The following is a 56,684-nucleotide window of genomic DNA, read 5'->3' as shown; positions in this document are numbered from 1 at the left end:
GAGGCCCTGGCCGGCCGTGCGGTGCTGGCGCTGGACGTGCCTTCCGGGCTGGATGCCGACACGGGTGCGGCGCCGGGGGCGGTCGTCAACGCGGATGTGACGGTCAGCTTCATCCTGCGCAAACGCGGCTTGTACACCGGCGTCGGGCCGGATTGCGCCGGCGAACGTTTGTTCGCAGACCTGGGAGTGCCTGAGTCCGCGCGCACCGAAAGCGAGGCCCGCACGTTTCTGCGTCAGGCGCCGAGGGCGTTGCCTGCGCGGCGTCGGGCGGCGCACAAGGGCGACAACGGCCATGTGCTGATTGTCGGCGGCGCGCCGGGGATGTCCGGTGCCGCACGCCTGGCCGGAGAGGCCGCGCTGCGTTGCGGAGCGGGTTTGGTGACGGTCGCTACGCATTCCCAGCATGCCGGGTGGCTGAACGTGGGGCGCTGGGAGCTGATGGTGCGTGGTGTCGAGAGCGCTGTGGAACTGGGGCGCTTGTTCGAGGTGGCGAATGTGATCGCGGTCGGTCCCGGTTTGGGGCGTGATCCCTGGGGAAGAGGGCTGTGGCAGCGGGTACTCGATGCGCGTTGTCCGCTGGTGGTCGACGCGGATGCCTTGAATCTGCTCGCCGACATGCCCACAAAACGCGGCAACTGGGTGCTGACGCCGCATCCGGGCGAGGCCGGGCGTCTGCTCGGGCGTACCACGGGGCAGGTTCAGGCCGATCGGTTCTCCGCCGTCGAGGAACTCGGTCGGCGTTATGGCGGGACCTGCGTGCTCAAGGGAGCGGGTTCCCTGGTGCATGCGGATGGCGTCACCATGGTTTGCGCTGCCGGCAATCCGGGCATGGCGACGGCCGGTATGGGGGATGCGCTCACGGGCGTCATCGCCGGCCTGATCGCGCAGGGTATGGCGCCTGTCGAGGCCGCGCGCGAGGGCGTGTGTCTGCATGCGGCGGCTGGTGATGCCGCTGCGCATGAAGGCGAGCACGGCTTGTTGGCGGGCGATCTGATCGCGCATCTGCGCGCCTTGTGCAACGACTTCTGAGATGCCGGTATAACTAAGCCCCGAGGAGTTGTACGTGAGTGCTGACAAGGGAGCGGGCGATGCGGCTCGCGAAATCTATCTGGCGGACGAGGTGGCCACCGAGGCTTTGGGCGGTGTGTTGGCCGAAGTGCTTGAGCCGGGCATGCTGGTGTTCCTGCATGGGCAGTTGGGGGCGGGCAAGACCACGCTGGTGCGCGGCCTGCTGAGGGCGCTCGGACATGACGGGCCGGTACGCAGCCCAACCTATGCGTTGGTGGAGTCCTATCGGTTGGTGGCCTGCGAACTCCATCACTTCGATCTGTACCGACTGGCCGATCCGGAGGAGTTGGAATTCATGGGGCTGCGCGATTTCCTGGGCGGCGATGCGATCTGCATGATCGAGTGGCCTGAACGCGGCTCCGGAGTATTGCCCTGCGCCGATCTTGAGGTCGGCTTGTCCGTGTCGAATCCCGGGCGCCGAGCGCGCCTGTGGGCGCAGGGAGGTCGCGGTGAGCAGGCGCTGGCGCGCATGGATGTAAAGTAAATGTGTAGGTATTTCCTCTATCTATATAAAAAATATAGCTTTTGACCTTGCATTCTCGTCTCTGATGGCAAATCATTATGAGGTGCTTTGAGAGGTGGCGAGGCGCGTCGACGCCCGCCGGGGAGAATGTTCATGAGCCAACGAGACCAGAATTTCGAACGACGGCTGTTTCTGCGCCGCCTGCTCGGCGTCTCGGGCGCCGCTGCGGTGACCTTTGTCAGTCCCATGGCCTTCGCCAGTTCCAGGGTGGAGGTGAAGGGCGTGCGCATGTCTCAGGACGGACGTAGCACCCGCGTGGTTTTCGACCTCAGCGGGCCGGTCGAACACAATCTGTTCACCCTTTCCAAGCCCGAGCGCGTGGTCATCGACTTCAGGAACACGAACGCGCCCGACGGCCTGCATGTGAAACCGATCGCGCTTGTCCACGACATCCGCTATGCACGCCGCAATGTGTCGAACCTGCGCGTGGTGCTGGACCTGAAGGAACAGACCAATACGAGTAGCTTTCTGCTCAAGCCCGGCAAGGGTTCCACCCACTATCGCCTGGTCGTCGATCTTGCTGCGGCGACGGCCGATTCGGCTGCGCCCGTCATCACGGCCGCCGCGGCGCAGACCGGGAAGAAGCTGCGCGATGTGGTGGTGGCCATCGATCCCGGGCACGGCGGCGTCGATCCTGGCGCCATCGGCAAACGCGGCACCTACGAGAAGCACGTGGTGCTGCAGATCGCGCGTCGTCTGGAAGCGCTGATCAAGAAGACGCCGGGCATGCGGCCCTACTTGATTCGCAGCAGCGACCACTACGTCAGCCTGCGCGAACGTCTGCGCAAGGCGAGGGCAAAGCAGGCGGACCTGTTCATTTCCATTCACGCCGACGCTTCGCCCTATCGCTATCCCAAGGGCTCGACCGTGTACGTGCTGTCGGAGCATGGCGCCTCCTCCGAGGCGGCGCGCCTGTTGGCGAAGCGCCAGAACGAGGTCGATCGCGTGGCCGGCGTGAACCTGTCCGACAAGGACAACTTGGTGGCCTCGGTGCTGGTCGATCTGGCCCAGACAGCGACCCGCGAATCGAGCTTCAAGCTGGGCGAGCACCTTACCCATAACATCAACAAGGTGATCCGCCTGCACTCGCGCACCGTGGAACGCGCCGCGTTCGTAGTGCTCAAGTCGCCGGATATTCCATCGGCTCTGGTGGAGACCGCCTTCATTTCCAATCCATCGGAAGAGCGCCAGTTGCGCACGCCGGCGTTCCAGCGCCGCATGGCCATTGCGCTGCACGAGGGCGTGCAGGACTATTTCTCCAAGTACGCCCCGCCGGGCACGCTGCTGGCGGCGCACAATCAGGCCAAGGAAGCATTTTCCTGACAGGCCATAGTGCTTGAGCGGACGGGGACGTTATTCCCGTCCGTAGCCTGCCTGCATCGTGGCATAATGGGCCGCAGTTTTCCGCCGCAGCCCATCATGCCGATTCGCCGTCTTCCTCCCCAGCTCGTCAACCAGATCGCCGCCGGCGAGGTCATCGACCGTCCGGCTTCGGTGATCAAGGAACTGCTCGAGAACAGTCTCGATGCCGGCGCCACGCGCATCGACATCGATATCGAGCAGGGCGGCTCGCGGCTGATGCGCGTGCGTGACAATGGCTCGGGCATTCCGCGCGAGGAGTTGGCGCTGGCGCTTTCGCGGCATGCCACCAGCAAGGTGGCCTCGCTCGATGATCTGGAAAGAGTGGCCAGCCTGGGGTTTCGCGGCGAGGCGTTGCCCAGCATAGCCTCGGTGTCGCGTATGACGCTGTCCTCCTGCACGGCCGGGGAGTCGGCCGGGTGGAGGCTGCGCGGCGACGGCCGCGAGGAATTCGGCGAGCCGGAGCCGGCAGCGCATCCGCAGGGCACGACCATCGAGGTCCACGACCTGTTCTTCAACGTCCCGGCGCGCCGCAAGTTCCTGCGCACCGAGCGTACCGAGTACCAGCATATCGACGAGGTGGTCCGGCGCATCGCGCTGAGTCGCTTCGAGCTGAGTCTGACCTTGACTCACAATGGAAAGGTGCAGGCCGACCTACGCGCCGCCGCCGACCTGGCGGCGCGCGAGCGCCGGGTTGCGCAGGTGGTCGGCAGTGCCTTCATGGAGCAGACGGTCTATGTGGAGCACGAGGCCGCCGGACTGCGTTTGCACGGCTGGCTTGGCGCGCCGACCTATTCACGTGCCCAGGCCGATCAGCAGTATTTCTACGTCAATGGCCGCATGGTGCGCGACAAGGTGCTTTCGCATGCCGTCCGGCTGGCTTATCAGGACGTGCTCTACCACGGCCGTCAGCCGGCTTTCGTGCTGTTTCTGGAGATGGATCCGGCGGCGGTGGACGTCAACGCGCATCCGACCAAGGCAGAGGTGCGCCTGCGCGAAAGCCGGCTGGTGCATGATTTTCTGCACCATACGCTCAAGGACGCCCTGGCCAGTATGCGCCCTGGCGGGGCCGGCGCCGCAGCGGAGGCGGCGCCCGCAAGCGGCGAACCGATTCCGGCTCCTGCGGCCGGTCTTGCCGCGCGCAGCGAACCGCGCCCGGGGCCGGGGTTGGCCTTCGATCTGCCGCCTGCGAGCCGGCCGTCCGCGCCCGTTCACTCCACCGGCGGCAATACGGTGCGCGAGCAGTTGGCCGGCTATGCGGCTTTGTACGGAGCCGCGCCGCGCGAGGTCCCGGCCGCCGCTTCAGAAGTGCCGCCGCTCGGTTTTGCCCTGGCCCAGCTCAAGGGCATCTACATTCTGGCGGAGAACGCCGACGGCCTGGTGTTGGTGGATATGCATGCGGCCCATGAGCGCATCACCTACGAACGCCTGAAACAGGCCTGGACAGAGGCGCGGGTGCGTGCCCAGCCCTTGCTGTTGCCGCTCAGCGTGGCGGTGAGCCGACGCGAGGCCGACTGCGCCGAACGCCAGGGTGAATTGCTCATGCGGCTGGGACTGGAGGTCGACCGGCTTGGCCCCGAGAAGCTGCGCGTGCGCAGCCTGCCGGCGATGCTCAACGGTGCGGATGCGGCACAATTGCTGCGTGATGTGCTTGGCGATCTGCTCGAATACGGCAGCAGCGAGCGCATCGAGGAGCAGATGAACGAGCTGCTTTCGACCATGGCCTGCCACGGTTCGGTGCGCGCCAACCGTCGCCTGACCGTGGACGAGATGAACAGTCTGCTGCGCGATATGGAACGCACCGAGCGCAGCGGACAGTGCAACCATGGACGTCCGACCTGGACCCAGCTCGGTCTGGGCGATCTGGATCGTCTGTTCCTGCGCGGTCGGTGAACGGGGCGGCGCGCAACGATCCGCCGGCGATCCTGCTGATGGGGCCGACCGCCAGCGGCAAGACCGATCTGGCGGTGGAACTGGTGCGCCGCTTTTCGCTGGAGATCGTCAGCGTCGACTCGGCGCTGGTCTACCGCGAAATGGATATCGGCACGGCCAAGCCCGGCCCCGAGGTCCTTTCCGAAGCGCCGCACCGGCTGGTCGATATTCTCGATCCGGCGGAAAGCTATTCGGCGGCACAGTTTCGCGAGGACGCGCTGCGTGAGATGGAGCAAATCACTGCGGCGGGGCGGGTGCCGTTGCTGGTCGGCGGCACCATGCTGTATTTCCGCGCGCTCGAGCAGGGCCTGTCCGAGTTGCCGCAGGCCGATGCGAGTTTGCGCGCAGAGATCGAGGCCCAGGCGCTGCAGCGCGGCTGGCAGGGGTTGCACAAGGAGCTGGCGGAGGTGGATCCGGTCGCTGCAGCGCGTATCCATCCCAATGACCCGCAGCGTCTGCAGCGCGCGCTGGAGGTCTACCGGTTGAGCGGGGTGCCGTTGAGCGAACTGCAGCGTCGCCGTAGTGATGACGCGTTCCCGTACCGGACGCTGCGCCTGGCGCTGTTGCCGGTCGATCGCGAGCGCTTGCATCGGCGTATCGAGCATCGATTTGAAAACATGCTCGAGCAGGGGTTGATAAATGAAGTTGCGCACCTATATGAAAGAGGCGATCTTGATCTGTCGTGCCCCTCCATGCGCGCGGTCGGGTATCGGCAGGTATGGCGTCATCTGGAGGGAGAGTATGATCGCAAGGAAATGTCCCGCCAGGTGGTCGTTGCGACCCGTCAGCTGGCCAAGCGGCAGATGACGTGGTTGCGTGCAGACGATGGATTGGAGACGTTGAACGCAGACGCCTTGGAGCTGTCTACGATCTGCAAGCGAGTCGAGAATTACCTCAGGGACGAGACATGATGGTGGGCCGGGGGATTCGGAACGCGTGATACTATAACCAGCCGCAGTGTGCTACCAAAGGATTCAACTGCGGCGCAAACAACAGGAGTTTGTTAATGTCTAAAGGGCATACCCTGCAAGAGCCGTTTCTTAACCTGCTGCGCAAGGAACGCGTGCCGGTCGCCATCTTCCTGGTCAACGGGATCAAGCTGCAAGGGCAGATCGAATCCTTCGACCAGTTCGTGGTGCTGCTGAAGAATAGCGTCAGTCAGATGGTTTACAAACACGCCATTTCCACCATCGTTCCTTCGCGTCCCGTGCGGGTGCCGATGGAAGACGGGGAAGAAGCCGAGTAAGCGGACGCAAGACTTCCATTGTTTGAACGACCTCAAAGCGGCGAGCTGGCCGTGCTCGTACACGTCGATCTCGTCGAAATGGCCGATGAGCATGAACTCGAGGAGTTCTCGGAACTCGCGCGTTCCGCGGGGGCGCAGGTGCAGGAAGTCGTGCGCCTGCGCCGGCGGGCGCCCGATTCGAAGTATTTCGTCGGCACCGGTAAGGCCGAAGAGATCGCGGCGGTGGTTGCCGCTGCCGGCGCTCAGCTGGTCATCTTCAATCACGCCCTGAGTCCCAGCCAGGAACGCAACCTGGAAAGCTTGTTCAAGGCGCGGGTCCTCGACCGCACCGGCCTCATTCTGGATATTTTCGCCCAGCGTGCCCGTTCCCATGAGGGCAAGCTGCAGGTCGAACTTGCCCAGCTCAATCATCTTGCCACACGGCTGGTGCGTGGCTGGACTCACCTCGAGCGCCAAAAGGGCGGCATCGGCCTGCGCGGGCCGGGCGAGACCCAGCTCGAGACCGATCGCCGGTTGCTTGGCGGGCGCATCAAACAGATCAATCGCAAGCTCGACCGTGTGCGTCGCCAGCGCGAGCAGGGCCGTCAGGCCCGGCGTAAGGCGGAGCTGCCCACGGTCGCCCTGGTCGGCTATACCAACGCTGGCAAGTCCACTTTATTCAATCGTCTGTGCGACGCGGGCGTGCATGCGGCGAACCAACTGTTCGCCACCCTGGATCCCACGCTGCGGCGCGTGGAACTCGCGCCGGGTACTACTGCGGTCATGGCGGACACGGTCGGTTTCGTGCGGGATCTGCCGCACGAGCTGGTCGCGGCTTTCCATGCCACGCTGCAGGAAACGCGTGATGCCGACCTGTTGCTGCACGTGGTGGACGCAGCCGACCCCGAGCGCTTGCACACCGCCGAACAGGTGGACAGCGTGCTGCGCGATATCGGCGCAGGAGAGCGGCCGACGATTCAGGTGTACAACAAGATCGACCTGCTCGGGTCGGAACCGCGTGTCGATCGCGGCCATGACGGACGTATCGAACGTGTATGGGTATCGGCGTACGATGGGCGCGGCATCGATCTGCTGCTGGAGGTGCTGGCGCAGCACTTCGTGTCCGACATGGTGCACGGTTGGATGCATCTGGAGCCAGGCGAAGGACGTCTGCGTGCGCAACTGTTCGGTCTCGGTGCGGTGCTCGACGAACGTGTCGACGATCACGGCGCCTGGGAGCTGGAGGTGCGGTTGCCGCAGCGCAAGCTGGACGATGTTCTCGCCGGCGCGCATCGTGACACGGCCGGCCTGCGGTCCCTGTGAGCGCTTGGTGCGTCGGCACTCCGGGGCGGATCGGGACGGGCACTGGCGGTGGGGTCGCCAAGTGTGGGACGGTACACTAGAATGCGGCGTTCGGCCTCTGCTTGGCCCGGGTTCCTGCGTGGGCGTGCGCGTTTGCGATTCCCGCGCGAAGTTCGCGGTGGAGGATTCCGTGGCGCCAAATCGAATTCCCTTTTGGAGTGAGACTCATGCCCTGGAACGAGCCAGGTAACAACAATTCGGGCAACAAGGATCCGTGGGGTGGCGGGCAGAAGGGGGGAGGCAAGAATTCCTTCGACCCTGAACGCTGGCTGCGCCAATGGCTGGAACGTCTCGGTGGCCGTCGTTCGTCCGATGGCAACAAGTCGGGAAGCGGTGGGCTGCCCACGGGCGGCATCGTGCTGGCCGTGATCGTACTCGTGGTTGCCTGGCTGGCTTCCGGGTTCTATATCGTCGGGCCCGGCGAGCGTGGCGTGGTGACGCGTTTCGGCGCCTTCAGCGGCGAAACCATGCCTGGGCCGCACTGGCATCTGCCGTATCCGGCCGAGTCCGTCGACGTGGTCGATATCGACCAGATTCGCAGTACCCAGAGCAAGTCGGTCATGCTGACCAAGGACGAGAACATCGTCGACGTCGACGTGTCAGCGCAGTACCGCGTGAGCAACGCGAAGCGCTATCTGTTCGACGTGCGAAATCCGGATCAGACGCTGCGCGAGGCCATGATCAGCGCCATTCGCGAAGTGGTCGGGCAAAGCAAGATGGACTACGTGGTCGGCCAAGGCCGTGCGGATATCGCCATCCGCACGCAGCAGATCATGCAGGACACCCTGAATACCTACAAGACGGGGCTTCAGGTCATCAAGGTGAACCTGCAGGACGCGCAGCCACCAGAGCAGGTGCAGAGCGCCTTTGCCGACGCCATCAAGGCGCGCGAGGACGAGGTCCGCTATCGCAACGAGGCCGAAGCCTATGCCAATTCGGTGTTGCCGCAGGCACGTGGTCAGGCGGCGCGCATCACGCAGGAGGCACAGGCCTACAAGGGCCAGGTGGTGGCGCGTGCCCAGGGTAATGCGGCGCGCTTCGACGAGTTGCTCAAGGAGTACCTGAAGGCGCCAAAGGTGACCCGCGAACGTCTCTACCTCGATACCATGCAGTCGGTGCTGTCGAACAGTTCCAAGGTACTGCTCAATGCCAGCGGAAAGGGCAGCAACAGTCTGTTTTATCTGCCGCTGGATAAATTGATGCAGGGAGCGGGCGCTCCCTCCTCGTCGTCCTCTTCGGGCGTGTATTCCTCGTCCGGTGGTTCGGTTTCGAGCGGTGGCAACACGGTATCCGGTGATCCGATGCAGGCCGAGCGCCTGCGTCGTGACACGCGCACGCGGGAGGTGCGTTGACATGAAGCTGAAGATCACTGCCGCCATTATCGCTGTCGTCGCGCTGTTGCTGTATCTGTCGACGTATACCGTGCGCCAGGATCAGCGCGCGATTCTGCTCAAGCTCGGTGAAGTCAAGCAGGCCGATATCAAGCCCGGCCTGCACTTCAAGCTGCCGCTGATCGAGAACGTGCGCAAGTTCGATGCACGTGTGCTCACGCTCGACTCGCAACCCGAGCGCTTTCTCACCAGCGAGAAGAAGAACGTCATGGTCGACTTCTTCGTGAAGTGGCGCATTTCCAACCTTGACCAGTACTACCGCTCCACGCGTGGCGACGAGCAGCGCGCGCTGTTGCGCCTGTCTCAGATCATGAAGGACGGATTGCGCAGCGAGTTCGGCAAGCTGACCATCCAGCAGGCGGTGTCGGGCGAGCGCGACAAGATCCTCGGGCCGCTGGAGATCGAGGCCAATAAGGCAGCCAAGGAACTCGGCATCCGCATCGTCGACGTGCGTCTCAAACGCATCGACCTGCCCGCGGAAGTGGCCAGCTCCGTCTACCAGCGCATGGAGGCCGAACGCGCCCGGGTCGCGGCTGATTTCCGAGCGCGAGGCAAGGAGGCGGGCGAACGCATCCGCGCCAATGTCGACCGGGAGCGTACGGTGATTCTCGCCAACGCCTACCGCCAGGCTCAGATCGTGCGAGGGCAGGGTGACGCCAAGGCGGCGGAGATTTATGCCAAGGCTTACAACAAGGATCCGTCCTTCTACGCTTTCTACCGCAGTCTGGAAGCCTACCGGCAGAGCTTCGACGGCAAGAACGACGTGCTGGTGCTCGAGCCGAATTCGCAGTTCTTCCGCTTCTTCAACAACGCTCAGGGTACGGCCCCGGCCAAATAGGGATCCTGGGAAATTTCTGAACGCATTGCCGTGCGCCTGCGGGCGCGCGGCCGAACGAGACGTGTCACATGTGGATCCATCTGCTCACGGCCTTGGGGCTGTTGTTCGTGCTGGAAGGCATTTTGCCGTTTCTGACCCCGCACGTCATGCGCCGGGCGATGCTGCAGACCGCGCAGTTGTCGGACAATGCACTGCGACTAATCGGGATTGTGAGCATGCTGTTGGGTCTGCTGGTGCTCTATCTGCTGCATGGATGACTGAAGAACCCGCGGTGTGCGGGCCATGAGCGGCGAGCGGCTGCTGAACACGACCGTTTCGACTCGCGTTCGTCGTGGCTGTACACTTCTCCCGCTGTCTATCTGTCCATCGTCTAGTGAGACTGTCTGATGAACCCGTATCGCCGATTCCGGAGAGGCGCCGCATGAAGGGGCCCGCACGCTGGCTGTTGCCCGAGGGGATCGAGGAAAGTCTGCCGGTAGAGGCCGCGCGCATCGAACAGTTGCGCCGCGCCTTGCTGGACCTGTATCGCAGCTGGGGCTATGAACTGGTCATGACCCCGCTGATCGAGTACCTCGATTCTCTGCTGACCGGGACCGGCAGCGAACTCGATCTGGAAACCTTCAAGCTCACCGATCAGCTCAATGGGCGGTTGATGGGGGTGCGCGCCGACATCACCCCGCAGGTCGCGCGCATTGACGCTCATCGTCTGCGTCGCGACGTGCCTGTGCGCCTGTGCTATCTGGCGCGCATTCTGCGCACCCGACCGCAGGGCCCGGGAGGCACGCGCAGCCCGTTGCAGGTGGGCGCCGAACTGTACGGCCACAGCGGCGTCGACAGCGATGTCGAGATCATTCGTCTGATGCTGGCGACGCTGGAAATCTGCGGCGTCGAACGGGTGCATGTGGACCTTGGGCACCTGGATATCTTCCGCCAGTTGATCGCCGCCGCCGGCCTGGATGCTGCGGACGAGGCAGAGCTGTTCGACATGCTGCAACGCAAGGCCGTGCCGGAAATTGAGGCGCTGCTGGCGGCGCGTGAATTGCCGCAGGTGCAGCGTGGCTGGTTCCTGGCGCTGCCTGAACTTAACGGTGACGTCGAGGTGCTGGATGCCGCGCGTGCGCGGCTTGCCGGGGCGGGCGAGGCGGTCGCCGCCGCGCTCGACTATCTGGCCCAAACTGCTGCCGCCATCTGCCGTGCGGTGCCCGCGGCCGAGCTGCGTTTCGATTTGGCGGAACTGCGCGGCTACCGCTACCACTCGGGTATCGTCTATGCGGCTTATGTGCCGGGGCGCGGTGCGGAGGTTGCCCGTGGCGGTCGCTATGACGGCATCGGCGCGGTATTCGGGCGAGCGCGGCCGGCGACCGGCTTCAGCGCCGATCTCGAATCGCTCATGCTGGTTGGGCGCGAGTCCGAGGTGGCAGCCGTGCCGGGCGTTTTCGCGCCCGCTGCGGAGGATGCCGCGCTCGATCGACGCGTGGCCGAATTGCGGGCGCAGGGTCGTGTCGTGGTGCGCGGGCTGCGTGGACAGAATGGGAACGCACAGGCGATGGGCTGCGGTGAGCAGCTGGTTCTGCGCGACGGTCAATGGATCATTACGGAAGTCAACTGATGGGCAAGTTCGTTGTCGTTTTGGGTAGCCAATGGGGTGACGAAGGCAAGGGCAAGATTGTCGACCTTCTCACCGAACAGGTCGCTGCGGTGGTGCGTTTTCAGGGCGGGCACAATGCCGGCCATACGCTGGTCATCGACGGCGAGAAGACCGTCCTCCACCTCATCCCTTCCGGCATCCTGCGCGAAGGGGTGGAATGCCTCATCGGCAATGGCGTGGTGCTCTCGCCTGCGGCGCTGCTCGAGGAAATGCACATGCTGGAGGAGCGCGGCGTGCCGGTCACGGAGCGGCTGCGCATCTCCGATGCGACTCAGCTGATCCTGCCGTATCACGTAGCGCTGGATCTGGCCCGCGAGCAGGCTCGCGGCGCTTCGGCCATCGGCACCACCGGGCGCGGCATCGGTCCGGCCTACGAGGACAAGGTCGCGCGCCGCGGTCTGCGCGTGGCCGATCTGTTCCACCGCGAGCGTTTCGCCGCCAAGCTCGGCGAGGTGCTGGACTTCCACAACTTCGTGCTCAAGAACTACTTCCGTGCCGAGCCGCTGGACTTCCAGCGCATTCTCGACGAGTCCATGGCGCATGCCGAAGTCATCGCACCGATGGTCACGGACGTGTCCCGCCGGCTGGCCGAGTTGCGAGCCGAGGGCCGCAACGTGCTGTTCGAGGGGGCCCAGGGTTCGTTGCTCGACATCGATCACGGCACCTATCCTTTCGTGACCTCGTCCAACACCACGGCCGGCGGAGCCTCCACCGGCACCGGCGTCGGGCCGCTCGCGTTGGACTATGTGCTAGGCATCACCAAGGCCTACACCACGCGTGTCGGAGCGGGGCCGTTCCCGACTGAGCTGATCGACGAGATGGGCGAGCATCTCGCCCGCCGTGGTCACGAGTTCGGCGCCACGACGGGTCGCGCCCGCCGCTGCGGGTGGTTCGATGCCGTGGCGCTACGTCGTGCGATTCAGCTCAACAGCATCTCCGGGCTGTGCATGACCAAGCTGGACGTGCTGGACGGACTGGAGACCCTGCGCATCTGCGTCGGCTATCGTGCCGGGGAGCTGGACTACGACCTGTCGCCCGGTGCCGCCGAGGCGCTGGCCATCTGCGAGCCCGTTTACGAGGAAATGCCGGGTTGGCAGAGTTCCACCGTGGGCATCACCGACTACGATGCACTGCCCAAGGAGGCCAAGGACTACCTCGCCCGCATCGAGTCTCTGGTCGAGGCGCCTATCGATATGGTTTCCACCGGTCCGGATCGCAATCAGAACGTCATTCTGCGCCAGCCGCTGGCCGGCTGAAGCCGGAAATACCGCTGTCCCGTATGGCGGACTTCAATGTGGGAAGTCCGCCTTGCTTTCCGTACGCCATGATCTATTATGCGAGTTAATCGATTAACCTTTTAGGCATGTAATGCGCGTCACCTTGAAGGACGTAGCCAGAGTCGCGGGCGTTTCGACGGCAACGGTGTCCCATGTGCTCAACGGGACCAAGACGGTCGCGGAGGGCACGCGGGAGCGGGTCGAAGCCGCTGTCGAAGCCTTGGGTTATCGACTGAGCCAGCCGGCGCGCACCCTGCGCACGGGACGCCATCGTGTGTTGGGTCTGTTGCTGCCCGATTTGACCAATCCCTTTTTCCCCTCGCTGGCGCAGGCGGTGGCGGAGACCGCGCGGCGGCTCGGTTACGGACTGATGCTGAGCGAGTCCGGTGCCGACTACGATAGTGAGTCCCAGGCACTTGCCGCGCTCGAACAGCGTGTCGACGGCGTCGTATGGATTCCCGAGGCACTACATCCCGTATACCGTCCTCACCGCCCCGCCGTGATCATCGACAGGGTTGGCCCGGAGCTTGCCGCCTTTGACAGCGTCAGCTCCGATCATCGCGCTGGCGGGCGTCTGCAGGCGAGGCTGGCGAACGAACTCGGACATCGCTGCATTGGCCTGCTCGCCGGCCCGGCCGACTCGATCAGCGCCTGTTCGCGCCGAGAGGCATTGTGTGAGGCGCTGGGTGAGAAACGCCCCGAGTGGATTCTGGAAGTACCTTTTTCTATGCAATTGCCGCCGGAGGCTGTCGAGCGGTTGGCGGATACGCGCGTGACACTGGTCATCGCCGCCAACGACGCAGTGGCCATTGGGGCATTGAAAGCCTTGAAGGCACACGGGCGACGCGTGCCGCAGGACGTGTCGCTGATCGGATTCGACGATATTCCCTGGGCGGCGATCGTCGAACCCCCGCTGAGTACGGTGCGCCAGCCCGTACGGGCCATCGGCCGCCGCGCAGTCGAACTGCTGCACCGTCGCCTGGCCGGGCAGGGGGGCGAACCGACTCATCTGGTACTGCCGGTCGAATACGTCGAAAGAGGTTCAGTCATCGCTTTGGAACAGGAGGCTGCAGCGATATGAAGGTGGTGGGTAGCATCAACATGGATGTGGTGGTCGAGGTCGAGCGGGCGCCGGAAGCCGGAGAAACCGTGCTCGGTTCCGACTACCGGCTGCATCCGGGCGGCAAGGGCGCGAACCAGGCCGTGGCCGCGGCACGCCTGGGAGCGGCGGTCGAGATGATCGGCTGCCTGGGACGCGATGCCTACGGAGACACGCTGTACGGCACGTTGCGCGGCGAGGGGCTGATCCTCGACAACCTGCAGCGCGTGACGCAGCCGACCGGCGCGGCCTTCATCACGGTGGATCAGGACGGGCAGAACCGTATCGTGGTCTCGCCCGGAGCCAACGCCGTGCTGACGTCGGCGCGACTGCCGTCTGATCTCGAGCGCACCGACTGGTTGCTGATGCAGCTCGAAGTGCCCTTGGACACGGTACGCATGGCCGCCAGCCGGGTGCGCAACGGCGGTGGACGCGTCGTGCTCAACGCGGCGCCGGCGACGGTCCTGCCGGCTGAGCTGCTCGAGGCGCTCGATTATCTGGTGGTGAACGAAACCGAAGCCGGGGAGTTGCTGGGTGGACCGGCGCCGGCCGATTTCGAGCAGGCGCTGCAGGCGGCGGAGCGTTTGCGTGGGGCGGATTCCACCACCATCGTGACGCTTGGCGACAGGGGGGCAGTGTGGGCCGCTCCTGCAGGCAGTGGTCAGGTCGAGGCCTATACCGTTGCGGTGGTGGACACGACGGCCTGCGGCGACTCCTTCGTCGGCACCCTCGTATGGGCGCTGTCCGAGAATGAGCCGTTGGAGCAGGCGATGAAACTGGCCAATGCGGCTGGCGCGCTCACTGCCACGCGCGCGGGTGCACAGCCCTCGCTGCCGGATTTGAACGAGCTGCGGCGTTTCGCTTCGATCTGAGGCGCCGGAGCTGATTGAGGATACGTCGAACTGCGGACAGGAGACGTGAAATACAAGGCATGTGGTGCGTATGGATCATACCCAAGCCCTTGTTCGATGTTGTCCATAACACCGGGGCGATGCCCCGAAATCGGGAGGAGTACCCATGAAAAATCAACAACGCAGATTCATCCGCGGCTTCCTGTTCGCGGCCGCATTCGTTCTCGGCGCGGTCCCGATGGCCGCATCCGCGGCGCAGCAGTACACCTTCGCCCTGCTGCTGTCGACGCTCAACAACCCCTATTTCGTGGCAATGAAGAACAGTGCCCAGGCCGAGGCGGACCGGCTGGGCGTCAAGCTGCTGGTGCTCAATGCGAACAACAACTCGACCACCCAGGCCAATCAGGTGCGTACCGCGATCGCGCGCAAGGTCGACATGCTGCTGATCAATCCCACCAGCGCGACGGCCATGGGGCCGGCGGTGCAGGAGGCCAACCGTGCCGGGGTGCCGGTCATCTTCCTCGACCGGCGCACGAACAAGGGCAAGGCGCTGGATTTCTTTGCCTCGGACAACGTCGAGGCGGGTGCCACGGCCTGTAACTTCATCGCCAAGCACCTGGGCGGCAAGGGGGATATCGCCATTCTGCTCGGCGTCCCCGGCGCGTCGGCAACCAATGAGCGTACCCGAGGTTGCAACGAGGCGCTCAAGGCGCATCCGGGCATCAAGGTGGTGGCCAAGCAGACCGCCAACTTCAATCGCCAGCAGGGCCTGGATGTCATGCGCAACATTCTGATCGCCCATCCGACCGGTCTGAAAGCGGTGTTCGCCGAAAACGACGAAATGGCTCTGGGTGCAATCCGGGCCTTGCATGCGTCCAATCGCGCTGCCGGCGTGGCCGTGGTCAGTATCGACGGTACACCGGATGGCCTCGCCGCGGTCAAGAAGGGCGAGATCACGCTGGACGTGGCGCAGCAGCCCGCGCTGATGAGCAAACTCGGCGTGATGGCCGGCTATCAATATCTGCACAGCGGCGTGCCCTTTGTGGCCGTGCCCCTGCAGATGTATATCTCCGGGAAATAAAGCGGTGCAGACGCGAACTGCATCGGTGCAGCGGGAGGCCCCTTCGGGGGCCCCCGCGCTGCTCAGCCTGCGCGGGATCGGCAAGCGCTTCGGGGCCGTCGAAGCGCTCAAGGGCATCGATCTCGATGTGTATCCCGGCGAGGTCGTGGCGTTGTTGGGAGACAACGGCGCGGGGAAATCGACCTTGATCAAGGTGATCGCCGGAGCGCATCCGCCCAGCGGCGGCAGCATGACCTTCGGCGATCAGCCCGTGTGCCAGTTCGATCCCCGGCATGCCCGCGAACTCGGCATCGAGACCATTTATCAGGATCTCGCCCTGGCCGAGAACCTGGACGTGAGCGCCAATATTTTCCTCGGACGCGAGATGCGCCGCAGTCGTATCGGGCTGCCCGTGCTCGATGATGCGAGGATGCGCCGTGAGGCGGCGCAGGCGCTCGATCGCCTGGGTATACATATTCCCGATCTGGGACAGGCAGTGGGCGAACTCTCCGGCGGTCAGCGCCAGGCCGTGGCCGTGGCCAGAGCCGTGTATTGGAAGGCCAAACTGGTGATCATGGATGAACCTACCGCGGCCGTCGGGGTCGGAGAGCACGAAGCCATCCTCGAACTCATCACCACGCTGGCCGCGAGCGGCGTCGCTGTCATTCTCATCACACACACCATGGCCGACGTCTGGCGCGTGGCCAATCGCATCGTCGTGCTCACCCGCGGTGGCAAGGCGCTGGAAGGCTCGCCGGAGGAACTGGGCGAGGATGCGGTGGTTCGTTCCATGCTGTTCGGGAGGCAGGGCAAATCATGACGCTCGAGACGAATGCAGCGGGCGCCGAGCGCGGCGTCCGGCTGAAGAGCCTGAGTCGGATCGCCATCAACAATGGCGTGCTCATCGGTTTCGCACTGCTGGTGATCGGTCTGGCGCTGGCGACGCCTTACTTTCTGACCTCGGCTAATCTGTTCAGCATCCTGGTGCAGAGTGCGCCGTTCGTGATCATGGCGGTCGGCGAATTGGTCGTCGTGCTGGTCGCGGGCATCGACCTTTCAGTTGGCGCGATGGCGGGCCTGAGCGGAGCGGTCGCTGCTGCGCTGATGAGTGCCATGGGGCTGCCGTGGCCGCTGGCTCTGGCGGTGGCTCTGGCTTCGACTACTGCGGTCGGCGCGTTGCAAGGCGTCGCGGTCAACTATCTGCGGGTCACTGACTTCATTGCCACGCTGGCCGGTCTGTCGATCTTCACCAGTCTGACTCTGATCGTGACCCAGGGCAATCCGATCGGAATCGCCGCGGACGGCTTCAACGCGCTGGGGCAGGCGAGGCTGTTGCAGATTCCGGCGCAGGTCTGGATTGCGGTGGCCATCGTGTTGGGGGCGTGGGGGTGGCTATCCAAGACCGCTTCGGGGCGACATCTGTACGCCGTGGGCGGGAACCGCATCGCCGCCTATCGTTCCGGCATCCGCGTACGTCGCCTGCGCACGCTTGCCTATGCCTTCAGTGGCCTGTGCAGCGGTGTGGCTGGAATCATTTTTGCGGCCCAGCTCAGCAGTGCCGACCCCAACGCCGGCCGCGGCGATGAACTGACCGCGATCGCGGCCGTGGTCATCGGCGGTGTCAGCCTGTTCGGTGGGCGGGGTTCGGTGTGGGGCGCGGTCATGGGAGCGTTGCTGATATCGACGATTCTCGATGGTCTGGTCCTGCTCAACGTGTCGCCGTACTACACCGAATTGGTGCAGGGCTTCGTCATCCTGCTGGCAGTCATGCTCGACTACCTCAAGCGCCGCCACGACAGTGCGGTGTGAGGCTGCCCGGTCGGGTCGGGCAAAGTGAGCGGGCGCTCGGCGGCGGCGGCGACGTATCTGTCGCCGGGCGCAGCGTGCGTCGGCACGCTCTCGCCCGCATCGGTTTTGTTCCCGTATATTGAACGCCGTTCCGGAACGGCGTGCGGACCGGGACGCCGGTCCAACTTTCAGGATGCCGATATCCTTGCCTGACAACTGCGAGCACCGATCCTTCGATTTCCCGTGGTGGGTCTACGTGCTCGAATGCGCCGACGGCACGCTGTACACCGGCATTACCACCGATGTCCGACGCCGGCTTGCGCAGCACAACGGCGAGCTTGCGGGCGGAGCCCGCTGCACGCGGGCGCGGCGGCCGGTGCGGCTGGCCTATGCCGAGCCGCAGGCGGATCGCAGCGCCGCGTCGCGGCGGGAGGTTGAGATCAAGCGGTTAAGGGCCGGGGAGAAGAGGGCGCTGGTTGCCGGTTGGGATGAAAAGGTGTGAGGTGTTTGTGCGGTTGTTTTGTTGAAATTCGCTGGTTGAGTCTCGGGTTTGATCTCGGGAGTAAAGCAACGGCGGGTATTTTTGAGTTTGCGTGGATGGAATCGGCGTACTTGCTGGCTTGGGTGGCCTGTTTCGGGCGCGACTCGACGCATGGGGGTTCGCTCTGAATCGGTGACGCGCCCGAGCATCTTTCTTTGACCGCGCAAAGAAAGATGCAAAAGAAACGCGCCCCGCGGATCGCTTGTCTCTGACGGGCAACCTCGCGAACGCACGCCTGAACGGGGCCCGCAGCTATTGGCCATCCAGGCCAAGAGCTGCTTGGCTGACATCCGTGTCAGCTATCCCCGCCCAGGCGTGCGTTCGCGAGGCAAGCGATCAAGGGGGACCGAACGTCAAAACACGGCTGCCGTAGGTTGGGGTGAGTGCAGCGAACCCCAACATGATCTGCACTGCCCGCGTTGGGGTGCGCTTCGCTTACCCCAACCTACGCTTCGATCGCCGAATGCGTAGCCCAAGCGTTTGGGAGGCGTTCTGTTTTGACGTCCCGATCCCCGTTAGGCATTGCCTCGAGCGTGCGCCCCGGCATGGGGTCGGGCGGCAGGGAGGCCGCCCGAGTAGGCTTTGCCAGGATGGCAAGTGCTTGCGGTGCCCCGTGACGGGGTGTGCGCTCGAGGTCTGCCCGTCAGGGACAAGGCCTTTCGGGCGCCTTTCTTTCGTACCTTTCTTTGGGCGTCCAAAGAAAGGTACTCGGGCGCGTCACCTCAGCAGATAGATGCGCCAGGCATCGAATCGCGCACGAAACAGACCGCGATGGCCAACAGATTCGTGCATTTCACCCACGCAAGATCAAAACCGCCGATTCACAACTTGCCTCCAAGCCCACGAAGAATGGGAAAAGACCTATCGCATCACCAAACGAGACCACACACTTCGAATCGCGCCCGAAACCGGTCACCCAAGCCAGCAGGTACGCCGCCCTCGGCCACGTAAGATCAAAATCGCACACGCCAATTCACTTCCGACCGTTAACCAAGACGCTGCCCAAAGGCACCAAAGGACATCCCTAAGCCCGCAGCGGTTCTTTCCAGCCCCCACTCATGCGACAATGCGCACCTTTTGCACAAGCGGACAACTTCTGTGCCCGGCGACCGCAAGTGTTGCCAAGCCCTGCTCAGAGTGTCCCTACCAAAGCATCCCGGAGCGCGCACGTGATCACCACGGCCAACATTACCATGCAGTTCGGCTCCAAGCCGCTGTTCGAGGACATTTCCGTCAAGTTCGGCGGTGGCAACCGCTACGGCCTGATCGGTGCCAACGGCGCCGGCAAGTCGACCTTCATGAAGATCCTCGGCGGAGATCTGGAACCGACTTCGGGCAACGTCTCGCTGGAAGCCAACCTGCGACTGGGTAAGCTGCGCCAGGATCAGTTCGCCTTCGAGAAGTTCAGCGTGCTCGATACCGTCATCATGGGGCATGCCGAGTTGTGGGCCGCCAAGCAGGAGCGGGACGCGGTGTATGCCAAGCCTGAGATGACCGAGGAGGACGGCTTGCGTGCGGCCGAATTGGAGGTGGCCTTCGCCGAATACGATGGTTACAGCGCCGAAGCGCGCGCCGGCGAGCTGTTGCTCGGGGTGGGTATTCCGCTGGAGCAGCACGAAGGCCCGATGAGCGCGGTCGCGCCGGGTTGGAAGCTGCGCGTGCTGCTGGCGCAGGCGCTGTTCTCCGACCCCGACGTATTGCTGCTCGACGAGCCGACCAACAATCTCGACATCAACACCATCCGCTGGTTGGAAGGCGTGCTCAACGACCGTTCCAGCACCATGATCATCATTTCGCACGATCGCCACTTCCTGAACAGCGTGTGCACGCACATGGCCGACATGGATTACGGCACGCTGAGCGTGTACCCGGGCAACTACGACGAGTACATGACCGCCGCTACCCAGGCGCGCGAGCGCATGATTGCCGACAACGCCAAGAAGAAGGCGCAGATCGCCGAGCTGCAGTCATTCGTCAATCGCTTCTCCGCCAACGCCTCCAAGGCCAAGCAGGCGACCTCGCGCGCGCGCCAGATCGAGAAGATCCAGCTCGATGAGATCAAGCCCTCGAGCCGCATGAGCCCGTACATCCGCTTCGAGCAGGAGAAGAAGCTTTACCGCCGCGCGCTGGAAGTGCGCAAGCTGGTGCAGGGCTACGGCGACGAGCCTTTGTTCAGTAAGCTCAACCTGGCCGTGGATACCGGCGAACGCGTCGCCATCATCGGCCCCAACGGCATCGGCAAGAGCACGCTGCTGCGTACCCTGATGGGTGAGCTCGAACCCCAGGAGGGCACGATCAAATGGGCCGAGAACGCCGCCATCGGCTATTACGCCCAGGACCACGCCGCGGATTTCGAGAGTAAATTGCCGCTGATCGAGTGGTTGGCGCAGTGGCGCCGCCCGGGCGACGACGAGCAGGTGCTGCGCGGCGTACTGGGGCGTCTGCTGTTCTCGCAGGACGAGATCAAGAAACCGGCGAATTGCATCTCCGGTGGCGAGCAGGGACGTATGCTGTTCGGCCGCTTGATGCTGCAGCGCCCGAACATTCTGCTGATGGACGAGCCGACCAACCATCTGGATATGGAATCGATCGAGTCGCTCAACCTGGCGCTGGAACATTATCCGGGTACGCTGATCTTCGTCAGCCACGACCGTGAATTCGTGTCCTCGCTGGCCACACGCATTATCGAGTTGAGTCCCGAAGGCGTGACCGATTTCAGCGGCAGCTACGAGGATTATCTGCGCAGCCTGGAGCCGGAAGTGCCGCCCAAGGTCGCCAAGCGCAAGCGCTGAGGCTATCTATTCGTCAGCGGACGGTTGCAGGCGCTGCACCAGGAAGTAGGTGATACCGACAGCCAGCACGGCGGCGATGACCAGACCGTAGGTCCAGGCCCATTGTTCGAGGTGGCCGCTGCTTTCCACCGGGATGATGATGAGCTGGCGCAGCAGCGTGATGAGCGCCGCCTCGATGAAGACCACCACGGTGAAATGCCCGGTGCGCATGTAACGCACCTCGGCCGAGATCAGTGAAGACAGGACCCAAAGAATAAACAGATTGCCCAATGATCTCAGGAAGCCGTCACCGATGTCGCCGGAGGTGATGGAGGTGAAGACGTCGGAGGTGAATTGCCAGATCAGCAGCAGACTTGCCACCAGCAGGGCGATGGCGATGAAGGCGTGCAGCAGTCGGTTGGCCGCTTCCATGACAGCTTCGAACCAATGTGTATGCATTGAGCCAACTCTCCTGAAGATCTGCCGGAACTTACACTAAGCTTTAGGTTGGCATGACTCCGCAAGTTTGCGATGAATGCCGACATGTTTGGACTACGTTCGGTCATGTGAGGCCGATTCGTCAACATGGATAAGCCGTAGAGCGAATGTACCGCCGGGGCGTTTGGGCCACGCTGCAGAGCAGCCGGATAACCTGCCGATAACCGTTTTTTATAGGAGTTGCCGATGTTACTCGTAAGCTTCACGACCGGTGCCGACAGTCGGATTGGCGTGCTCGATCGCGCGAAGAATGAGATTTTCGATCTGTCGAGTGCCGTACCGGCGTTGCCGCAGGACATGCTCGATTTTATCGCCCTGGGCGAAAAAGGGCTGGAGACAGCACGCGCCGCGCTGAACGCCGACGGTGTCCGGCTGCCGCTGGCGGACGTGCATCTGCTGGCGCCGATTCCACGTCCTTCGCGCAACATCATGTGCATCGGCAAGAATTATCGCGATCATGTCAACGAGGTGAAATCCCTGCCGGCAGGCGGCAGCGACCTGCCCGAGCACCCCATCGTCTTCACCAAGGCGCCGTCGACCGTCATCGGGCCGGGGGAGGCGATTCCATCCCATCTGGATACGAGCGCTACCACCGACTATGAGGGCGAAATCGGCGTGGTTATCGGCCGCGGCGGGCGCGGTATTGCGCGCGATGCCGCGATGGAGCATGTCTATGGCTATACGGTGCTCAACGACGTTACGGCCCGCGGTCTGCAGAAGCGCCATCTGCAATGGTTCATCGGTAAAAGCCTGGACGGTTTCTGTCCCATGGGGCCGGCGTTGTTGACCGCAGAGGAAGTGCCGGACGTACGCGCGCTGCGCGTACAGACCCGGGTCAATGGCGAGCTGCGCCAGGACGGTTGTGTCGAGGAGCTGATTTTCGACATTCCGACTTTGATCGAGACGCTTTCGGCGGGAATAACTCTGGAGCCGGGCGACGTCATTGCCACTGGCACCCCAGCCGGGGTCGGAGCGGGTTTTACGCCGCCGAAGTTCCTGCAGCCGGGTGATCGCGTGGCCATTACCGTCGACGCCATCGGTACACTCGAGAATCCGGTGGAATAATATAGGCGGCAGCGATGCCAGATTTACTCTGGCGGTATAGCGCGGGGGCCGTGTCCGCGCCTCCGCCGGGCTCATGCCGCGAGTGCAGGCGCATCATGCTTGAATATATTGCCAGTTTCATCACCGCCCTCATCGGCCATCTCGGTTATGCCGGCGTGGCCGTGCTCATGGCCATCGAGAGCGCCTGCATTCCGTTGCCCTCGGAAGTCATCATGCCGTTTTCCGGTTATCTTGTGTCCACTGGCACGCTGGTGCTGTGGCTGGTCGCGTTGGCCGGGGCGGCAGGTTCGGTAGTCGGTTCGCTCGTTGCTTATGCCGTCGGCGCCTGGGGTGGGCGTCCGTTTATCGAACGTTACGGCAAATATCTGCTGATTTCGCACCACGACCTCGATTTGGCCGACCGTTGGTTTGCCCGCCATGGAGACATCACCATCCTGATCGGGCGAATGTTGCCGGTCGTACGCACGTTCATTGCCTTTCCCGCGGGCGTGGCGCGAATGTCGTTGTGGCGTTTCAACCTGTATACCTTCGTAGGCTCGTTCATCTGGTGCTGGGCGCTGGCCTGGATCGGCCTGAAGCTGGGAGAACACTGGCACAGCCTCGGCGGTTGGTTTCATCGTTTTGACGAATTCATCGCTGTATTGCTGCTTGCCGGAATCGTCTGGTACGTCCGGCGGCATTTGCGCCTGCTGCGCAGCTGATGTTCGTCTCGTGATTCGATCGGACTGAAGTGGTGCGACAGTGAAGACGATAGATATCTTTACGTTGATGTTTACGGCTGGGGTACAGGCGGTCATGGCCAGCGGCTTCCTGTTTCTGCAGGGCATGAATCTGCCCACCAAGGTCAAAGCGATCCATTCCTGGGCTTATGCCATGCTGCTTGGTTGGGGTTCCATGTCCTTGCGCTGGGGATATGGCGTCATCCCCGATTTCCTTTCCCTCGTCCTCTCCAATGCGCTGGCGACGCTGGCTCTGGGGCTGATATTGCTCGGTCTGAGACGTTTCGACGGTCAGGCGCCGCACATGAGCCTCATTTTGGTTCTAGGAATTCTCGAAGTGCTGTGCGTGAGCTGGTTCACCCTGATGGACGACAATTTCGAGGCGCGCATTCTGGTTTTCAGCGTTTATGCACTAGTCGGTTTATCGCTGTCTGCGAAAGCCGCATTCGTGGGACGTTCGATGTTTCGGAGCCTTGCGCGTCCGTTGATCGGCTGGTTTCTGATCGCGATGTTGGGCGCTGTTCTGCTACAGGCGATCAGTGCGCTGTTCTTCGGCACCAATCTCGAGAGACTCGACATCAGTTCGCTGTTGAATCTGTTGACGCTCGGCATTACCAATATACTGATTCTTGGCTTGTTCTTCGGTTTCGTGATGCTCGCCAACGACTGCGTGCGTGCCGAGTTGACCAGCTTGGCCAATACCGACGCGTTGACGCTGGGGCTCAACCGCCGCGCGTTCATGGAGGAGGCGGCGCGCGCGCTGGCGCGTGAACGCCGACAGGAGAGGCTCTGCGCTTTGCTGATGTTCGATCTCGATCACTTCAAGCAGATCAACGACCGGTTCGGCCACGTTCAGGGGGACGTCGTGCTCAAGGGCTTTGCGGATCGGGTTCGCCAACGCCTGCGTGCCGGCGATGTGTTCGGTCGCTATGGCGGCGAGGAGTTTCTCGTCCTGCTGCCGGGGGCCGATGCCGGCGCCGGCTTCGTACTTGCAGAGCAACTGCGTACTCGTGTCGCCGAGTTTCCGTTCAGCATGGGCGGAGAAAAGACGGCGCTGACAGTCAGCGTGGGTCTAGCGGTCGACAATGGTGAGGGGGGCATACCCGAGCTGATCGAGGCCGCGGACTGGGCGCTTTACCGCGCCAAGCACCGCGGCCGCAATCGCGTCGTCGTGTTCGACGAGCAGGAAGCAGAAGCGGTGGGAATGCCGCTTGCCGACGAGTGACGATCAGGCGCCTCCGTTGCAGCGTTCCCACACCTCGACGGCTGCGGCCAGGTCCTCCAGCGAGGCGCCGACGGACTTGAACACGGTGATGCTGTCTGGGCCGCCGCGTCCAGGGCGTTGCTCGCGGATCAGTTCGGCAAGCTCGGCACGGATGTCCTCGAAGCGGAAGACGCCCTCGGCCTCGGCACAGAGCAGGTCGCCAGCCTCGCCGCGGGCCCCAGCATAGGTGTCGACGAAGACCTCGCCACGAGTCAGGCAGGCGGCATCCGTTTCGCGCATGTCGGGGCGAAAGGCGCCGACCAGATCCAGATGCGCGCCCGGCGAGAGCCAGTCGCCATGGATCATCGGTTCCTGCGACAACGTGGCGCAGCTGACTACCTGCGCTTCCGCCGTTGCCGCCGCCAGATCGTCTGCCACCGCGGCGGACTCGAACGCGGCCAGGCCGCCCGTGTAATCGCGGTAGCGTTCGGCCAGCGCCCCGGCCTTGTCCGGATTGCGTCCCCACACGCGCAGATGGCGGATTGGGCGGACCGCAGCATGCGCTTCTATCAGCATCGGCGCGAGTTTGCCGGTGCCCGCCACCAGCAGCGTCGAGGCATCTTCCACGGCCAGCCGGTCGGCGGCCAGCGCGGAGGCGGCGGCGGTGCGCCGACGGGTCAGTTCGCTGCCGTCGATGCAGGCCAGCGGCTGGCCGTTGGCGCCGTCGCACAGCATGTAGATGCCGGAGATCGCCGGCAGGCCGTGTGCGGCGTTCTGCGGAAACACGTTGACCATCTTCATGCCGATGTAGCCGTCGTTCTGCCAGGCCGGCATCAGCAGCATGGTGGCCTCGCCATCGTGCCGCGGGATGGCGTGATGATGGCGGGGCGGCGATTCCACACCGTCGCGGAAGGCCTGCTCCAGGCGTTGAATCAATGCCTTCCAGGGCAGGGCGGCGGCGACTTCCTCGCCTGAGATGACGCGCATCGTGTTACTCCGGCAGCGCGGCGGTGACCATGATCTCGACCTTCCACTCGGGCTTGGCCAAGCGCGCTTCCACGCAGGCGCGGACCGGCGGCCGGCCTGGCGTTACCCAGGCGTCCCAGGCGCTGTTCATGGCGTCGAAATCGGCCATGTCGGCCACCCAGATGGTCGCCGACAGCAGGTGCTCGCGCGAGGTGCCGGCGCGTTCGAGCAGTGCGTCGATGCTGGCCAGGATCTGGCGGGTCTGTCCGGCGGCGTCGGCGCTGGCGTCGGAGGCGACCTGTCCGGCGGTGTAGACCGTGCCGGCGTGGATGGTGGCTTGGCTCATGCGGGCGCCGACGTCGAGATGCTGAATGCTCATTGTGAAGGTTCTCTTTCGTTGAGGGTGGGGCTGAGGTGGCGCTGCGGGTCAGCCGCGCCGGGTGTCCGTGAACGCCTGCAGGAACGCGAGCAGGTTCTGCCCCAGGGCGGGGGTCGGGTAGCCGCCTTCCTGGACTATGACGCAGGGCTGCGGCAGCCGGGCCAGGCGTTCGCCGATGCGGGCGTAGTCCGCGGTTTCAAGCGTCATGCCTGCCAGCGGGTCGTCCTTGTGCGCGTCGAGTCCCAGCGCGATCACGACTGCCTCGGCATGGTACGCCTGGAACGCTTCCAGCAGATGCTCCAGGCCCTGCATGAAGGCATTGCCGCCGCTGCCGACGGGCAACGGCACGTTGAGGTTGCAGCCTTCGCCGGCGTCCTCGCCGCGTTCGTCGGCGCTACCCCAGAAGAACGGATAGAACTGGTCCGGATCGGCGTGCACCGAACCGGTCCAGACGTCGCCGCGGCGGTAGAAGATGTCCTGGGTGCCGTTGCCGTGATGCAGGTCGACGTCGACGACCGCGACGCGGGCGAAGCGCTCGCGCAGGATGCTGGCGGCCAGCGCGGAATTGTTCACGAAGCAGAATCCGCCGGCGCTTTCCGGCCCGGCGTGATGCCCCGGCGGGCGGCATAGCGCATAGGCTTCACGTGCGCCGTCGAGCACCGCCTCGGCGGCCATTTCGGCGCTGGCCACGCTAGCGAAGATGCCCTCGAAGCTGTGCGGACCGATGGGGCAGGCCATGTCGTGCAGATGCCAGCCGGCCTGGCCGACCGGATGCGCAGGATAGTGGTGCCCGCCACCGGTCTGGTGAACGTTGGGCAGCACGGTGTCGGAGGCGTTGGGCAGAGTCTGCCAGCGCTCGTGGATGGTATGCAGAAATTCCAGATAGCGGGGCCGATGGACGGTCTCGAGGCGTTGGAGTAGTCGCGCCGAGCCGTCTCCCGGATGTTGCGTTACGTCCAGGCCGGCATCCTGCAGGGCAGCGAGCAGGCGTTCGGCGCGTTCGGTGCTTTCCGGCGACGGCACCGGCCGGCCGCGCACCAGAAAGGTGTCCGGAGAATGGTTTGCCTGACGTGGCGAGTAGTAGATATCCATATCCGTTTCGACGTGTATGGGTGTCAGCGTTCCGGTGGCAGCAGCACGCAGTCGTAGGCGCGTACGGCGACTTCGACGCGGCTGCCCTCGGCGAAGGGCTCACGGTCGATCGGATTGATCGCCTGCAGCGACATTTCGCCAGCCTTGAGGAAGTAACGAGCAGACTGGCCCTGATAGTCGACCGCGTCAACCGTGGCGGGGAAGACGGTGAGTTTTTCGGATGGCTCGTGGCGCTCGGCCAACATCAGTTTCTCCGCACGCACCACCACGCGTACCGCGTCGCCTGTGCCCTGGCCGTGTAGTTCGCCGGCACCGGCGGTCAGTTCGAGTTCCGGGTTGACACGCACCCGGGTCAACTCGCCTTCGCCGCCGTCGATGCGGCCGTCGAGCAGGTTGGCGTGGCCGAGGAAACTGGCGACGAAGGACGAAGCGGGTCGGTTGTAGACCTCTTCTGGGGTGCCGATCTGCTCCACGCGGCCGTTGCTCATGACCACGATGCGGTCCGACATGGCCAGCGCCTCGGACTGGTCGTGAGTCACGAACAGAGTGGTGATGCCGAGCTGGTGCTGGATACGCTTGAGTTCGACGCGCATGTCCTCGCGCAGGTTGGCGTCGAGCGCCGACAGCGGTTCGTCCAGCAGCAGTACGTCGGGCTGGATGACGATGGCGCGCGCCAGGGCGATACGCTGTTGCTGGCCGCCGGAGAGCTGTCCCGGGTAGCGATCGGCCATCTGCGGCAACTGCACCAGTTCCAGCGCTTCCTGTACGCGCCGGCGCATCTCGTCGCCGCGTACGCGGCGGTAGCGCAGGCCGAAGGCCACGTTCTGGAATACGGTCTTGTGTGGGAACAGGGCGTAGTTCTGGAACACCAGGCCCAGATTGCGCTTGTGCATCGGCACGTCGTTGATGCGCCGGTCCTTGATGTTGATGTCGCCGGAACTCGGGTGTTCCAGGCCGGCAATCATGCGCAGCGTGGTGGTCTTGCCGCAGCCGGAGGGGCCGAGCAGGGTGACGAAGCTGCCTTCCTCGATATCCAGGGTCATTTGCTCGACCGCGGTGACCGCGCCGAATTGCTTGATGACGTTGTTGAGGGTTACCGCGGAAGTCGTCATAGGGCTGGAACCGTCGTAAGGCATGGGTTGTCGGGTCGTTGGCTTGAGTCAGTCGGGCTCGAAAACCGGCCGGGGCGCGAACCTCGGCCGGAGCTTGGCTGCCGGCTGTGCTTAGAAGCCTTTCTCGATGCGGCTGAATTTGGCGGACCAGTCGCTCTGGTGCCTGTTCCAGTACGTCGGGTCGAAGAAGTTGAGTTTGTCCAGTGTGCCGGTAGGATCGAAGGCGGGCAGGCTTTCGACCTTCTTGCTCAGCTTGACCTTGGTCGGATCGAGCGAGGGCGGGTAGTTCTGGCCCTCGGCGATGGCGATGGCCACCTCCGGACGCAGGGTGTAGTTGAGCAGTTCCTCGCAGGCCTGCATGGGGCTGCCCTTCATGACGAACAGGCACTCCTGCCAGCCCAGGCCGCCCGGCGGATCGTAGTAACCGATGTCCTTGCCCTGCTGCTGCAGCGCGGCGATGCGGCCGGACCACGCCTCGGTGACGTAGATCTCCTCGTTGGCCAGCAGGCTCATCAACTCGGCGCCGGAACTCCAGTACTTGAGCACCAGGTCGCGGTTCTTGCGGATCGCGTCCCAGACGGCGTTCATATCCTTGATATCATTCGGATTCTGGCTGGTCTGCAGCGCGGCGTACCAGATGCGGGTTTTCCACTCGCCCCAGCCGCCGATCTTGCCCTTGTACTTGGGGTCGATCAGGATCTTGGCGCCCTTTTGGCGGATCTCCTCGTCGGAGATGTACTTGCGATTGTAGGCCAGGCCGGTAGTGCCGTAGTCGTAGGGCACCGCTGAGAGTTTGCCCTTGCTAATCTTGCGCAGCGGCGTCTCCAGCGACTTGATGACGTACTGCAGGTTGGGGATGTTGCTCTCGTTGAGCACCGAGCCCAGGCCCAGATCGTAGTAGCGCACGTAGTCGAACACGCCGCTCAGGTGGGCAATGTTGTACTCTCCCGGCTGACTCGCCTTGACCCGTGCCAGGTACTGATCGGCGTTGCCGAAGGTGCCGCTGATGACGGTGATGCCGGTCTTTTTCTCGAAGGGTTTGAAAGCGTATTTTTCGAAGGCTGCCGAAACGATGCCGCCCCAGCCGTCGTAGTGGATTTGTTTCGCTCCGGCGGCAAGTGCGGCACGATTGAACGGCCCTCCGATCAGGCCTACCGAGGCGCCGGCAGCGGCCAGCAGACCGAGGAACGTGCGGCGGCTGATTTTGCCGTCCTGATAGCGTACCAGTAGCCTTTCCAGGCGTTTCTCGTCATCCATCAGATGTCTCCTTGCGTTGCGGGTAGTGTCGTTGCAGCCCTGGATCTGGGGTTCACGATTGCGGCGTTCTGCTCAGGCGTCGGGTCAGAGCGGCGCCGAGCAAAGGCAGCAAGACGGTAATGGCGATCATCACGGTTCCCAGAGCATTGATCTGAGGACTGATCGAGTTGCGAAGCATGGCGAAAATCTGAGTCGGCACGGTCTCGGTGCCTGCCGGTTTCCAGAACAGGGTGCCGGTCACGTCGTCGAACGAGATGGTGAAAGCGAACAGCAGTCCGGCCAGCACCGCCGGCAACATCAGCGGCAGGGTGATCTGGAAGAAGGTTTGCAGCGGATTGGCGCCCAGGCTCATGGACGCCTCTTCGTAATCGCGACGAATGCCGGTAAGCCGCGCCTGCACCACCAACACCACGAAGGGCAGGGTGAAGATCACGTGGCCGAGCAGCAGCATGAAGAAATTCTTCGGGAGTTCGAGCCAGCGCAGGAACAGCAGCAGTGCCACCGCCAACACCACCTCGGGCACCAGAATGGGGGCGATCAGCAGCGTGGCGATGAAATTCTTGCCGGGGAAGTTGTAACGCACCAGTGCCAGGGCGGCCATGATGCCCAGGGTGGTCGACACCAAGGCCGTCATCGAGCCCAGAATCAGCGAGGTCTTGAGTGCACGCACGATCGAGGCGTCGTTCCACAACACGTCGAACCAGTGGAAGGTGAAGCCGGTCAGCGGGAAGCTGCCGAACTGGCTCGAGTTGAACGCCAGCAGTATCACGATCACCACCGGCAGGAACATGAACAGATACACTAGCAGGGTGACGACGCGAATGATGTTCCAGCCCATGGGAGCCTCAGCGGAAGGCTTTGGCCAGCTGGCCAATGCCGATGAAGTAGTTGTAGAGCATGACCACCGCGCCCAGCACGATGAGCAGGACTAGCGACAGCACCGAACCCAGCGGCCAGTTGAGCTGCGTGATGATGGCGTCGAACACTAGGTTGGCGAACATCGCATCGCGCGGTCCGCCCAGAATGAGCGGCGTGATGTAGGTGCCGCCGGCGAGCACGAAACACAGCAGGCTGCCGGCCGCCAGGCCGGGCACGGACAGCGGCAGCGTCACCTCGCGGAATGCCTGCCAGCTCGTGCAGCCTAGGCTGCGCGCGGCGGAGATCAGGTTGGTGTCGATCGCTTCCAGGCTGACGTAGACGTTCAGAATCATGAACGGGAGCAGGTACTGCACCAGGCCTAGGACTACCGATGCCTGGTTGTACAGCATGTCCAGCGGATGCGTGATGATGCCCGTCCACATCAGCAGCGCGTTGAGCGCGCCGGTTGTGCCCAGCACATGGATCCAGGACATCGTGCGGATGATGTAGCTGATCCAGAACGGCAGCATCAGCAACAGCAGCAGCAGCGACTTGTGACGAAATTTGGTGGTGGCGATGAAATAGGCTGGCACGTAGCCGAGCAGGATGCAGCTGAGCGTGGTGATGAACGCAATGCGCAGGGTCTGCAGCAGGAAATGACGATAGAACGGATCGATCAGCACATCATGCCAGTTGACCAGACTGAAGGCGGGATGATCGGCCCCGGTGGCGGTGCGCAGCCAGAAGGAGTACACCACGATGAAGCCGACTGGCACGACCAGCAGCAGGAATATGACGCTTAGCGCAGGTGCCAAAAGGCGCGCTGGGCGCGTGTCGATCGTCATCCATTCCCCCTGAATTTCGGTCTGCTCGTGGTGTCCGTCGGGCTTCGCTTGAAACGTTCCGTCCGACTATTGAGCGGTTGATATAAACAAATTGCATGCCATTCGTCGTCCGGCATTTTGGGGCCGGCTTGAATCAACTTTGATGCCGTAAAACTTCTCGTGAAGCTGGTAAAACCTGTTTCCGTCTAACGTAACTCCATGTAATACAAAACGTATCCGATCTTTAATTCATGGCCAGGCCAATAAGCTTCCATGACGTTTTTCAGCGTTTTTACGTGCGCTGTTCCTGCTTTTTTAACTCCTTGAAAATCGGCTTGTTTAGCGCTGTTTGAAAAAAAGCAGCCTTCCTCCTGTCTGTTCCTGCACGTGCAATGCCGATTTTTGGAAAATGAGGCCAATGCCTGGGCCCGCAAATTCCTTCATTCAAGCATAGGTGAACAACCAGACCGTCACAATTTGACGTCGCGGAACATTTTGTAACTGAGCTTTTGTACACGGAGTACAAAAACGACGTTTCTGACCGTATCGTGGGAATGCGTCGTACCGGACTGGGCGGGGCTTTCTACGCCGGATGGGTGGGGGAGGCAGGGGGATGTCGTTGGCCACGGTTGCCAATGCGGTGCGCACCGTCCAGGTGCGCACGTCGCTTGATGCACCAATGCGGTGCTTCTGGTGGCCTCAGCCGGGGGGATGTCCGGAGTCGTCCAGATCGTAGGCGCGCAGCACGGCAGGGGCGTGTTCCCTGATCAGTTCCAGTGCGCGCGAATGTTTCCAGTCGTTCCGGTAGACCAGTCCGAAGGCGAATTCGATGGCCGGCTCGAATGACCGTATCTTCACGTTATCTCTTTGTGCCAGTTGGTCCTGTGCTGTGATCGGGTTCATCACGCTGAGTCCGACATCGTTGCCGACCAGGGCGGGAATGGCACCTATATTCGCTTCCGTCTTGCCGGCGATGCGCACGCCGTGCGATGCGATGAGGTTGAGCAACGGATCGGCGCCGATGTTCGGCTGGTTGCTGATGACCAGGTGTTGCCGGTTGAGGTCCTGCACTTCGATTTTCGCGCGGTCGGCCAGGCTGTGGCCCGCCGGTACCAGGCATACCGCGCGGGTTCTTATCCAGGGTTCGATGCGTAGCATGCGCGTGCTGACCGGCAGGGTAACGAAGCCCAGATCGGCCTGCCCGGACTCCACGCTGCGCAGCACTTCGTGACTGGCCATCATGTCGAAACTGATGCTGTAGCCCCTGTTGTTCTTCAGCAACTTCCCGATCAGCCGCGGCACCAGTCCGAAGGACAGGCCTGGGATCGCCGCGATGCGCAGGCGCGAGGTGCCGAATTCCTTCAGCGCGAGCACGCTGTGGCGCAGTTCCTCGAGGTTGCCCATCAGATTCAGGATCTCGTCGTAGAGTTCCCGCGCTTCCGGCGTCGCAATCAGCCGGTTCTTTTCGCGCAGGAACAACTGTATGCCCAGATTGCGCTCGAGCTGAGCCAGCGAGCGGCTGACGCCGGACTGCGTGATCTCCAGCGTGCGCCCCGCCTGCGATGCCGTGCCGGTTTCGAACAGCGTCTTGAAGACAAGCAGTGCCTTCAAGGAATGAATGTCGACGTCAGGCATGATTAAAACTCATAGAAATCAGTAAAAACATCATATATTGAAATGGCTTGCGATTGCTTCCTAGACTCCGGCAAGCATCTTTCCGCGGCCGAACGCCGCCCATTCCCGCCCTATCACCGGAGTCGACCCCCAATGACCGGCCTTGCGGATAAATACACCTCTATAGAGGAAGCCATCGCGCGCATCCCCGATGGCGCCACTATCATGGTCGGCGGCTTCGGCTCGCCGGGTACGCCGTTCGCCCTGCTCGAGGAACTGCTGGCGCAGGGTCAGAAGGATCTCACCCTGATCAAGAACGACGCCAACGAGGCCGGCATCGGCATCGGGCGGCTGATCGAGGCGGGGCGGGTATCGCGTCTGATCGCCTCCCACATCGGCCTTAACCGCATCGCCATCGAGCAGATGAACACCGGCCGCATGGAAGTGGATATCCATCCGCAGGGATTGCTGGCGGAGAAGATCCGCTGCGCCAGCGCCGGGCATTACGGCTTTCTCACCGACATCGGCCTGGAGACCGAGATCGCCTCGCAGCGTCAGGAGGTCGAGTGCGACGGCCGCACCTGGGCCATCGAGCCGGCCCTGTACGCGGATTTCGCGCTGGTGCACGCCGAGCATGCCGACCGCTACGGCAACCTCGTCTACCGCGCCGCCGCAATCAACTTCAATCCGCTGGTGGCCATGGCCGCGAAGCACACCATCGCGCAGAGCTACCGGGTGGACGAACCGGGCAGTCTGGAACCGGAAGCGGTCCACACGCCATGCGCCTTCATCAGCGCGCTCGTACAGGTGCCGGTCGAATCCAGCGAACAGGGGTGGAAAAAACATGTCGCCTGAACAGCAGCGCATTCTGGCGCGCGCCGCGCGCGAAGTCCTGCCGGGACATATCGTCAATCTCGGCATCGGCCTGCCGACTGGGCTGTTTCCCTATCTCGGCAGCGACGTGCTGGTGCACTCCGAGAACGGCGTTCTCGGCTGCAGTCCGCGCGGTGACGGCGAGCCCCCGGACTACGATCTGATCGATTCGGGCGGCGCCTACATCGGCACCGTGCCGGGTGCGAGTTTCTTCGACAGCAGCGTGTCCTTTGCCATGATCCGGCGCAGCCGGGTGGACATCACCTTCATGGGGGCCTTCGAGGTCGACGAGGAGGGCAACCTGGCCAACTGGAAGATCCCCGGCAAGTTCTCGCCCGGCATCGGCGGAGCCATGGAGCTGGCGCAGAAGGTGCCGCGACTGGTCATACTCTGTTCGCACAACGACAAGCACGGCAATCCCAAGATCCTGCAGCGCTGCCGCCTGCCGCTCACCGCGCCGCGCTGCGTGTCGCGCATCATTACCGACAAGGCGGTCATGGACGTAACCGCCGACGGTCTGGCGCTGGTGGACATCGCCGAGGGCTTGTCCGTGGACGAACTGCGCGAGGCCACGGAAGCGACGCTGATCATCGACGAAACACGGCTGGGGAGGTTCTGATGCTGACCGACACGGAAAAACGGATCGAAAAGCGCTGCGACGAGCTGCTCGGCAGCGCGGTCGAACTGACCCGGGATCTGGTGCAGGGTTATAGCGTGCTGGGCAACGAGCAGGGCACGCTGGACACCATGGAGCGCTGGCTGGGCGAGCTGGATCTGCCGGTGGAGCGGGTGCCGCTGGACGCTCCGGGCCTGGACGAGAATCCGCGCCACGCTCCCGTCGCCTGGCCGGCCAAGGGACGCTACAACGTCATGTCGCGCCTGAATCCCGGTGCGAACGGCCCTCATCTGGTGCTCAACGGGCATCTGGACGTGGTGCCGGCCGAACCCGTGGAGATGTGGACGCGCGCGCCCTGGGAACCCTGGGAGCAGGACGGCTGGCTGTACGGCCGCGGCGTCGGCGACATGAAGGCCGGCATCGCCGCCATGGTGATGGCGGTGCGCGCGGTGCGAGAGGCGGGCGTCGCGATCGACTTCCCGCTGAGCATCCAGACCGTCATCGAGGAAGAGTGCAGCGGCAACGGCGCGCTGGCCTGCGTGCATCAGGGCCACGGCGGCGACTTCGTGCTCGTTCCCGAACCCTTCGGCGCGCAGATCTACACCGGCCAGATCGGCGTGCTGTGGTTCAAGCTCAGCGTGCAGGGCGTGCCGGCGCACGTGCTCGACACCACGGCCGGCAGCAACGCCATCGAATACCTGCAGCAGTACATCCCGGGGCTCAAGCATCTGGAGGACGAGCTTAACGCCGTCCGCCGCCCGGCGCCCTACGATGCGGTGGGACATCCGTTCAACCTCAACATCGGACGCATACAGGGCGGCAACTGGGCCTCCAGCGTGCCGGCCTACGCCGAGCTCGAGGGGCGTATCGGCTTCCCGGTGGGCATGTCGCCGGAGGAGATCATGCAGCGCGTACGCCAGGCCGTGACCGAGCGCCATGTCGAGCTGTCGGGTGGCGGTGCGCAGCCGCCCATGGTCGAGTTCCACGGCTTCCGTTCGGAAGGTCATCTGGTCGACCTGGAGTCGCCCGGCGTGCGCCTGCTGGAGCGTTGCCACGAGGACCTGACCGGCACGTCGGCGCCGCATTACCTGTCGACCTGTACCACCGATCTGCGCGCGTTCCAGATCGCCGGCGGCGTGCCCGGTACCTGTTACGGTCCGGTGGCGCAGCGCATCCACGGCGTCGACGAATGCGTGGAGATCGCCTCCATCCGTCAGGTCATGGCGACCTACGCCTTGTTCATCAGCCGTTGGGCGGAGGCCGTCTGAACATGCAGCAAGCTTATATCGTCGACTATGCGCGCAGCGCCTTCAGCCGCGCCCATCCCTACAAGCCGCAGGTGGATGTCTGGGCCGGCACGCGCGGCGACGTGCTGCTGGCCGGGCTGATCGATCACCTGCTGGCTCGCGGTGAGCTGCCCGTCGACGCGGTCGAGGATCTGTCGGTCGGCTGCGCGCTGCCGGTAAGAGATCAGTGGAATTTCGGCGGACGCTATCCGCAGTGGCTGTCGAGCCTGGGGCACGGCTGCGCCACACGCAGCATCGATCAGCAGTGCGGTTCCGGCTTGGCGGCGCTGCGCAGCTGCGCGCGCGAAATCCAGGCCGGGGCCATCGAGCTCGGCCTTGCCGGCGGCTACGAGAACATGACGCGCGTGCCGATGGGGCCGACGCTGTTCGACGAAGGCGTACTCACCGTGCCGCCTGAGATCGGCGGCGTCGAGCGCGTAGCGCTCGAAGTTGCGCTGAACATGGGACTGACCGCCGAGAACCTGGCCGCCGAGGCCGGCATCACGCGCGAGGACATGGACGCCTTCGCGCTGGCTTCGCATCAGCGTGCGGCTGCGGCGGAGTCCGACGGCTTCCTCGCCGGCGAACGCATTGCGCTGCCCGACGCCGAGGGCAATGCGGTCGATCTCGACGCCAACATCCGTGCGGACACCAGCCTGGACAAGCTCGCCGGACTCAAGCCCGCCTTTCGCGAAGACGGCGTCGTCACCGCCGGCAACAGCTCGCCGCTGACCTCCGGCGCCGCCGTAGCGGTGCTGATGTCCGAGCAGGCCGTCGAGCGCTACGGCGCGCAGCCGCTGGCGCGCATCGTCGGCTTCGCCGACTGCGGGGTGCCGCCCGAGCTGATGGGCGCGGGCGCGACGGCGGCGATCCGGCGCGTGCTGGCGCAGACCGGTTTGGATGCCGCGCAGATCGACGCCTGGGAGATCAACGAGGCGTTCAGTGTGGTGCCGCTCTACGCCATGCGTCAGCTCGGACTGGACGAGGAGCGCGTGAACGTGCGGGGCGGGGCGCTGGCGCTGGGCCATCCGCTGGGTGCGACCGGGGTGCGTCTGGCCGGGACGTTGGCGCGGATTCTGGGCGAGCGTCAGGGGCGTTACGGGTGTGCAGCGGCGTGTATTGGGGGTGGGCAGGGGATTGCCATGGTGATTGAGCGCTGTTAATGGCCGCGTTTGTGAAGTCGGCGTACTTGCTGGTTTTTGGGGATTGTGTCGGGTGCATCACTGAGTCAGATCAAAATTACCCGCCGCTTATTCGCGGCCGAAACCAGCCTCAACGCTAGAGGATGGAGTAATTAAGTATGCTGGATAGTCCCCAATGGACCTTATTCCAAAAGAGTCGGCTGTAAGCTATGAAAGAACATCTGGACTCGACCCGCTATGATTGTACGGATCACCACTTATCCCCAGGTTCCTTAGGCGCGATCGCCTTCGCCCCATCAGATATCGAGAGAAAATCATGCTGTTTTCAAGTGTATCCGCCACGCTTCCGACTCCCGATCATGCTCTGCCGGGACGGGCCGAAGCGATGCCGGTCCCGCCCGCGCATGCGGTCAACGGCCGGTCATTGACGCCGCCCTGGCCCGAGGGATTGGCCGAAGCGGTGTTTGGCCTGGGTTGTTTCTGGGGCGCCGAGCGTCGCTTTTGGAAGGAGCCGGGCGTGTATGTCACTGCGGTCGGTTACGCCGGGGGCGCGACGCCGAATCCGACCTACGAGGAAGTTTGCTCCGGCCTGACCGGTCACGCCGAGGTCGTGCGCGTGGTGTTCGATCCGCAGGTGCTGAGCTACGCGGACCTGCTAAAGGTGTTCTGGGAGGCGCACGATCCGACCCAGGGCATGCGCCAGGGCAACGACCGCGGCACGCAGTACCGCTCCGCCATCCATACGCTGGACGCTACGCAACAGGAGACCGCCGAGGCTTCACGCCGGACCTATCAGACCGCTCTGGCGGCTGCCGAACGTGGCGCGATCACCACGGAGATAGCGCCGGCGGGCGAGTTCTACTATGCCGAGGACTACCACCAGCAGTATCTGGCCAAGAATCCGGACGGTTACTGTGGTCTGGGTGGCACCGGCGTGGCCTGCCCGGGGTGATGGCGATGAAGTGGAGGACTCTTGTCAGCCCGGCCGAACTGGCGGCCCGTATCGATGAGCCTGAAATCCTGGTCGTCGATTGCCGTTTCGATCTGGCGCATCCGCGGATCGGTCTCCAGGCTTATGCCGAAGGCCATTTGCCCAGAGCGGTGTATGCCGACCTGGAGGCCGATCTTTCAGCGGAGCCTGGACCGTTGGATGGGCGTCATCCGTTGCCCGACCCGGATGAACTTGCGCGAAAGCTCGGCGGCTGGGGGATCGGCGACGGCACGCAGGTGGTGGCATATGACGATGCGGGCGGTGCGTGGGCGGGCCGGCTATGGTGGCTGTTGCGCTGGTTGGGGCACGAACGGGTGGCGGTGCTCGACGGCGGTGTGCCGGCCTGGATTGCCGAGGGATATGCCTTGAGCAGGGAGGAGGCCGCCCGGTCGCCGCGTTCCTTCACGCCGAGTCCCGACTCGGCCATGATGATTGACGTGGCGACACTGGCGCAGGAGCTGGAGCGCGGAGCGTGTCGGCTGGTCGACGTACGCGCGGCGGCTCGTTTTCGCGGTGAACAGGAACCGATCGATCCGGTGGCGGGTCATGTTCCCGGAGCGGTCAATCGTCCGTTCGCGGAGAACCTCGACCCCAGCGGGCGTTTCCTGCCTGCGGTGCAATTGGCTGGAGCGTTGCAGGAGTTGTGCGCCGGGTTGGCACCGGAGCGGGTCGTGGCGATGTGCGGTTCGGGGGTGACGGCTTGCCACCTGTTGCTGGCCATGGCCCATGCCGGCTTGCCCGTTGGTCGGCTCTATCCGGGATCCTGGAGCGAGTGGATTCGTGATCCGCGGCGGTCGGTGGCGGTGGGGGAGTGAGTTGAGGTGTGTGGTTTCTGTTGGCGGTGTGGTGGGAGTTTTTCCTGTTTTTGGCGCTGAGGCTCGTTTCGGACGCGGATCAGCGTTTCCAGTATTGATCCTACTTGGGTGACGCGCCCGAGCCTCTTTCTTTGCACGCCCAAAGAAAGAGGCGAAAGAAAGGCGCCCGAAGGCCTTGTCCCTGACGGGCAAACCTCAAGCGCACACCCCGCGCCGGGGCGCACGCTCGACGCAAGGCCACACGGGAACCGGGAGTCAAAACAGAACGCACCCCAAACGTCTGGGCTACGAATCGGAAACGTAGGTTGGGGTAAGCGAAGCGCACCCCAACGTGGGCGGTGCAGGTCATGTTGGGGGTCGTTGCACTCACCCCAACCTACGGAAGCCCTGTTTTGACGTTCGGTCCCCCCCTGATCGCTTGCCTCGCGGGCGTGCGCCTGGGCTCGGATGGCTGACAGGGATGTCAGCCAAGCAGCTCTTGGCCCGGACGGCCAATAGCTGCGAGCCCCGTTCAGGGGTACGTTCGCGAGGTTGTCCGTCAGGGACAAGCGATCCGTGGGGTGCGTTTCTTTCGCCGGTTTCTTTGCGCATTTCAAAGAAAAAATCGCCGGGAGCGATTTTTCGCCCCAGCCCCGAAGGAGTAAGGCGCAGGGATGCGCCGAACAAATCGACTCGGGCGCGTCACCTCGACCAAGAGAATCCCCATGCATCGAATCGCGCCCGAAACCCGCCACAAAAGCCAGCAAATACGCCGCCTTCAGCCACGCAAGATCAAAACCACAGCCGCTGATACGTGCCTGAAGCCATCCGTTTAATTACCCCAGCACATCACATCAGGGCTTGATGAACAACTTGCGCGGGAACGGTGCAAGCAGTTCGTAGCCGTCGTCGGTGACGACGAAGCTTTCGGAAATTTCCACGCCCCAATCGTCCATCCAGATGCCGGGGATGAGGTGGAAGGTCATGCCCGGCTCGAGCACGGAGCGGTCCCCAGGGCGCAGGCTCATGGTGTGCTCGCCCCAGTCGGGCGGGTAGTTCAACCCCATGGAGTAGCCGATGCGCGATTCCTTGACAATGCCGCGGGGTACGGTGACCGAGCGCCAGGCGGCCTCGATCGACTCGCAGGTGGCGCCGGGGCGCACCGCCTCGAGGCCGGCCTGCACGCCCTCGGCGACGATTTCTGCGGCTTCCACCAGGCGTTCTGGCGGTGTGCCCATGAATGCGGTGCGAGCCATCGGGCAGTGGTAGTGATAGCGCGCGGCGGCCAGCTCGAGGATGCTGGCCTCGCCTTGCACGAAGGGCTTGTCGTTCCAGGTGAGGTGCGGAGTCGAAGTGCCGCGGCCGGTGGGCAGCATGGGCGCGATGGCCGGATAGTCGCCGCCGAACTCCTTGGTGCCGCGCATCTGCGCGCGGTAGATCTCGCCGACCGCGTCGCACTGGCGGATGCCGGGCTCGATGTGTCCGAGGGCGACCTCCATCACGCGTTGCATGATTTTGCCGGCCTGGCGCATGTATTCCAGCTCTTGCGGCGATTTGATCGAGCGCAGGCTCGACACTAGCCGGGTGACGTCGGTGAAGCTGGCGTGCGCCAATTGCCGGCGCAGTACTTCATAGCCGCGGGCGGAGAAGTAGTAGCTGTCCATGTCCAGGCCGATGCGGGCGTGGTCGAGTTCGCGCTCGCGCAGGATGTGCGCCACGAAGTCCATGGGATGGCGGTGGTCGTGGTGTACGTAGCGGTCGGAGTAGGAGTAGAGGTTGCTTTCGTCTACGTAGGTCGTTTCGCGTGCGCCGTTCAGGTCGATGCCGCGGCCGATCCAGATCGGCTCCGGCTCGGCCAGGGCGACGACGACCAGTTGCGGTACGTAGAAGGACCAGCCGTCGTAGCCGGTCAGGTAGTTCATGTTGGCCGGATCGAAGACCAGCAGCACTTCCATGCCCTGAGCCTTCATCAGCGCCTTGGTGCGGCTGATGCGGCCGGCATATTCCTGCGGGCTGAAGGGGAGTGGCCAGGCTTCCGCATGACGTGGCGGAGTGTTGACTGGCGCCACGGGGTTTTCATGCTGGTACAGGGGTTCGCTCGTCATGCTTGTCGTCTCGTTGAGTAAGGGCGTTGCTTACGCATTGATTATGTGACCTAGATTAGCCTTTTGTGCCAGGGCCAGCGCATGCGCTGCAATGGCGGTGTCCTGGGCGCCGGTGCCGGTGAGGTCGCAGAGCGTGATGTCGTCGTCACCGGTACGTCCCGCCGCGCGTCCGCAGACGACCGTGCCGAGTTCGGTGTGCTGAGCCGTTTCGGTCATCACGCCGGCAGCCACGGCAGGCCCCAGTTCGCCCAGCGCTAGGCTCTGGCTGGCCACGTCGCAGACGAAACGCGTGGCGTACGCCAGCGCGGCAGGGGCGATTTCGTTCTTGTAGGGTGCGTCCGAGCCCATTGCGGTGAGGTGCTGTCCCGCGTGCAGCCACTCGCGCTGCACGATGGGTTCGCGCGACGGCGTGGTCGTGATGACAATCTCGGCTTCGCGTACCACGGCCTCGGCGGTATCGCGAATCTCGACCGGGATGCCCAGTCGCTGCGTCATCTCGTCGGCGTATCCCTGTGCGGTCTCTGCGCGCCGGCCCCATACCAATACCTGTTCCAGCGGGCGCACCAGTTTCAGCGCTTCGATTTGCATGCGCGCCTGCAGCCCGGTGCCGAGCACGCCGGCGATGCGGGCATCGGGGCGTGCCAGCTCGCGCGCGGCCAGTGCGCCGGTGCGCAGGTCGGTGAGGTAGCCGTTGTCCAGCAGCACGGCCTCCATGCGCCCGGTTTCGGCAGAGAGCGCGGCCATGAAGCCGGACAGGCTGGGCAGCCCGTGTGCCGGGTTGTCGAAGAAGCCGGACGAGGTCTTGATGGCGAGTTGCGGGAGGCCTTCGATATAGGCGGTCTTGATATCCACCTCGGCGTTGCGCGGCGGGATTTCCAGCGCCAGTACCGGCGGTTGGATGGCACGCCCCTCGCCGAGTGCGCGGAAGGCTTGCTCGGCGGCGCCGATGGCCGCGAGATCCATCGGCACCAGTTGCCGCAGTTCGGCTTCGGTCAGTATGAGTACGCTCATGTCACGATACGGGTGAATTGGTCCATGTCGACGTTGTTGCCGGTGACCACGGTGGCCACGCGGCGACCGCTGCCGGGCACGCTGCCGCGCGCCAGCAAGGCGGCGCCTACCGCGGCGGCGCCTTCGGTGATCAGGCGTTCGTGGTGGTACAGGCCGCGCATGGCTGCGGCGATTTCCTCTTCGGAAATCTGCACGACGTCGTCGACCAGGCGTTGCGTAATGGCGAAGGTATAACGATTGTCCGGGCCGATGCCGCCGCCCAGACTGTCTGCCAGGGTCGGTTCCTCGGGTATTTCGACCGGTTGGCCGGCACGTAGGCTGGCTATCATCGCCGCACCGCGTTCGGGGCTGATGCCGATGATGCGCATGGCCGGATTGACGGCCTTGGCGGCCAGTGCCACGCCGGCGAGCAGGCCGCCGCCGGACAGCGGGATCAGCAGGGTATCCAACTCCGGCGCGTCCTCCAGCAGTTCCAGGCCCAAGGTGCCTTGCCCGGCGATGACCTCGGGATGGTCGAAGGGAGGGATGTAGCCCAGCCCGTCCTCCGCGGCCAGACGCAGTGCCTCGGCTACGGCGGCGTCCTGGTCGTCGCCGACGCGCACGACCTCGGCGCCGAGTTCACGTACGGCTTCGGCCTTGTTCTCGGGGACGAGGTTCGACAGGCAGACGGTGCAGGCCACGCCTTCGGCGCGTGCTGCCCAGGCCACGGCGCGGCCGTGGTTGCCGGTCGAGGCGGTGACTACGCCGCGCGCGCGAACCGCGGCATCCAGCGTGAGCAGCGCGTTGGTGGCCCCGCGCAGCTTGAACGCGCCGCTGGGCTGGGCGGTTTCGAGCTTGAGCAGAACCTGCTCGGCGCCGCATAGCCGCGCCAGACGCGCGGACGGCAGCAGCGGTGTTCGGGCCACGCGCCCGCCGAGGCGGGCGCGTGCACGGTAGACGTCGACCGCCGAAGGCGGCTCGGACGTCTCAGGCGCCACCCAGCGCGCCCTGCGAGGCGAGTTCGTCGGTGACCGACGCGACGGCCTTGCGCGTGGTGTCGACGACGCGGTCGGCTTCGCCGCGGCTGAGCACCAGCGGCGGCGCGAAGCCCAGGATGTCGCCGTGCGGCATGGCGCGGGCGAGCACGCCCTGGGCGCGGCAGGCTTCGTAGACGTGTACGCCGACCTTGTGTTTGGGCGCGAAGGGCAGGCGCTCGGCCGGATCGCGTGCGAACTCGACGGCGGCGAGCATGCCCGCGCCGCGTACCTCGCCGACGATGGGCGAGTCCTCGAGTGCTTCGCGCAGGCCGTTGAGCAGATAGGCGCCGGTGTCGCGGGCCTTTTCGACCAGGTTTTCGCGTTCGATGATGTCGAGGTTGGCCAGGGCGGCGGCGGTGCCCAGCGGGTGGCCGGAGTAGGTCCAGCCGTGGCCGAGCGGGCCGAGGCGGTCGGCGCCTTCTTCCAGCACGCGCCACACGCGTTCGCCGACCATGACCGCAGACAGCGGCGCATAGGCGCTGGTCAGGCCCTTGGCCAGGGTCATCAGGTCGGGTTCGATGCCGTACTGTTCGCAGCCGAATGTGGTGCCCAGACGGCCGAAGCCGGTGATGACTTCGTCGGCGATGAGCAGCACGTCGTAGCGGTGGAGCACAGCCTGGATCTCTTCCCAATAGCCCTCAGGCGGAGGCACGATGCCGCCGGTGCCCAGCACCGGCTCGCCGATGAAGGCGGCGACGGTGTCGGGACCTTCCTCGAGGATCATGCGTTCGAGTTCGGCGGCGCAGTGCTTGGAGAACTCACGCTCGCTCATGTCGCTGTCGTCGCGGCGGTAGTAATGCGGCGTTAGCGTGTGCTTGATCTGCGGCATCGGCAGGTCGAAGGCCTGGTGGAAGACCGGGAGGCCGGTGAGGCTGCCGGTCATGATGCCGGAGCCGTGGTAGGCGCGATGGCGCGAGATGATCTTCTTTTTCGAGGTGCGGCCGAGGATGTTGTTGTAGTACCAGACCAGCTTGATCTGCGTTTCGTTGGCGTCGGAACCGGACAGGCCGTAGTAGACGCGGCTCATGCCAGGAGGGGCCATGCGGATGAGGCGTTCCGATAGTTCGATCAGCGGCTCGTTGGAGTGGCCGGCGTAACTGTGGTAGTAGGCCAGTTCGTGCGCCTGACGGGCAATGGCGTCGGCGACTTCGGTGCGGCCGTAGCCGATGTTGACGCAGTAGAGGCCGGCGAAGGCGTCGAGGAACTCGTTGCCGTGCGCGTCGCGCAGGGTCGAACCTTCTCCTCCGGAGATGATTTGCGGACCGCCGGACAGACCCTGGGCGTGCGCCTTGAGCTGGGTCGAGGGGTGCAGCACGTAGGCGCGGTCGGCGGCTTCGAGTTCGGCGAGTTCGTTGGGCGGGGTGGGAACGGCTTTGAGTGTCATGATGTCCTCCTGACGGTACGGCCTCGGCGGGTTTTGGGCCGCGGTGACGGGACTCCGGACGGCTGTCCGGCGCTTTCGCGGTCTCGATCACCCATTAATCGGGCAGTCCCAGGCAGATGTATTTCAGTTCGCTGTATTCGTCCAGGCCGTGCCGCGAACCTTCGCGACCCTGTCCGGACTGTTTGACGCCGCCGAACGGGATCGGCGGACCGGTGAGCTTGGCGCAGTTGATCGCCACCATGCCGTAGTCGAGCGCCTCGCCCAGACGGGTGGCACGGCCGAGGTTCTCGGTGTAGCAATAGGCAACCAGGCCGTATTCGGTGTCGTTGGCCAATCGAATCGCCTCGGCTTCGTCGTCGAACGGCAGCACCGCGGCGACCGGGGAGAACGTCTCCTCGCGGAACAGCGCCATCTCCGGGGTGACGTCAGCGACCACGGTCGGAGAATAAAAGTTGCCGCCGAGTTTCTTGCCGCCGGTGAGTACGCGCGCGCCGTGACGCTGTGCGTCCTCGACGTGCTGCGCGGCCTTGTCTACGGCGCGGCTGTCGATCAGCGGACCGATCTCGGTGCCCGTTTCCAGGCCGTGGCCGACGCGCAGCTGCGCGGTACGCGCCGCGAAGCGTTCGAGGAAGGCCTCGTAGAGCGGGCGTTGCACCAGGATGCGGTTGGCGGCCAGGCAGTCTTCGCCCGAGGTCTGGAACTTGGCGGCCAGCGCGCCTTCGACGGCGAAGTCGAGATCGGCGTCGTCGAACACGATGAAGGGCGCGTTGCCGCCCAATTCCAGCGTCAGTCGCTTGACCGTGTCGGCGGACTGGCGGATCAGCGCCTTGCCGACTTCGGTCGAGCCGGTGAAGCTCAGCGCCCGTATGCGGACGTCGTCCATCAGTGCGCCGCCGACGGTGCGCCCGTCGCCGGTGATCACCTGGAATATGCTGCCGGGGATGCCGGCCTGTTCGGCCAGCCAGGCCAGCGCCAGCGCGGAGAACGGCGTCTCGCTTGCCGGCCGCACGATCATCGGGCAGCCGGCGGCCAGTGCCGCGGCGGCCTTGCGCGTGACCATCGCCGAGGGGAAGTTCCAGGGCGTGATCGCGGCGGTGACGCCGATGGGGCGGCGCACCGTGCTCAGGTGACGGCCGGGCAGATGGCTGGGGATGGTCTCGCCGTAGGCGCGGCGGCCTTCCTCCGCGAACCAGCGCACGAAGCTGGCGGCATAGTCGATCTCGCCACGAGCCTCGTGCAGAGGCTTGCCTTCCTCCAGCGTCATGATCAGCGCCAGGTCCTCGCGGTGGCGCAGCATCCCCTCGTACCAGGCCAGCAGGTGCTCCGCACGCAGATCCGGCGTCAACGCCGCCCAGGCCGGCAGTGCCACGGAGGCGGCATCGATGGCGCTATCGATGGCTTTGGCGCCGAGTGCCGGGACGTGGCCGATGGTTACCCCGGTGGCTGGGTCGTCGACGGCGATGGCGTCGCGCGAATCGATCCACTTTCCGGCCACCCAGGCCTGTTCGCGCCACAGGCGTGGCTCGCTCAGGCGGATGTGGTGCGCAGGAGTGTGTGCTGCGGTTCGTGTGGCCATTGTCGTGCCTCTTGCCGGTTTGCCCCGTCGCGAGCTCGTGGTGAGTTTGCGACGATCGATCAACGTGCTTCAGTATGCTTCAGGCCATACACCCGTTTTGGTCTTTGATGCGCAGTCACCGCAGGCCTGTTGGTCTTTATCTTCGCTGCCAGTAAGACCGCGCCTCTATTATTTTGGGTGTTTTGTTCGTTTTATCAGTGTGTTGGGTCTTCTCACGTGGGTTTATGACGAACTTGTCGCGGGGCGGCGTATTTGAGAAGAAGTGGACATGCGCGCCTTGGCGCGGGTTTGTTTCGGGAGAACAGCATGAGTTCGGCATCCAGCGCTCGGCCGCAGAGCACGTTCACGATGACGCATTGGGGGATATACGAGATTCAGGCCTCCGGCGGCCGCATCGTTGACGTGAAACCCTGGAAAAACGATCCCGAGCCGTCTCGCATCGGTCGCTCGCTGCTGTCGGTCGATCATCCGTCGCGGGTGCGGGCGCCGATGGTGAGCAAGGGCTGGCTCGAGGGCCGAGGCGGTGGCAGGCGAACTCGCAGGGGCGGCGGAGAATTCGTCGAACTGCCGTGGGACGAAGCCCTGGATCTGGTGGCGGAGGAGCTTGAGCGGGTCAAGCGGACATATGGCAATGCGGCCATTTACGCAGGCTCGTACGGCTGGGCCAGCGCGGGGCGCTTCCATCACGCGCAGAGCCAGATGCACCGCTTCATGAACGTTGTCGGCGGCTATACCCGCTCGGTCAACAATTATTCGTTCGCGGCTGCCGACATCATCGTGCCCTACGTCGTAGGTTGCTCCTACCGGGAGCTGCAGGGTGCGATGACCGACTTGTCCGATGTGGCTGCCAACACCAACCTGTTGCTGTCGTTCGGTGGCATTCCCCTGAAGAATGCGCAGATCGAACCGGGCGGTCAGGGGCGGCATGTGGTAGGTGGGCTGTTGCGCAAGGCGCGGCGCAATGGTTGCCGGTTCGTGAACGTCTCGCCACTGCGCGAGGATGTGGCGCCCGAACTCGAAGCCGAATGGCTGCCGCTGCGTCCGAACAGCGATACCGCGCTGATGTTGGGACTGGCGCACACCCTGTATGCGGAAAGACTTTACGATCGCGCGTTCGTGGAACGTTACACGGTCGGCTTCGATACCTTCTCTCGCTACCTGCTCGGTGTTGCCGACGGTCAGGCCAGAGATGCCGACTGGGCGGCCGCAGTGACCGGCGTGCCGGCGGCGCGGATTCGCGAGCTGGCGCGGGAGATGGCGTCCACGCGCACCATGATCAACGTGAGCTGGTCGATACAGCGTGCCGATCATGGCGAGCAGCCGTATTGGATGGCGGTGACCCTGGCGGCGATGCTCGGACAGATCGGTCTGCCCGGCGGTGGCTTCGCGTTCGGTTACGGCGCGGTGGCCTCGATCGGCAGCGGCATGCCGCGCATCAGGATGCCGTCGCTGCCGTCGCTGCACAACCCGGTCGACAGCTACATCCCTGTGGCGCGCATCAGCGACATGCTGCTCGATCCCGGCGGCGCGTTCGATTTCAACGGGCAGCGGCTGACCTATCCGGACGTTCGCCTGATCTACTGGGCCGGGGGCAACCCCTTTCATCACCATCAGGACATCAACCGTCTGCTGGAAGCCTGGCAACGTCCCGAAACCGTCATCGTGCACGAGCCGTTCTGGACGGCGACCGCGCGGCATGCCGACATCGTCCTGCCGGCGACCACGGTGCTCGAACGCAACGATCTCGGCGGTTCTTCGCAGGACAACGTGCTGGTCGCCATGCGTCAGGCGATTCCGCCGGTGGGCGGCGCGCGCAACGATTACGACATTTTCGCGGATCTGGCTCGACGCCTGGGCGTGGCGGAGACGTTTACTGATGGCCGCTCGGAGATGGGCTGGTTGCGCCACCTTTACGCACAACTGTCCGAACGGCATACCGAGTTGCCCGCTTTCGACGATTTCTGGGCGCAGGGCGTATACGAATTCGGAGCGCAGGATTCAGACGATGCGCCGCGCCGTATGCTGAGCGAGTTCCGCGAAAATCCCGAAGCACATCCATTGTCTACGCCGTCAGGACGCATCGAAATCCGGTCAGAAACCATCGGGGACTACGGCTACTCGGACTGCCCGGAGCATCCGATCTGGCTCGAGCCTTCCGAGTGGCTGGGCGGCGCGACAGCCGTCCGGTATCCCCTGCATCTCATTTCGAATCAGCCTGCCACGCGGCTGCACAGCCAGTGGGATCACGGAGCGACGAGTCAGGATGCGAAGATCAGGGGGCTGGAGGCGATTCGCATTCATCCGCACGATGCGGCCGCGCGTAACATTGCCGACGGCGGCGTGGTTGTGGTCTGCAACGATCGCGGTCGCTGTCTCGCCGGCGCGCGAGTGACCGACGCGGTGATGCCGGGCGTCGTCGTGCTGCCGACCGGTGCGCCGTTCGAACCGGAGCATCCCGGCGTTGTGGGGAGTCTCGACACGCGAGGTAACCCCAATGTCCTCACCCGCGACCACGGTACCTCGCGTCTCGCGCAGGGGGCGAGCGCGCAAACCTGCTTGGTGGATATCGTCCGGTATGTGTCGGGCGAAAGCTATGACCCGTTGACGAACTCTGGCGCCGCCACGGACGCTGCTTCGGGTACGTAGTTGGCAGGTACGGCGAGCGAGCGCAGCGGCTTGCCCATGACGACGGCGGTGCGAAAACGGCGGATGTTCGCGTCGTCGTAGAACAGTCGGCGCGTCATGGCTTCGAAGTCGTCCATGTTCTGGGCTAGCACGATGAGCACGAAATCGCTGTCGCCGGTGACGTAATAGCATTGCTGTACCAGCGGTTCGTTGGCGACCTTGCGGCGGAAGTTGTCAACCTGGTCGGCGCGCTCATGTTCCAGTTCCACAGTGATCACGAAGGTCATCGGCAGACCGACGGCACCAGGATGCACTTCCACTACGTCCCTGAGGATTATGCCGCTTTCGCGCATGCGCTTGATGCGTCGCTGGACGGCGGTGGCGGAGAGGGAAACCTCCGCGGCTAGCCGTTCCAGCGATTGCCTGGCGTCTTCCTGAAGCAGGTCGAGCAGTTGCCTGTCGATTTGGTCGAGTTCGGATGGTTTCATCATTTTTCTCGTTTTGACGCATTTTTACGCAACAAATTTAATCAATGACGTTGAAATACGCAAAATCAATGCGCCGTATGCCGTCAGTATAAATGTCGTGTCGATAAATGGACCTCGACCGGGGTGCTCGTGCTCGGTAATCCATTGAGGTTCCAAGGACGTACTCACTGTCTGTCGATGGCTGCTAGCGCTCGACTGTTCGGCGTCGGAGCCGTCGTCTGCCAGAGCCATGCGGTGTCGGGAAGTGTTCGCCGGCCGAATTGCCAGTAGTGGCATGAAGGTGCAGTCGGGTGAGGAATGGAAACGACCTAGAGGTGTGAGTTGAACGAAGTTGTGCGCATCAGTTGCGATATCGATCTAGACGTTCCAGGCATTCGGCAGGGTGCCCTGCAGTTTCCGCTATCGACGGATGCCTCGGCATGGGGGCGCTTGCTGACGCCGATCGTGGTCGCCGTCGGCGAGGAATCCGGCCCCACGGTGCTGGTGACCGGCGCGAGTCACGGCGATGAATACGAAGGTCCGCTCGGCATCATGCGTTTGTTGCAGGACATGCCGGGCACCGCATTCCGCGGTCGGCTGATTGCTTTGCCGGCACTCAATTACCCCGCTCTGATGGCCGGCCGCCGGCTGTCGCCGCTGGATGGCGGCAATATGAACCGCAGTTTCCCCGGCCGGGCCGACGGCGGACCGACGCTAGCTCTCGCGCACTGGGTCTACACTCGATTGCTGCCTTTGGCGGACGCGGTCATCGATATCCATTCTGGGGGTTCCAGCCTGCGTTTCGCGCCCAGCGCGGTGATCCACGAACTACCCGACCCCGCACAGATGGCTGCCACCAGAGCGCTAGCCGAAGCCTTCGCCGCGCCGTTCACGCAAGTGCTGACCGAGTTGGACAGCGTGGGCGAACTGGACGGCGCAGTCGAGGCGCTCGGGCTTCCCTTTCTGTCTACCGAGTTGGGCGGCGGCGGCGGTGTCACACCGCAGACGGTCGCCATGGCACACGAGGGTCTGCAGCGCTGCCTGCGGCATCTGGGTCTAGTCGATACGGCTCCGCCGCCCACGCTGCGCAGCCGGTTCCTGTATGTGCCGGAAACAGGCTACGTCATGCCGTCACGTTCCGGTTTGCTCGATCCCATCGTTGAGGTGGGCGAAGCGGTGCAGGCCGGTCAGGTGCTCGCGAAACTCTACGACATTGATGAACCGTTGCGGGAACCTGTGCAGTTGCTGGCTCCGCAGCAGGGCGTGCTGGTTTGTCGCGCGGCGCGTGGAGGCGTGGCGCGGGGCGATACGGTGGCAGTCGTCGGTGCGGACGTGTGAGTACGGAACGGTGAGACGTATGCAGCGACAGTCTATGCGAACACCGGTTCCGCCGCAGCCGTGCGCGGTGCGCAAGCGGAGTGCTTGAGATGCGCCGCGCCCGTCTAGATCGATACGATCTGGCGATTCTGGCCGCGTTACAGCGCGACGGACGGATGTCCAAATTGCGGCTGTCTGAGGCGATACATTTGTCGCCGACGCCGTGTTGGGAACGCTTGAGGAAACTCGAGCGCGATGGATTTATTCGTGGTTATCACGCGGATGTCGCCGTCGAGGAATTGTTCGACGTATCTCATTTCTTGGTCGAGGTCACTTTGAGTCGTCATCGCGCAGAAGATTTTGCGCGTTTCGAAGCGGCAGTCAATGCGCACCCTGAAGTTCTGACAAGCTACGCTGTTGCAGGCGGTTTCGATTACTTTCTGTCAGTTGTGGCGGAAAGCATTGCCGCATATCAGGAAATGATTGAGTCATGGCTAAACGAGGACATGGGTGTTGAACGTTATTTCACCTACGTCGTAACGCGAACCGTGAAGGACTCACGGCACTTTCCAGTAGAGCATTTCTGGTCTATGCGGCGAAGAGATGAGTGAATAAGCGGGTCTTTCAGGAGGCGTATTAAGTGTTTACGGTGTAAATGAGTCTTCGTAAGAAAGACGCCGGTTGGGGGTGGGCATATGCGTATGGCCGCCCGATTTTAGACTGTACAACCTACGCGATTTGCAGTTCTCTAGGAGGCGAAAATGTATCGTAATACTTTGTTAAAAAGGGTTTTTGGTGTGGCGGCTAGTGCGATGTTGGCTTTTGCATCAACATCGGTCTTTGCTGAGGGTCTTTTGGAAAAAGCACGTAGTCAAGGCATCACTATAGGTGTTGGGAATGATATTCCTTATGGCTATATAACGCCTGATGGTGGGGCTGCTGGTATATCTCCGGATGTGGCCAAAAAGGTCCTGAATGGAATGGGCATCACTAAGATCAGGTGGAAGGGGATGCCATTCGGCCAACTGATTCCGGCGGTTAAGTCAGGGCGCATTGATTTGGCGGCTACGAGTCAGAATGTGCTGCCAGAGCGCTGCAAGCAGGTGGCTTTTTCTCGAGTCAATTCAAGCTACGGCGAAGGATTGTTGGTTCTCAAAGGCAATCCGTACAAAATCCATAGCTATACAGACATCAAGAATAATCCCCAAGTGAAATTGGGTATCATGACCGGTGCGGATGAGCTGAATTTTGCGCAGGCGACGGGAATTCCACAGAGCCAGATTGTGCTGGTTCATTCCAACGCGGATTCCATTCCGGCACTCTTGTCGCACCGGATAGACGCTCTTGCCGCAACGGGCTTGAGCGTGTACGAAATAGCTAAGAAAGCGCCCTCAAAAGTCGAGCGGGCAGAGCCTTTTACTCAGCCCATGTTTCATGGAAAACCGACGCGTTCTTATGGTGCATTTTCCATGCGTAAGTCGGATGTGGCGTTTTTGAAGGCATTCAATGCGGAACTGGACAAAGTCCAGAAGACGCCATTCTGGGCGAACACGTTGGAACACTATGGCCTGAGCAAGGAAGATGTCCAAGCGGCCCGTGCCGTAAGGACGGCAGACCTTTGTCGTGGAGAGTAGTGCGGTCGACTAGATAATTCACAAGCCTGTCGAGCCGAGCCTCCGGAGCGAATAATTTCGTCCGGAGGCTCTAAAAGGAGGGGCATCTATTGAGTGTGTACGATATTTTTCGCACGCTTCTTAATGGGTTGCAGATAACCATTGAGTTGACGGTGCTCTCTACGATATTGGGGGCGTTGTTTTCCTTCGTTTTTGGTGTTGGGAAAATTTCTCGCATCAGAATTTTTCGCTTTTTTTCCACTGCTTATGTTGAAATTTTCCGTGGTACCTCATTGATTGTTCAGTTGTTTTGGTTGTACTACGCATTGCCTTTGTTGGGAGTCTCTTTTAATTCATTTGTGATTGGTACGTTTGCCCTGGCGCTGAATATCGGTGCCTACGGTGCAGAAGTGGTGCGTGGTGCCTTGCAAACCGTGCCAAAAGGGCAAGGCGAAGCATCATTGGCATTGGGTTTCAGTCCCTGGCAGCGCTTAGTTCGTGTGCTATTGCCCCAAGCCGTGCCGGAGATGATGCCGACGTTTATCAATCTCGCGATTCAGAACCTCAAGGATTCTGCGATCGTATCCCTAATCAGCCTTACCGATCTGACCTACTATGCGAATAATCTTCAAAATCTGACTTACGATACGCTGCGTATCTATACCGTAACTTTGTTCATGTATTTCTTCCTGGCGTTGCTGATGTCTTGGGGGCTGGGGATGCTTGAACGCTATCTGCGGCGATGGAAGCTGCAGGCTAGGTAGGAGACGCGATCATGCTTTTCGGGATTCATTGGGATACGAGCGGTACGACGCTGGATTTTGCTCTGTCCATCTTGCCAATACTGTTGATCGGTTTGAAGGTGACGATAGAAGCCACTATTTTCGGATTCGTATTGGCACTGGTATTGGGTTTGGTGCTGGCGATCCTACGTTCGTCGCGTTTTCGGATTGTGTCATGGATGGCATGGTTCGTGATCGAATTCCTTCGGGACACTCCGCTGCTGGTGCAGCTATTTTTCCTGTTCTACGTTTTGCCGCTTTACGGCGTTTCATTGCCTGCCTTGGTGATTGGGATCATTGGACTTGGCGCGCAGTACAGCGCCTATTGCGCAGAGGTGTATCGCGGCGGAATAGAGGCGATCGATCGAGGCCAATGGGAAGCAGCGCATGCTCTCGATTTAAGCCGAATCATGACCTACAAGGATATTATTTTGCCGCAGGCAATCCCTAGAGTCATACCGGCGCTTGGCACATACCTTGTAGCGATGATCAAGGATGCGCCGCTGCTTTCGGCAATTACGGTATTGGACATGATGGCCGCCTCCACCATTATCGGCGACCAGACATACAACTATCTTGTACCCTTGAGCATCGTGGGGGCACTGTTTTTCATCAGCACTTTAGTGGCATCGTTTTTGGTACACAAACTAGATCGGGCGCTACCTAAAACCGGGATACCGATGAAATGAGTGCACATGTCGTTTTCGATCAGGTTGTCAAACGTTATGACGACACGGATATTCTGCGTGATTTCTCCTTTGCCGCTGAAAAAGGGGAAAAGGTGGTGCTGATCGGTGCCTCGGGTTCTGGCAAGTCCACCGTATTGCGCATTCTGATGACGCTGGAACAAATCCAGGACGGAGAGGTTTATATAGACGGCGAGCCGCTTTGGCACGAGTCAGGCAAGCCGGGAAAGCTTGCCAGCGAGGCCTATTTGCGGCACATGCGGACCAAGGTCGGCATGGTTTTCCAGCAGTTCAATCTGTTTCCACATATGACGGCCTTGCGCAACGTCATCGAAGCGCCTATCCGGGTGCTCAAAACTCCGCGTAAGGAGGCTGAGGAACGGGGGCAGGAGCTTCTCGAGCGTGTTGGCCTCAGCGCGCGCTGCGACGCTTTCCCTGCCCAACTTTCCGGTGGCCAGCAGCAGCGCGTGGCGATCGCGCGCGCGCTGGCGATGCGCCCCGAAATCATGTTGTTCGATGAGCCGACCTCGGCGCTCGATCCCGAGATGGTCGGTGAGGTGCAGGCCGTTATCCGCGAGCTGGCCGAGGAGAGCGACCTGACCATGCTGATCGCCACGCACGAAATGCGTTTCGCACGCGATGTGGCCGACCGCATCTGTTTCCTGAACAAGGGGCAGATTCTGGAGGAGGGCCCGCCTGAGGAAGTGCTGGTCAATCCGCAAGAGGAGCGTACGCAGTTGTTCCTGCGTTCCTTGCTGGAGGATTCCGTCTCGAACTGAACCGGCGACAGTGGTCGGGTATATGATGGTTACTCCATTTACGGCCTGAGCACGCATGTCCGAGTCCACGCGATTGCCGCGCAGCGGCGGCACCTACGTGCTGCTGTGCGAGGCTGTCGGGCAGGCACGTATCCAGATTGGCAGGCTCGGGACGTTGACGCTTTGCCCGGGCTGGTACGCTTATGTCGGCAGCGCTTTCGGGCCGGGCGGTTTGAACGCCCGGGTCGGCCGGCATCTGCGCCGCGACAAGCCGTTGCGCTGGCATTTCGATTATCTGCGCCCCTACGTCGCGCTGCGCGCGGCTTGGTATATGGCAGGGCAGGCGCGTTGTGAGTCGCACTGGGCGACGAAGCTCGCCCGGCTGCCAGGCGCAGCGGCGCCTCTGAGCGGTTTCGGCGCGTCGGACCATCCGGGCGCGAGCCATCTTTTCGCCTTTGCACACAGGCCGACGTTGCTAGACTTCAGTGCCGGACTCGCTGCAGGGAATGAGCCTTGCGGCGAGGTGCGGGAACTGTTGCTTCAGGACTCCGGGAGATAAACATGCGTGCGATTCAGATGACGGCTGTCGGTGGCCCGGATGTTCTGCAGATGGCAGAGGTGCCGGAACCGCGGATCGAAGCGTCGACGCAGGTAAAAATCCGCCTGCGCGCGGCTGGCGTCAATCCCATCGATACGAAGGTGCGCGGCGCGGGGATCTATGTCGGTGATCGCTTGCCCGCCATATTGGGGTTGGACGGCGCGGGCGAGGTGACGGAGGTCGGCGAGGGCGTGACTCGGCTCAAGCCGGGTGATGCGGTCTGGCTCTGCAATGGCGGGCTCGGCGCCGAGCCCGGCACCTATGCCGAATTCGTGGTGGTCGACGAGGCCGTGGCCAGGCTCATGCCGAGCAACGCGAGCTTCGCCGAGGCGGCCGCAGCCCCGCTGGTGTTGATCACCGCCTGGGAGTCGCTGTTCGACCGTGCCCACCTGCATGAGGGACATACCTTGCTGGTGCATGCGGGGGCCGGCGGCGTCGGCCATGTCGCAATACAGCTTGCCCACCATGCCGGCGCCCGCATTGCCGCAACGGCTTCGGCCGAGAATGCCGGATTTCTGCGCGAACTGGGGGTGGAGCGGGTGATCGATTACCACGCCGAGGATTTCGTCGCGGCGGCGCTGGAGTGGACCGACGGGCAAGGAGTCAACGTTTGCTTCGACGCGGTCGGCGGTGAAACCTTCGCGCGCAGCGTGCAGACGGTTGCCCACTACGGCGATCTGGTTACCTCGCTCGAGCCGCCGGAGAACATGAGCTGGCGCGAGGCGCGGCTGCGGAATCTGCGCGTCGGTTTCGATCTGATGCTGACGCCTCTGCTGGGCGGCCTGCCGGTGGCGCGTACGCACCAGGGCGAGATACTCGATAATTGTGCGGCTTTGTTCGAGGCCGGCAAGCTTGTTGTGCATGTCGGTGCGCGCTACCTGCTGGACGATGCGGCGCTGGCGCATGCAGAGCTGCAGGTCGGCCATACGCGCGGCAAACGCGTGCTGTTGATGTGAGCGTGCGATCGATCGGACAGCTGTTGACCGTCTTCGGCTAAGAGCTGAGTTCTCAGCCGCCCGGTTTGCCCCCGGGCGGAGTGGGCAATGGCAGGGTGGCGATCTTGCCGTCGCCGCCGGGCAGGATCTTGTTGGGCCCGACCTTCTCCACTTCGTCGATACGTATCACCGATTGCAGGGGGACGTAGGTCCGTTTGACGCTGCTGAATTCCGCCTTGAGACGTTCCTCGGCCGGATCGACGAGTACGGCCGAGCGTTCCCCGAAGAGAATGCCCTCTACTTCCACGAAGGCGTACATCGAGCTCTGCGCCACGCTGCGGGCGTACAGCTCATAGATGCTGCCCTGGTTGTGGAAAAGGATGCGGTAGACGCGTTTGTTGTCCATACAGAAGGTCGATGCCAAGTCCAAACGCGCAAGTATAGCCGGCCGTGATGCGGCGGCTCCATTCATTCGTCCGTGCCGCGGATTTCAGCCGATGATGCCTTCCAGCCAGTCGTGGCTGCGCAGCCGTTCGGTGAACCAGGCCAGAGCGCGGCCACCGTCGTTTTCGTGCCAGGCGAGCGATATGAGCGGAGCCGGCAGGTCGTTGCTGAGCCGCTTGCTGATCAGGCGGCCGTTTTTGAGGTCGGCCTCGACGTAGTGTCGCGGAACGGAGCCCACCCCCAGACCGCGGCGGTGTGCTTCGCACTTGGTCTGCATGTCCGGCACGCTGAGAACGTCCTGGGTGCCTGCAATGCCGACGGTGCGCGTCGGAAGGTCGCGCGAGGTGTCGGCCGCGGCAATGGCGCGGTGGCTGGTGATCTGGGTTTCGGACAGCGGCTCGGCGGCCTTGGCCAGCGGATGATGCGGGGCGACGACGAACACGAACGGTATCTTGCCGAGCGCGTGAGTGGCGTAGCTGCCGTAGGGTGCGAGTTCGCCGGATGCGCCGACGGCGAGATCGGCACGGCCGCTGACCAGTGCGTCCCATACGCCGGTGAGCACTTCCAGGCTGAGTCGGACACGGGTGGCGTGGCCGGCCGCGTAGAATTCTTCCAGGATGGGGTATAGCCGCGAGATGGGTACGAGATCGCCAACGGCAATGTGCAGCTCCGTTTCCCAGCCGTGAGCCACCCGCTTGACCATGGCTTCCAGGTCTTCCGCGCCGCGCAGCAGGTGGCGCCCCTCTTTGAGCAGTTTCGTGCCGGCCGGGGTGAGCAGTGCCCGGTGCCCACTGCGATCGAACAGCTTGACGTCGAGATCCTGCTCCAGCTTTTGCACCGTGTAGGTGATGGATGATGGAACCCTGTGCAGGCTTTGCGCCGCCGCGGCGAAACTGCCGTGGCGGTCGATGGCGTCTATGACGGCGATGGCATCGAGGGTGAGGCGCATGGGGATCTTCCGGGTGGGAACGGCGGCGGTTTCGAAACGCATTGTATCGCGTGCCGCCACACCGGCATATTCATTCCAGAAAGCGCCGTACCGCCCACCAGCCTGCGACGACGCCGGCGACAGAGCCCACGGAACTGAGCAGGAATGCCGTGCCCATGCCCACCGGTTGGCCCAGATCCCAACCGATCCAGCCGCCCAGCGTGGCGCCGCCCAGAGTGAACAATTGCATCATCGTCGATTACCTCATCGTCGTCGCCAGGCGACGTTGGACGGAAGCCGATGCGAAGGTGCTAGACTTCCGCACGTCACCCCGGACCCGGTCCGGGAGGTTTCCCCCGCAACGAGGAAAGGAGTGCTGAATATGCGCTTAAGCATGCTAGCAGGGACCGTTCTGC

The 56,684-nt window shown here is 63.3% G+C and carries 56 protein-coding genes (2 of these 56 only partly in view); 38 read left to right on the top strand and 18 right to left on the bottom strand.

Annotated elements, in window-relative coordinates; genetic code table 11:
• The 19 genes from P8014_RS02715 to P8014_RS02625 form a co-directional block, all read left to right on the top strand.
• Positions 1 to 1,029: the 3' portion of an NAD(P)H-hydrate dehydratase gene (locus tag P8014_RS02715; protein ID WP_337815763.1), read on the top strand. 432 nt of this gene lie to the left of the window's left edge; 1,029 of the gene's 1,461 nt are visible here — the last part of the coding sequence; the start codon falls outside the window, past its left edge; its stop codon occupies positions 1,027 to 1,029.
• A gap of 34 nt (positions 1,030 to 1,063) precedes the next feature.
• Positions 1,064 to 1,552: a tRNA (adenosine(37)-N6)-threonylcarbamoyltransferase complex ATPase subunit type 1 TsaE gene (tsaE, locus tag P8014_RS02710; RefSeq protein ID WP_337815762.1), complete on the top strand. Its 489-nt coding sequence runs from the start codon at positions 1,064 to 1,066 to the stop codon at positions 1,550 to 1,552.
• Positions 1,553 to 1,684: 132 nt separating this feature from the next.
• A complete protein-coding gene (locus P8014_RS02705; RefSeq protein WP_337815761.1) occupies positions 1,685 to 2,914 on the top strand; it encodes an N-acetylmuramoyl-L-alanine amidase in 1,230 nt (409 codons plus the stop codon).
• Positions 2,915 to 3,010: 96 nt separating this feature from the next.
• Entirely contained in the window at positions 3,011 to 4,843 is a 1,833-nt protein-coding gene (gene mutL, locus P8014_RS02700; RefSeq protein WP_337815760.1) for a DNA mismatch repair endonuclease MutL, read from the top strand.
• 38 nt (positions 4,844 to 4,881) lie between these two features.
• Complete coding sequence (gene miaA / locus P8014_RS02695) at positions 4,882 to 5,793, top strand: tRNA (adenosine(37)-N6)-dimethylallyltransferase MiaA (protein WP_337815769.1); 912 nt, start codon at positions 4,882 to 4,884, stop codon at positions 5,791 to 5,793.
• Between the two features lie 95 nt (positions 5,794 to 5,888).
• A complete protein-coding gene (gene hfq, locus P8014_RS02690; RefSeq protein WP_337815759.1) occupies positions 5,889 to 6,128 on the top strand; it encodes an RNA chaperone Hfq in 240 nt (79 codons plus the stop codon).
• Positions 6,129 to 6,146: 18 nt separating this feature from the next.
• Positions 6,147 to 7,430: a ribosome rescue GTPase HflX gene (hflX, locus tag P8014_RS02685; protein ID WP_337815758.1), complete on the top strand. Its 1,284-nt coding sequence runs from the start codon at positions 6,147 to 6,149 to the stop codon at positions 7,428 to 7,430.
• 206 nt (positions 7,431 to 7,636) lie between these two features.
• The gene (hflK, locus tag P8014_RS02680; protein WP_337815757.1) at positions 7,637 to 8,821 is read left to right on the top strand and encodes an FtsH protease activity modulator HflK; all 1,185 of its coding nucleotides are present in this window, start codon (positions 7,637 to 7,639) and stop codon (positions 8,819 to 8,821) included.
• Between the two features lies 1 nt (position 8,822).
• A complete protein-coding gene (hflC, locus tag P8014_RS02675; protein WP_337815756.1) occupies positions 8,823 to 9,698 on the top strand; it encodes a protease modulator HflC in 876 nt (291 codons plus the stop codon).
• A gap of 68 nt (positions 9,699 to 9,766) precedes the next feature.
• Entirely contained in the window at positions 9,767 to 9,955 is a 189-nt protein-coding gene (locus tag P8014_RS02670) for a DUF2065 domain-containing protein (protein WP_337815755.1), read from the top strand.
• Between the two features lie 164 nt (positions 9,956 to 10,119).
• Positions 10,120 to 11,307, top strand: a complete 1,188-nt coding sequence (locus P8014_RS02665) for an ATP phosphoribosyltransferase regulatory subunit (protein ID WP_337815754.1) — start codon at positions 10,120 to 10,122, stop codon at positions 11,305 to 11,307.
• Positions 11,307 to 12,602, top strand: coding sequence for an adenylosuccinate synthase (locus tag P8014_RS02660; RefSeq protein WP_337815753.1), 1,296 nt, complete (start codon positions 11,307 to 11,309; stop codon positions 12,600 to 12,602). The genes P8014_RS02665 and P8014_RS02660 overlap by 1 nt, the downstream gene beginning before the upstream one ends.
• Positions 12,603 to 12,714: 112 nt before the next feature.
• Positions 12,715 to 13,704, top strand: a complete 990-nt coding sequence (locus P8014_RS02655) for a LacI family DNA-binding transcriptional regulator (RefSeq protein ID WP_337815752.1) — start codon at positions 12,715 to 12,717, stop codon at positions 13,702 to 13,704.
• A complete protein-coding gene (locus tag P8014_RS02650; RefSeq protein WP_337815751.1) occupies positions 13,701 to 14,594 on the top strand; it encodes a ribokinase in 894 nt (297 codons plus the stop codon). The genes P8014_RS02655 and P8014_RS02650 overlap by 4 nt, the downstream gene beginning before the upstream one ends.
• 145 nt (positions 14,595 to 14,739) lie before the next feature.
• Positions 14,740 to 15,654 (top strand): D-ribose ABC transporter substrate-binding protein, encoded by a 915-nt coding sequence (locus P8014_RS02645; protein ID WP_337815750.1) that lies wholly within the window; start codon positions 14,740 to 14,742, stop codon positions 15,652 to 15,654.
• A 4-nt stretch (positions 15,655 to 15,658) separates the two neighbouring features.
• Complete coding sequence (locus P8014_RS02640; protein ID WP_337815749.1) at positions 15,659 to 16,453, top strand: ATP-binding cassette domain-containing protein; 795 nt, start codon at positions 15,659 to 15,661, stop codon at positions 16,451 to 16,453.
• A complete protein-coding gene (locus P8014_RS02635) occupies positions 16,450 to 17,442 on the top strand; it encodes an ABC transporter permease (RefSeq protein ID WP_337815748.1) in 993 nt (330 codons plus the stop codon). Before P8014_RS02640 ends, P8014_RS02635 begins: the two co-directional genes overlap by 4 nt.
• 184 nt (positions 17,443 to 17,626) lie before the next feature.
• Complete coding sequence (locus P8014_RS02630) at positions 17,627 to 17,923, top strand: GIY-YIG nuclease family protein (protein ID WP_337815747.1); 297 nt, start codon at positions 17,627 to 17,629, stop codon at positions 17,921 to 17,923.
• A 1,208-nt stretch (positions 17,924 to 19,131) separates the two neighbouring features.
• Positions 19,132 to 20,754 (top strand): ABC-F family ATPase, encoded by a 1,623-nt coding sequence (locus tag P8014_RS02625; RefSeq protein WP_337815746.1) that lies wholly within the window; start codon positions 19,132 to 19,134, stop codon positions 20,752 to 20,754.
• A 6-nt stretch (positions 20,755 to 20,760) separates the two neighbouring features.
• Here the strand turns inward: P8014_RS02625 and P8014_RS02620 are convergent, their stop codons facing one another.
• Complete coding sequence (locus P8014_RS02620; protein WP_337815745.1) at positions 20,761 to 21,192, bottom strand: phosphate-starvation-inducible PsiE family protein; 432 nt, start codon at positions 21,190 to 21,192, stop codon at positions 20,761 to 20,763.
• Positions 21,193 to 21,417: 225 nt separating this feature from the next.
• Between P8014_RS02620 and P8014_RS02615 the strand changes: the two genes are divergently transcribed.
• The 3 genes from P8014_RS02615 to P8014_RS02605 all read left to right on the top strand — a co-directional run bounded on the left by P8014_RS02615 (position 21,418) and on the right by P8014_RS02605 (position 24,240).
• Positions 21,418 to 22,296, top strand: coding sequence for a fumarylacetoacetate hydrolase family protein (locus P8014_RS02615; RefSeq protein WP_337815744.1), 879 nt, complete (start codon positions 21,418 to 21,420; stop codon positions 22,294 to 22,296).
• 95 nt (positions 22,297 to 22,391) lie between these two features.
• On the top strand, positions 22,392 to 22,997 hold the full coding sequence (locus P8014_RS02610) for a DedA family protein (protein WP_337815743.1): 606 nt from the start codon (positions 22,392 to 22,394) through the stop codon (positions 22,995 to 22,997).
• A gap of 40 nt (positions 22,998 to 23,037) precedes the next feature.
• On the top strand, positions 23,038 to 24,240 hold the full coding sequence (locus P8014_RS02605) for a GGDEF domain-containing protein (protein WP_337815742.1): 1,203 nt from the start codon (positions 23,038 to 23,040) through the stop codon (positions 24,238 to 24,240).
• Between the two features lie 3 nt (positions 24,241 to 24,243).
• On the opposite strand, the gene P8014_RS02600 is transcribed toward P8014_RS02605, so the two are convergent.
• From P8014_RS02600 to P8014_RS02565, 8 genes are all read right to left on the bottom strand, one after another.
• On the bottom strand, positions 24,244 to 25,206 hold the full coding sequence (locus P8014_RS02600; RefSeq protein WP_337815741.1) for an ornithine cyclodeaminase family protein: 963 nt from the start codon (positions 25,204 to 25,206) through the stop codon (positions 24,244 to 24,246).
• 4 nt (positions 25,207 to 25,210) lie between these two features.
• Positions 25,211 to 25,564: a RidA family protein gene (locus P8014_RS02595; RefSeq protein ID WP_337815740.1), complete on the bottom strand. Its 354-nt coding sequence runs from the start codon at positions 25,562 to 25,564 to the stop codon at positions 25,211 to 25,213.
• A gap of 48 nt (positions 25,565 to 25,612) precedes the next feature.
• Positions 25,613 to 26,656, bottom strand: a complete 1,044-nt coding sequence (locus P8014_RS02590; RefSeq protein ID WP_337815739.1) for a histone deacetylase family protein — start codon at positions 26,654 to 26,656, stop codon at positions 25,613 to 25,615.
• 23 nt (positions 26,657 to 26,679) lie between these two features.
• Positions 26,680 to 27,768 carry an ABC transporter ATP-binding protein gene (locus P8014_RS02585; protein WP_337815738.1) on the bottom strand — a complete coding sequence of 363 codons (1,089 nt, stop codon included), beginning with the start codon at positions 27,766 to 27,768 and terminating at the stop codon, positions 26,680 to 26,682.
• Positions 27,769 to 27,879: 111 nt separating this feature from the next.
• On the bottom strand, positions 27,880 to 29,025 hold the full coding sequence (locus P8014_RS02580) for an extracellular solute-binding protein (protein ID WP_337815737.1): 1,146 nt from the start codon (positions 29,023 to 29,025) through the stop codon (positions 27,880 to 27,882).
• Between the two features lie 52 nt (positions 29,026 to 29,077).
• A complete protein-coding gene (locus P8014_RS02575) occupies positions 29,078 to 29,863 on the bottom strand; it encodes an ABC transporter permease (protein ID WP_337815736.1) in 786 nt (261 codons plus the stop codon).
• Positions 29,864 to 29,870: 7 nt separating this feature from the next.
• Entirely contained in the window at positions 29,871 to 30,728 is an 858-nt protein-coding gene (locus P8014_RS02570) for an ABC transporter permease (RefSeq protein ID WP_337815735.1), read from the bottom strand.
• Positions 30,729 to 31,406: 678 nt separating this feature from the next.
• Entirely contained in the window at positions 31,407 to 32,342 is a 936-nt protein-coding gene (locus P8014_RS02565) for a LysR family transcriptional regulator (RefSeq protein WP_337815734.1), read from the bottom strand.
• Between the two features lie 132 nt (positions 32,343 to 32,474).
• Between P8014_RS02565 and P8014_RS02560 the strand changes: the two genes are divergently transcribed.
• From P8014_RS02560 to P8014_RS02535, 6 genes are all read left to right on the top strand, one after another.
• Positions 32,475 to 33,176 (top strand): CoA transferase subunit A, encoded by a 702-nt coding sequence (locus P8014_RS02560; RefSeq protein WP_337815733.1) that lies wholly within the window; start codon positions 32,475 to 32,477, stop codon positions 33,174 to 33,176.
• On the top strand, positions 33,166 to 33,813 hold the full coding sequence (locus P8014_RS02555) for a 3-oxoacid CoA-transferase subunit B (RefSeq protein ID WP_337815732.1): 648 nt from the start codon (positions 33,166 to 33,168) through the stop codon (positions 33,811 to 33,813). Before P8014_RS02560 ends, P8014_RS02555 begins: the two co-directional genes overlap by 11 nt.
• A complete protein-coding gene (locus P8014_RS02550) occupies positions 33,813 to 35,078 on the top strand; it encodes an ArgE/DapE family deacylase (protein ID WP_337815731.1) in 1,266 nt (421 codons plus the stop codon). The genes P8014_RS02555 and P8014_RS02550 overlap by 1 nt, the downstream gene beginning before the upstream one ends.
• A 2-nt stretch (positions 35,079 to 35,080) precedes the next feature.
• Positions 35,081 to 36,259: an acetyl-CoA C-acyltransferase gene (locus P8014_RS02545; protein WP_337815730.1), complete on the top strand. Its 1,179-nt coding sequence runs from the start codon at positions 35,081 to 35,083 to the stop codon at positions 36,257 to 36,259.
• A 295-nt stretch (positions 36,260 to 36,554) separates the two neighbouring features.
• Entirely contained in the window at positions 36,555 to 37,190 is a 636-nt protein-coding gene (gene msrA / locus P8014_RS02540) for a peptide-methionine (S)-S-oxide reductase MsrA (protein ID WP_337815729.1), read from the top strand.
• 5 nt (positions 37,191 to 37,195) lie between these two features.
• Positions 37,196 to 38,044: a sulfurtransferase gene (locus tag P8014_RS02535; protein ID WP_337815728.1), complete on the top strand. Its 849-nt coding sequence runs from the start codon at positions 37,196 to 37,198 to the stop codon at positions 38,042 to 38,044.
• Positions 38,045 to 38,877: 833 nt separating this feature from the next.
• Here the strand turns inward: P8014_RS02535 and P8014_RS02530 are convergent.
• The 5 genes from P8014_RS02530 to P8014_RS02510 all read right to left on the bottom strand — a co-directional run bounded on the left by P8014_RS02530 (position 38,878) and on the right by P8014_RS02510 (position 45,115).
• Complete coding sequence (locus P8014_RS02530) at positions 38,878 to 40,128, bottom strand: M24 family metallopeptidase (RefSeq protein ID WP_337815727.1); 1,251 nt, start codon at positions 40,126 to 40,128, stop codon at positions 38,878 to 38,880.
• A 30-nt stretch (positions 40,129 to 40,158) separates the two neighbouring features.
• Positions 40,159 to 41,139, bottom strand: coding sequence for a cyclodeaminase (locus tag P8014_RS02525; protein ID WP_337815726.1), 981 nt, complete (start codon positions 41,137 to 41,139; stop codon positions 40,159 to 40,161).
• Positions 41,136 to 42,116 carry a hydroxyectoine utilization dehydratase EutB gene (eutB, locus tag P8014_RS02520; protein ID WP_337815725.1) on the bottom strand — a complete coding sequence of 327 codons (981 nt, stop codon included), beginning with the start codon at positions 42,114 to 42,116 and terminating at the stop codon, positions 41,136 to 41,138. The genes P8014_RS02525 and eutB overlap by 4 nt, the downstream gene beginning before the upstream one ends.
• The gene (locus P8014_RS02515; protein ID WP_337815724.1) at positions 42,106 to 43,539 is read right to left on the bottom strand and encodes an aminotransferase; all 1,434 of its coding nucleotides are present in this window, start codon (positions 43,537 to 43,539) and stop codon (positions 42,106 to 42,108) included. Before P8014_RS02515 ends, eutB begins: the two co-directional genes overlap by 11 nt.
• 94 nt (positions 43,540 to 43,633) lie before the next feature.
• Entirely contained in the window at positions 43,634 to 45,115 is a 1,482-nt protein-coding gene (locus P8014_RS02510) for an NAD-dependent succinate-semialdehyde dehydrogenase (RefSeq protein ID WP_337815723.1), read from the bottom strand.
• Positions 45,116 to 45,421: 306 nt separating this feature from the next.
• Between P8014_RS02510 and P8014_RS02505 the strand changes: the two genes are divergently transcribed.
• Positions 45,422 to 47,761, top strand: coding sequence for a molybdopterin guanine dinucleotide-containing S/N-oxide reductase (locus tag P8014_RS02505; RefSeq protein WP_337815722.1), 2,340 nt, complete (start codon positions 45,422 to 45,424; stop codon positions 47,759 to 47,761).
• Here P8014_RS02505 and P8014_RS02500 read toward each other — a convergent pair.
• Positions 47,707 to 48,231, bottom strand: coding sequence for an Lrp/AsnC family transcriptional regulator (locus P8014_RS02500; protein ID WP_337815721.1), 525 nt, complete (start codon positions 48,229 to 48,231; stop codon positions 47,707 to 47,709). The genes P8014_RS02505 and P8014_RS02500 overlap by 55 nt on opposite strands.
• Positions 48,232 to 48,549: 318 nt before the next feature.
• Here P8014_RS02500 and P8014_RS02495 point away from each other — a divergent pair, with 318 nt between their 5' ends.
• From P8014_RS02495 to P8014_RS02460, 8 genes are all read left to right on the top strand, one after another.
• Positions 48,550 to 49,545: a succinylglutamate desuccinylase/aspartoacylase family protein gene (locus P8014_RS02495; protein WP_337815720.1), complete on the top strand. Its 996-nt coding sequence runs from the start codon at positions 48,550 to 48,552 to the stop codon at positions 49,543 to 49,545.
• 89 nt (positions 49,546 to 49,634) lie between these two features.
• Positions 49,635 to 50,135, top strand: a complete 501-nt coding sequence (locus tag P8014_RS02490; protein ID WP_337815719.1) for an Lrp/AsnC family transcriptional regulator — start codon at positions 49,635 to 49,637, stop codon at positions 50,133 to 50,135.
• Positions 50,136 to 50,285: 150 nt separating this feature from the next.
• Complete coding sequence (ehuB, locus tag P8014_RS02485) at positions 50,286 to 51,158, top strand: ectoine/hydroxyectoine ABC transporter substrate-binding protein EhuB (RefSeq protein ID WP_337815718.1); 873 nt, start codon at positions 50,286 to 50,288, stop codon at positions 51,156 to 51,158.
• A 95-nt stretch (positions 51,159 to 51,253) separates the two neighbouring features.
• Complete coding sequence (ehuC, locus tag P8014_RS02480) at positions 51,254 to 51,901, top strand: ectoine/hydroxyectoine ABC transporter permease subunit EhuC (RefSeq protein ID WP_337815768.1); 648 nt, start codon at positions 51,254 to 51,256, stop codon at positions 51,899 to 51,901.
• 11 nt (positions 51,902 to 51,912) lie between these two features.
• Entirely contained in the window at positions 51,913 to 52,608 is a 696-nt protein-coding gene (gene ehuD / locus P8014_RS02475; RefSeq protein WP_337815717.1) for an ectoine/hydroxyectoine ABC transporter permease subunit EhuD, read from the top strand.
• Positions 52,605 to 53,384 (top strand): ectoine/hydroxyectoine ABC transporter ATP-binding protein EhuA, encoded by a 780-nt coding sequence (ehuA, locus tag P8014_RS02470; protein ID WP_337815716.1) that lies wholly within the window; start codon positions 52,605 to 52,607, stop codon positions 53,382 to 53,384. The genes ehuD and ehuA overlap by 4 nt, the downstream gene beginning before the upstream one ends.
• A 55-nt stretch (positions 53,385 to 53,439) precedes the next feature.
• The gene (locus P8014_RS02465) at positions 53,440 to 53,922 is read left to right on the top strand and encodes a GIY-YIG nuclease family protein (RefSeq protein ID WP_337815715.1); all 483 of its coding nucleotides are present in this window, start codon (positions 53,440 to 53,442) and stop codon (positions 53,920 to 53,922) included.
• Positions 53,923 to 53,924: 2 nt separating this feature from the next.
• A complete protein-coding gene (locus P8014_RS02460; protein WP_337815714.1) occupies positions 53,925 to 54,917 on the top strand; it encodes a zinc-binding dehydrogenase in 993 nt (330 codons plus the stop codon).
• A 52-nt stretch (positions 54,918 to 54,969) separates the two neighbouring features.
• On the opposite strand, the gene P8014_RS02455 is transcribed toward P8014_RS02460, so the two are convergent.
• The 3 genes from P8014_RS02455 to P8014_RS02445 form a co-directional block, all read right to left on the bottom strand.
• Positions 54,970 to 55,302 carry a DUF1820 family protein gene (locus P8014_RS02455; RefSeq protein WP_337815713.1) on the bottom strand — a complete coding sequence of 111 codons (333 nt, stop codon included), beginning with the start codon at positions 55,300 to 55,302 and terminating at the stop codon, positions 54,970 to 54,972.
• Between the two features lie 84 nt (positions 55,303 to 55,386).
• Positions 55,387 to 56,331: a LysR substrate-binding domain-containing protein gene (locus tag P8014_RS02450; protein ID WP_337815712.1), complete on the bottom strand. Its 945-nt coding sequence runs from the start codon at positions 56,329 to 56,331 to the stop codon at positions 55,387 to 55,389.
• Between the two features lie 28 nt (positions 56,332 to 56,359).
• Positions 56,360 to 56,521, bottom strand: coding sequence for a hypothetical protein (locus P8014_RS02445; protein WP_337815711.1), 162 nt, complete (start codon positions 56,519 to 56,521; stop codon positions 56,360 to 56,362).
• Between the two features lie 129 nt (positions 56,522 to 56,650).
• On the opposite strand from P8014_RS02445, the gene P8014_RS02440 reads away from it, so the two are divergent.
• A protein-coding gene (locus P8014_RS02440; RefSeq protein ID WP_337815710.1) for a YfaZ family outer membrane protein crosses the window boundary here: on the top strand, positions 56,651 to 56,684 show its 5' portion. Its footprint extends 533 nt past the window's final position; the window shows 34 of its 567 coding nt (coding positions 1-34); it begins with the start codon at positions 56,651 to 56,653; its stop codon lies beyond the right edge, outside the window.

The organism is Acidihalobacter sp. (assembly GCF_037381185.1).
Lineage (GTDB): Bacteria > Pseudomonadota > Gammaproteobacteria > DSM-5130 > Acidihalobacteraceae > Acidihalobacter_A.
Note: the sequence above shows the minus strand (reverse complement) of the source record. Positions and strands in the feature narration are given on the sequence as shown.

Coding starts and splice junctions, on each gene's coding strand:
- P8014_RS02545 (WP_337815730.1), top strand. CDS start 35,081: ATGCAGCAAGCTTATATCGTCGACTATGCGCGCAGCGCCTTCAGCCGC.
- P8014_RS02615 (WP_337815744.1), top strand. CDS start 21,418: ATGTTACTCGTAAGCTTCACGACCGGTGCCGACAGTCGGATTGGCGTG.
- P8014_RS02670 (WP_337815755.1), top strand. CDS start 9,767: ATGTGGATCCATCTGCTCACGGCCTTGGGGCTGTTGTTCGTGCTGGAA.
- P8014_RS02590 (WP_337815739.1), bottom strand. CDS start 26,656: ATGGATATCTACTACTCGCCACGTCAGGCAAACCATTCTCCGGACACC.
- P8014_RS02705 (WP_337815761.1), top strand. CDS start 1,685: ATGAGCCAACGAGACCAGAATTTCGAACGACGGCTGTTTCTGCGCCGC.
- P8014_RS02660 (WP_337815753.1), top strand. CDS start 11,307: ATGGGCAAGTTCGTTGTCGTTTTGGGTAGCCAATGGGGTGACGAAGGC.
- P8014_RS02635 (WP_337815748.1), top strand. CDS start 16,450: ATGACGCTCGAGACGAATGCAGCGGGCGCCGAGCGCGGCGTCCGGCTG.
- P8014_RS02515 (WP_337815724.1), bottom strand. CDS start 43,539: ATGACACTCAAAGCCGTTCCCACCCCGCCCAACGAACTCGCCGAACTC.
- P8014_RS02510 (WP_337815723.1), bottom strand. CDS start 45,115: ATGGCCACACGAACCGCAGCACACACTCCTGCGCACCACATCCGCCTG.
- P8014_RS02530 (WP_337815727.1), bottom strand. CDS start 40,128: ATGACGAGCGAACCCCTGTACCAGCATGAAAACCCCGTGGCGCCAGTC.
- ehuA (WP_337815716.1), top strand. CDS start 52,605: ATGAGTGCACATGTCGTTTTCGATCAGGTTGTCAAACGTTATGACGAC.
- P8014_RS02665 (WP_337815754.1), top strand. CDS start 10,120: ATGAAGGGGCCCGCACGCTGGCTGTTGCCCGAGGGGATCGAGGAAAGT.
- P8014_RS02465 (WP_337815715.1), top strand. CDS start 53,440: ATGTCCGAGTCCACGCGATTGCCGCGCAGCGGCGGCACCTACGTGCTG.
- ehuD (WP_337815717.1), top strand. CDS start 51,913: ATGCTTTTCGGGATTCATTGGGATACGAGCGGTACGACGCTGGATTTT.
- P8014_RS02490 (WP_337815719.1), top strand. CDS start 49,635: ATGCGCCGCGCCCGTCTAGATCGATACGATCTGGCGATTCTGGCCGCG.
- P8014_RS02500 (WP_337815721.1), bottom strand. CDS start 48,231: ATGATGAAACCATCCGAACTCGACCAAATCGACAGGCAACTGCTCGAC.
- P8014_RS02535 (WP_337815728.1), top strand. CDS start 37,196: ATGAAGTGGAGGACTCTTGTCAGCCCGGCCGAACTGGCGGCCCGTATC.
- P8014_RS02505 (WP_337815722.1), top strand. CDS start 45,422: ATGAGTTCGGCATCCAGCGCTCGGCCGCAGAGCACGTTCACGATGACG.
- P8014_RS02610 (WP_337815743.1), top strand. CDS start 22,392: ATGCTTGAATATATTGCCAGTTTCATCACCGCCCTCATCGGCCATCTC.
- P8014_RS02455 (WP_337815713.1), bottom strand. CDS start 55,302: ATGGACAACAAACGCGTCTACCGCATCCTTTTCCACAACCAGGGCAGC.
- P8014_RS02595 (WP_337815740.1), bottom strand. CDS start 25,564: ATGAGCATTCAGCATCTCGACGTCGGCGCCCGCATGAGCCAAGCCACC.
- ehuB (WP_337815718.1), top strand. CDS start 50,286: ATGTATCGTAATACTTTGTTAAAAAGGGTTTTTGGTGTGGCGGCTAGT.
- P8014_RS02525 (WP_337815726.1), bottom strand. CDS start 41,139: ATGAGCGTACTCATACTGACCGAAGCCGAACTGCGGCAACTGGTGCCG.
- P8014_RS02650 (WP_337815751.1), top strand. CDS start 13,701: ATGAAGGTGGTGGGTAGCATCAACATGGATGTGGTGGTCGAGGTCGAG.
- P8014_RS02580 (WP_337815737.1), bottom strand. CDS start 29,025: ATGGATGACGAGAAACGCCTGGAAAGGCTACTGGTACGCTATCAGGAC.
- P8014_RS02585 (WP_337815738.1), bottom strand. CDS start 27,768: ATGACGACTTCCGCGGTAACCCTCAACAACGTCATCAAGCAATTCGGC.
- P8014_RS02600 (WP_337815741.1), bottom strand. CDS start 25,206: ATGCGCGTCATCTCAGGCGAGGAAGTCGCCGCCGCCCTGCCCTGGAAG.
- P8014_RS02655 (WP_337815752.1), top strand. CDS start 12,715: ATGCGCGTCACCTTGAAGGACGTAGCCAGAGTCGCGGGCGTTTCGACG.
- hflC (WP_337815756.1), top strand. CDS start 8,823: ATGAAGCTGAAGATCACTGCCGCCATTATCGCTGTCGTCGCGCTGTTG.
- P8014_RS02560 (WP_337815733.1), top strand. CDS start 32,475: ATGACCGGCCTTGCGGATAAATACACCTCTATAGAGGAAGCCATCGCG.
- P8014_RS02620 (WP_337815745.1), bottom strand. CDS start 21,192: ATGCATACACATTGGTTCGAAGCTGTCATGGAAGCGGCCAACCGACTG.
- miaA (WP_337815769.1), top strand. CDS start 4,882: ATGGGGCCGACCGCCAGCGGCAAGACCGATCTGGCGGTGGAACTGGTG.
- P8014_RS02575 (WP_337815736.1), bottom strand. CDS start 29,863: ATGGGCTGGAACATCATTCGCGTCGTCACCCTGCTAGTGTATCTGTTC.
- P8014_RS02460 (WP_337815714.1), top strand. CDS start 53,925: ATGCGTGCGATTCAGATGACGGCTGTCGGTGGCCCGGATGTTCTGCAG.
- msrA (WP_337815729.1), top strand. CDS start 36,555: ATGCTGTTTTCAAGTGTATCCGCCACGCTTCCGACTCCCGATCATGCT.
- P8014_RS02445 (WP_337815711.1), bottom strand. CDS start 56,521: ATGATGCAATTGTTCACTCTGGGCGGCGCCACGCTGGGCGGCTGGATC.
- P8014_RS02565 (WP_337815734.1), bottom strand. CDS start 32,342: ATGCCTGACGTCGACATTCATTCCTTGAAGGCACTGCTTGTCTTCAAG.
- hflK (WP_337815757.1), top strand. CDS start 7,637: ATGCCCTGGAACGAGCCAGGTAACAACAATTCGGGCAACAAGGATCCG.
- P8014_RS02645 (WP_337815750.1), top strand. CDS start 14,740: ATGAAAAATCAACAACGCAGATTCATCCGCGGCTTCCTGTTCGCGGCC.
- P8014_RS02555 (WP_337815732.1), top strand. CDS start 33,166: ATGTCGCCTGAACAGCAGCGCATTCTGGCGCGCGCCGCGCGCGAAGTC.
- P8014_RS02570 (WP_337815735.1), bottom strand. CDS start 30,728: ATGACGATCGACACGCGCCCAGCGCGCCTTTTGGCACCTGCGCTAAGC.
- P8014_RS02550 (WP_337815731.1), top strand. CDS start 33,813: ATGCTGACCGACACGGAAAAACGGATCGAAAAGCGCTGCGACGAGCTG.
- hfq (WP_337815759.1), top strand. CDS start 5,889: ATGTCTAAAGGGCATACCCTGCAAGAGCCGTTTCTTAACCTGCTGCGC.
- mutL (WP_337815760.1), top strand. CDS start 3,011: ATGCCGATTCGCCGTCTTCCTCCCCAGCTCGTCAACCAGATCGCCGCC.
- P8014_RS02450 (WP_337815712.1), bottom strand. CDS start 56,331: ATGCGTTTCGAAACCGCCGCCGTTCCCACCCGGAAGATCCCCATGCGC.